Annotated in this window: 52 protein-coding genes and 1 tRNA gene (2 of these 53 cut by a window edge); 35 read left to right on the forward strand and 18 right to left on the reverse strand. The window is 64.1% G+C overall.

Features of this window, described 5'->3' with window-relative positions; all coding sequences use genetic code 11:
- From D6B98_RS14315 to D6B98_RS14345, 7 genes are all read left to right on the forward strand, one after another.
- Positions 1 to 957: the 3' portion of an ABC transporter ATP-binding protein gene (locus tag D6B98_RS14315; protein WP_126257637.1), read on the forward strand. The gene continues 27 nt to the left of window position 1, outside the view; 957 of the gene's 984 nt are visible here — the last part of the coding sequence; the start codon falls outside the window, past its left edge; the stop codon is at positions 955 to 957.
- The gene (locus D6B98_RS14320) at positions 954 to 1940 is read left to right on the forward strand and encodes an ABC transporter ATP-binding protein (protein ID WP_126257638.1); all 987 of its coding nucleotides are present in this window, start codon (positions 954 to 956) and stop codon (positions 1938 to 1940) included. The genes D6B98_RS14315 and D6B98_RS14320 overlap by 4 nt, the downstream gene beginning before the upstream one ends.
- Positions 1940 to 2869: an ABC transporter permease gene (locus D6B98_RS14325; RefSeq protein ID WP_164718597.1), complete on the forward strand. Its 930-nt coding sequence runs from the start codon at positions 1940 to 1942 to the stop codon at positions 2867 to 2869. Before D6B98_RS14320 ends, D6B98_RS14325 begins: the two co-directional genes overlap by 1 nt.
- The gene (locus tag D6B98_RS14330; protein ID WP_126257640.1) at positions 2866 to 3723 is read left to right on the forward strand and encodes an ABC transporter permease; all 858 of its coding nucleotides are present in this window, start codon (positions 2866 to 2868) and stop codon (positions 3721 to 3723) included. Before D6B98_RS14325 ends, D6B98_RS14330 begins: the two co-directional genes overlap by 4 nt.
- 282 nt (positions 3724 to 4005) lie before the next feature.
- On the forward strand, positions 4006 to 5856 hold the full coding sequence (gene ilvD, locus D6B98_RS14335) for a dihydroxy-acid dehydratase (protein WP_126257641.1): 1851 nt from the start codon (positions 4006 to 4008) through the stop codon (positions 5854 to 5856).
- 409 nt (positions 5857 to 6265) lie between these two features.
- Positions 6266 to 6583, forward strand: coding sequence for a hypothetical protein (locus D6B98_RS14340; RefSeq protein ID WP_126257642.1), 318 nt, complete (start codon positions 6266 to 6268; stop codon positions 6581 to 6583).
- Positions 6584 to 6829: 246 nt separating this feature from the next.
- Complete coding sequence (locus D6B98_RS14345; protein ID WP_126257810.1) at positions 6830 to 7153, forward strand: hypothetical protein; 324 nt, start codon at positions 6830 to 6832, stop codon at positions 7151 to 7153.
- 138 nt (positions 7154 to 7291) lie between these two features.
- On the opposite strand, the gene D6B98_RS14350 is transcribed toward D6B98_RS14345, so the two are convergent.
- A complete protein-coding gene (locus D6B98_RS14350) occupies positions 7292 to 7534 on the reverse strand; it encodes a hypothetical protein (RefSeq protein WP_126257643.1) in 243 nt (80 codons plus the stop codon).
- 14 nt (positions 7535 to 7548) lie between these two features.
- Between D6B98_RS14350 and D6B98_RS14355 the strand changes: the two genes are divergently transcribed.
- Together D6B98_RS14355 and D6B98_RS14360 are read left to right on the forward strand one after the other, a co-directional pair.
- Positions 7549 to 8046, forward strand: coding sequence for a DinB family protein (locus tag D6B98_RS14355; RefSeq protein WP_126257644.1), 498 nt, complete (start codon positions 7549 to 7551; stop codon positions 8044 to 8046).
- Positions 8047 to 8465: 419 nt separating this feature from the next.
- Positions 8466 to 8555: transfer RNA gene (locus D6B98_RS14360), tRNA-Ser, on the forward strand.
- Positions 8556 to 8786: 231 nt separating this feature from the next.
- Here the strand turns inward: D6B98_RS14360 and D6B98_RS14365 are convergent.
- Together D6B98_RS14365 and D6B98_RS14375 are read right to left on the reverse strand one after the other, a co-directional pair.
- Positions 8787 to 9179 carry a hypothetical protein gene (locus D6B98_RS14365; RefSeq protein WP_126257645.1) on the reverse strand — a complete coding sequence of 131 codons (393 nt, stop codon included), beginning with the start codon at positions 9177 to 9179 and terminating at the stop codon, positions 8787 to 8789.
- A gap of 1148 nt (positions 9180 to 10327) precedes the next feature.
- Positions 10328 to 10936 carry a sll1863 family stress response protein gene (locus tag D6B98_RS14375; protein WP_126257646.1) on the reverse strand — a complete coding sequence of 203 codons (609 nt, stop codon included), beginning with the start codon at positions 10934 to 10936 and terminating at the stop codon, positions 10328 to 10330.
- Between the two features lie 40 nt (positions 10937 to 10976).
- On the opposite strand from D6B98_RS14375, the gene D6B98_RS14380 reads away from it, so the two are divergent.
- From D6B98_RS14380 to D6B98_RS14410, 6 genes are all read left to right on the forward strand, one after another.
- Complete coding sequence (locus D6B98_RS14380) at positions 10977 to 13304, forward strand: VTT domain-containing protein (protein WP_245481369.1); 2328 nt, start codon at positions 10977 to 10979, stop codon at positions 13302 to 13304.
- Positions 13304 to 14014: an endonuclease/exonuclease/phosphatase family protein gene (locus tag D6B98_RS14385; RefSeq protein ID WP_126257647.1), complete on the forward strand. Its 711-nt coding sequence runs from the start codon at positions 13304 to 13306 to the stop codon at positions 14012 to 14014. The genes D6B98_RS14380 and D6B98_RS14385 overlap by 1 nt, the downstream gene beginning before the upstream one ends.
- Before the next feature lie 90 nt (positions 14015 to 14104).
- On the forward strand, positions 14105 to 14296 hold the full coding sequence (locus D6B98_RS14390; RefSeq protein ID WP_126257812.1) for a hypothetical protein: 192 nt from the start codon (positions 14105 to 14107) through the stop codon (positions 14294 to 14296).
- A gap of 219 nt (positions 14297 to 14515) precedes the next feature.
- On the forward strand, positions 14516 to 14836 hold the full coding sequence (locus D6B98_RS14395; RefSeq protein WP_164718598.1) for a DUF1476 domain-containing protein: 321 nt from the start codon (positions 14516 to 14518) through the stop codon (positions 14834 to 14836).
- 211 nt (positions 14837 to 15047) lie between these two features.
- On the forward strand, positions 15048 to 15299 hold the full coding sequence (locus tag D6B98_RS14400) for a hypothetical protein (RefSeq protein WP_245481371.1): 252 nt from the start codon (positions 15048 to 15050) through the stop codon (positions 15297 to 15299).
- 674 nt (positions 15300 to 15973) lie between these two features.
- A complete protein-coding gene (locus tag D6B98_RS14410) occupies positions 15974 to 16891 on the forward strand; it encodes a septal ring lytic transglycosylase RlpA family protein (protein ID WP_126257650.1) in 918 nt (305 codons plus the stop codon).
- Here D6B98_RS14410 and D6B98_RS14415 read toward each other — a convergent pair.
- Positions 16888 to 17841 carry an alpha/beta fold hydrolase gene (locus D6B98_RS14415; RefSeq protein ID WP_126257651.1) on the reverse strand — a complete coding sequence of 318 codons (954 nt, stop codon included), beginning with the start codon at positions 17839 to 17841 and terminating at the stop codon, positions 16888 to 16890. The genes D6B98_RS14410 and D6B98_RS14415 overlap by 4 nt on opposite strands.
- A gap of 152 nt (positions 17842 to 17993) precedes the next feature.
- On the opposite strand from D6B98_RS14415, the gene D6B98_RS14420 reads away from it, so the two are divergent.
- The 9 genes from D6B98_RS14420 to D6B98_RS14460 all read left to right on the forward strand — a co-directional run bounded on the left by D6B98_RS14420 (position 17994) and on the right by D6B98_RS14460 (position 27761).
- On the forward strand, positions 17994 to 19256 hold the full coding sequence (locus tag D6B98_RS14420; RefSeq protein WP_164718599.1) for a D-alanyl-D-alanine carboxypeptidase family protein: 1263 nt from the start codon (positions 17994 to 17996) through the stop codon (positions 19254 to 19256).
- A 2-nt stretch (positions 19257 to 19258) separates the two neighbouring features.
- Complete coding sequence (gene tmk, locus D6B98_RS14425; RefSeq protein WP_126257653.1) at positions 19259 to 19945, forward strand: dTMP kinase; 687 nt, start codon at positions 19259 to 19261, stop codon at positions 19943 to 19945.
- On the forward strand, positions 19942 to 20988 hold the full coding sequence (locus tag D6B98_RS14430; protein ID WP_126257654.1) for a DNA polymerase III subunit delta': 1047 nt from the start codon (positions 19942 to 19944) through the stop codon (positions 20986 to 20988). Before tmk ends, D6B98_RS14430 begins: the two co-directional genes overlap by 4 nt.
- A gap of 48 nt (positions 20989 to 21036) precedes the next feature.
- Positions 21037 to 23067 (forward strand): methionine--tRNA ligase, encoded by a 2031-nt coding sequence (gene metG, locus D6B98_RS14435; protein WP_126257655.1) that lies wholly within the window; start codon positions 21037 to 21039, stop codon positions 23065 to 23067.
- Positions 23068 to 23079: 12 nt separating this feature from the next.
- Positions 23080 to 23856, forward strand: a complete 777-nt coding sequence (locus D6B98_RS14440) for a TatD family hydrolase (protein ID WP_126257656.1) — start codon at positions 23080 to 23082, stop codon at positions 23854 to 23856.
- A gap of 13 nt (positions 23857 to 23869) precedes the next feature.
- The gene (locus D6B98_RS14445; protein WP_126257657.1) at positions 23870 to 24667 is read left to right on the forward strand and encodes an MBL fold metallo-hydrolase; all 798 of its coding nucleotides are present in this window, start codon (positions 23870 to 23872) and stop codon (positions 24665 to 24667) included.
- Between the two features lie 179 nt (positions 24668 to 24846).
- On the forward strand, positions 24847 to 25428 hold the full coding sequence (locus tag D6B98_RS14450) for a TRAP transporter small permease (RefSeq protein WP_126257658.1): 582 nt from the start codon (positions 24847 to 24849) through the stop codon (positions 25426 to 25428).
- A gap of 2 nt (positions 25429 to 25430) precedes the next feature.
- Complete coding sequence (locus D6B98_RS14455) at positions 25431 to 26744, forward strand: TRAP transporter large permease (RefSeq protein WP_126257659.1); 1314 nt, start codon at positions 25431 to 25433, stop codon at positions 26742 to 26744.
- A 39-nt stretch (positions 26745 to 26783) separates the two neighbouring features.
- The gene (locus tag D6B98_RS14460) at positions 26784 to 27761 is read left to right on the forward strand and encodes a TRAP transporter substrate-binding protein (protein WP_126257813.1); all 978 of its coding nucleotides are present in this window, start codon (positions 26784 to 26786) and stop codon (positions 27759 to 27761) included.
- A 264-nt stretch (positions 27762 to 28025) separates the two neighbouring features.
- On the opposite strand, the gene D6B98_RS14465 is transcribed toward D6B98_RS14460, so the two are convergent.
- Positions 28026 to 28661: a DinB family protein gene (locus D6B98_RS14465; RefSeq protein WP_126257660.1), complete on the reverse strand. Its 636-nt coding sequence runs from the start codon at positions 28659 to 28661 to the stop codon at positions 28026 to 28028.
- 65 nt (positions 28662 to 28726) lie between these two features.
- Between D6B98_RS14465 and D6B98_RS14470 the strand changes: the two genes are divergently transcribed.
- Together D6B98_RS14470 and D6B98_RS39845 are read left to right on the forward strand one after the other, a co-directional pair.
- Positions 28727 to 29365: a TetR/AcrR family transcriptional regulator gene (locus tag D6B98_RS14470; RefSeq protein ID WP_245481372.1), complete on the forward strand. Its 639-nt coding sequence runs from the start codon at positions 28727 to 28729 to the stop codon at positions 29363 to 29365.
- Between the two features lie 154 nt (positions 29366 to 29519).
- Positions 29520 to 29696, forward strand: coding sequence for a hypothetical protein (locus D6B98_RS39845; protein WP_164718600.1), 177 nt, complete (start codon positions 29520 to 29522; stop codon positions 29694 to 29696).
- Positions 29697 to 29856: 160 nt separating this feature from the next.
- On the opposite strand, the gene D6B98_RS14475 is transcribed toward D6B98_RS39845, so the two are convergent.
- A complete protein-coding gene (locus D6B98_RS14475) occupies positions 29857 to 30762 on the reverse strand; it encodes a helix-turn-helix domain-containing protein (RefSeq protein ID WP_126257661.1) in 906 nt (301 codons plus the stop codon).
- Positions 30763 to 30935: 173 nt separating this feature from the next.
- Here D6B98_RS14475 and D6B98_RS14480 point away from each other — a divergent pair, with 173 nt between their 5' ends.
- Positions 30936 to 31454, forward strand: a complete 519-nt coding sequence (locus D6B98_RS14480) for a hypothetical protein (protein WP_126257662.1) — start codon at positions 30936 to 30938, stop codon at positions 31452 to 31454.
- A 121-nt stretch (positions 31455 to 31575) separates the two neighbouring features.
- Here the strand turns inward: D6B98_RS14480 and D6B98_RS14485 are convergent, their stop codons facing one another.
- The 5 genes from D6B98_RS14485 to D6B98_RS14505 form a co-directional block, all read right to left on the reverse strand.
- Positions 31576 to 33057 carry an NCS1 family nucleobase:cation symporter-1 gene (locus tag D6B98_RS14485; RefSeq protein WP_126257663.1) on the reverse strand — a complete coding sequence of 494 codons (1482 nt, stop codon included), beginning with the start codon at positions 33055 to 33057 and terminating at the stop codon, positions 31576 to 31578.
- A 332-nt stretch (positions 33058 to 33389) separates the two neighbouring features.
- Entirely contained in the window at positions 33390 to 34124 is a 735-nt protein-coding gene (locus D6B98_RS14490; RefSeq protein ID WP_126257664.1) for a TetR/AcrR family transcriptional regulator, read from the reverse strand.
- Between the two features lie 158 nt (positions 34125 to 34282).
- Complete coding sequence (locus tag D6B98_RS14495; protein WP_164718601.1) at positions 34283 to 35932, reverse strand: acyl-CoA synthetase; 1650 nt, start codon at positions 35930 to 35932, stop codon at positions 34283 to 34285.
- A 26-nt stretch (positions 35933 to 35958) separates the two neighbouring features.
- Entirely contained in the window at positions 35959 to 37848 is a 1890-nt protein-coding gene (locus D6B98_RS14500; protein ID WP_126257666.1) for a TRAP transporter large permease, read from the reverse strand.
- Positions 37849 to 37863: 15 nt separating this feature from the next.
- Positions 37864 to 38883: a TRAP transporter substrate-binding protein gene (locus tag D6B98_RS14505; RefSeq protein ID WP_126257667.1), complete on the reverse strand. Its 1020-nt coding sequence runs from the start codon at positions 38881 to 38883 to the stop codon at positions 37864 to 37866.
- A 480-nt stretch (positions 38884 to 39363) separates the two neighbouring features.
- On the opposite strand from D6B98_RS14505, the gene D6B98_RS14510 reads away from it, so the two are divergent.
- Positions 39364 to 40560, forward strand: coding sequence for a M24 family metallopeptidase (locus tag D6B98_RS14510; protein ID WP_126257668.1), 1197 nt, complete (start codon positions 39364 to 39366; stop codon positions 40558 to 40560).
- Positions 40561 to 40598: 38 nt separating this feature from the next.
- On the opposite strand, the gene D6B98_RS14515 is transcribed toward D6B98_RS14510, so the two are convergent.
- Complete coding sequence (locus D6B98_RS14515) at positions 40599 to 41465, reverse strand: ferritin-like domain-containing protein (RefSeq protein WP_126257669.1); 867 nt, start codon at positions 41463 to 41465, stop codon at positions 40599 to 40601.
- Between the two features lie 256 nt (positions 41466 to 41721).
- Between D6B98_RS14515 and D6B98_RS14520 the strand changes: the two genes are divergently transcribed.
- From D6B98_RS14520 to D6B98_RS14550, 7 genes are read left to right on the forward strand one after another with little or no spacing between them, the layout of a single operon-like run.
- The gene (locus D6B98_RS14520) at positions 41722 to 43944 is read left to right on the forward strand and encodes a NosR/NirI family protein (protein WP_245481388.1); all 2223 of its coding nucleotides are present in this window, start codon (positions 41722 to 41724) and stop codon (positions 43942 to 43944) included.
- 22 nt (positions 43945 to 43966) lie between these two features.
- Entirely contained in the window at positions 43967 to 45913 is a 1947-nt protein-coding gene (nosZ, locus tag D6B98_RS14525; RefSeq protein ID WP_126257671.1) for a TAT-dependent nitrous-oxide reductase, read from the forward strand.
- Positions 45914 to 45955: 42 nt separating this feature from the next.
- On the forward strand, positions 45956 to 47293 hold the full coding sequence (locus tag D6B98_RS14530) for a nitrous oxide reductase family maturation protein NosD (RefSeq protein ID WP_126257815.1): 1338 nt from the start codon (positions 45956 to 45958) through the stop codon (positions 47291 to 47293).
- Positions 47290 to 48210 carry an ABC transporter ATP-binding protein gene (locus D6B98_RS14535; RefSeq protein WP_126257672.1) on the forward strand — a complete coding sequence of 307 codons (921 nt, stop codon included), beginning with the start codon at positions 47290 to 47292 and terminating at the stop codon, positions 48208 to 48210. Before D6B98_RS14530 ends, D6B98_RS14535 begins: the two co-directional genes overlap by 4 nt.
- A complete protein-coding gene (locus tag D6B98_RS14540; RefSeq protein WP_126257673.1) occupies positions 48207 to 49034 on the forward strand; it encodes an ABC transporter permease subunit in 828 nt (275 codons plus the stop codon). The genes D6B98_RS14535 and D6B98_RS14540 overlap by 4 nt, the downstream gene beginning before the upstream one ends.
- Positions 49031 to 49603, forward strand: coding sequence for a nitrous oxide reductase accessory protein NosL (locus D6B98_RS14545; RefSeq protein WP_126257674.1), 573 nt, complete (start codon positions 49031 to 49033; stop codon positions 49601 to 49603). The genes D6B98_RS14540 and D6B98_RS14545 overlap by 4 nt, the downstream gene beginning before the upstream one ends.
- Positions 49600 to 50595, forward strand: coding sequence for an FAD:protein FMN transferase (locus D6B98_RS14550; RefSeq protein WP_126257675.1), 996 nt, complete (start codon positions 49600 to 49602; stop codon positions 50593 to 50595). Before D6B98_RS14545 ends, D6B98_RS14550 begins: the two co-directional genes overlap by 4 nt.
- Positions 50596 to 50659: 64 nt before the next feature.
- Here the strand turns inward: D6B98_RS14550 and D6B98_RS14555 are convergent, their stop codons facing one another.
- The 6 genes from D6B98_RS14555 to D6B98_RS14580 form a co-directional block, all read right to left on the reverse strand.
- Positions 50660 to 51487, reverse strand: a complete 828-nt coding sequence (locus D6B98_RS14555; RefSeq protein ID WP_126257676.1) for a hypothetical protein — start codon at positions 51485 to 51487, stop codon at positions 50660 to 50662.
- A gap of 87 nt (positions 51488 to 51574) precedes the next feature.
- Positions 51575 to 52864 (reverse strand): siderophore utilization protein FsrB, encoded by a 1290-nt coding sequence (gene fsrB, locus D6B98_RS14560; RefSeq protein ID WP_126257677.1) that lies wholly within the window; start codon positions 52862 to 52864, stop codon positions 51575 to 51577.
- 219 nt (positions 52865 to 53083) lie between these two features.
- A complete protein-coding gene (locus D6B98_RS41700; RefSeq protein WP_349644814.1) occupies positions 53084 to 53263 on the reverse strand; it encodes a helix-turn-helix domain-containing protein in 180 nt (59 codons plus the stop codon).
- Between the two features lie 139 nt (positions 53264 to 53402).
- Positions 53403 to 55397 (reverse strand): TonB-dependent siderophore receptor, encoded by a 1995-nt coding sequence (locus tag D6B98_RS14570; protein ID WP_164718630.1) that lies wholly within the window; start codon positions 55395 to 55397, stop codon positions 53403 to 53405.
- A 547-nt stretch (positions 55398 to 55944) separates the two neighbouring features.
- Positions 55945 to 56610: a methionine ABC transporter permease gene (locus tag D6B98_RS14575; RefSeq protein ID WP_126257679.1), complete on the reverse strand. Its 666-nt coding sequence runs from the start codon at positions 56608 to 56610 to the stop codon at positions 55945 to 55947.
- Positions 56600 to 57152, reverse strand: partial view of a methionine ABC transporter ATP-binding protein gene (locus D6B98_RS14580; protein WP_205680484.1) — the 3' end only. The gene runs 596 nt beyond the window's last position; only the last 553 of its 1149 coding nucleotides appear in the window; its start codon lies beyond the right edge, outside the window; its stop codon occupies positions 56600 to 56602. The genes D6B98_RS14575 and D6B98_RS14580 overlap by 11 nt, the downstream gene beginning before the upstream one ends.

Genomic DNA, 57152 nt, shown 5'->3' on the forward strand with positions numbered 1-57152 from the left:
CTCAGCGTCGCCTTCAGCGGCGTGCCGGTCCTGCGCGGCGTCGATCTCACCCTGCACAAGGGCGAAGCCCTCGGTCTCGTCGGCGAGTCCGGCTCCGGCAAGTCCGTGACCTGGCTCGCCGCACTCGGCCTCCTGCCGCGGCATGCGCAGGTCTCCGGCAAGGTGACCCTCGAGGGGCGCGAGATCCTCGGCGCGCCGGCCACCGAGCTCGACCGCGTCAGGGGCGGGCGTATCGCCATGATCTTCCAGGATCCGGCGAGCTCGCTCAACCCGGTGCTGACGATCCGCAGGCAGCTCTGCGAAGCGCTGGCGCTGCATCGGAATCTCCAAGGTAATGCCTTGAAGGCGGAAGCGCGGCTGCTGCTCGATCTCGTCGGCATTCCCGACGCAGGCCGGCGGCTGGACGCCTATCCGCACGAATTTTCCGGCGGCCAGGTCCAGCGCATCATGATCGCGATGGCGCTCGCGGGAAATCCGGACCTCCTGATCGCGGACGAGCCGACCACGGCGCTCGATGCCACCATCCAGGCGCAGATCCTGGAGCTGCTCTCGACGGTTCGCCGCGAGCTCGGGATGGCGCTGGTCCTGATTAGCCACGATCTCGGCGTCGTCGCCGAGAACTGCGACCGCGTCGCGGTGATGTATGCCGGCCGCATCGTCGAGGAAGCTCCCAGCAACCAGCTCTTCGCCGATCCCGCGCACCCCTATGCGCAGGGCCTGATCGGTGCACTGCCGCCGCTCGACGGGCCCCGCCGGCGCCTCACCGCCATTCCCGGAACGGTGCCCGATCCCGCAAAAATGCCTGGTGGATGCGCCTTCGCGCCGCGTTGCGCGCTGGCGTATGAGCCGTGCGGGCTCGCCGCGCCGAGCCTGGCGCCGATCGCGGATGACCGCCGCGTTGCCTGCATTCGCGCCGAGGCCTCCCGCCGCGCGCTGCTTGGGATCGCCGCCGAATGAGCCCGCGGCTCGTCGAGGTGTCCGCGATCTCGCGCAGCTATGCGATGCGCTCGGGCATGTTCGGCCGAGCTACGGCCGTGCACGCCGTCGACGGCGTGTCGCTCGCGATTGCCAAGGGGCAGACGTTGGGTCTCGTCGGTGAGTCCGGCTCGGGCAAATCGACAACGGGGCGTATCGTGCTCGGTCTCGAGCCGCCCGATCGCGGCGAGGTGCGGTTCGACGGCAAGCCGATTGCGATGCCCGCAACGGCCGCATGGCGCGCGCAGCGGGCGCGCATGCAGATGATCTTCCAGGACCCGCTCGGCGCGCTGGACCGGCGCTTGCCGGTCGCAACTCAAATCCGCGAGCCGCTCGACATTCACGGCATCGGCACGCCCGCGGATCGCGAGGAGCGCGTCCGCGAATTGCTGCGCGCGGTCGAGCTGACGCCGGCGCATGGCGCGCGCTATCCGGGTGCGCTCTCCGGCGGCCAGCGCCAGCGCATCGTGCTGGCGCGGGCGCTCGCCACCAAGCCCGATTTCCTGGTCTGCGACGAGCCGGTCAGCGCGCTCGACGTCTCAATCCAGGCCCAGGTGGTGAACCTGCTCTGCGATCTCCAGGCGGAGCTGTCGCTGACGCTGTTGTTCATCAGCCACGATCTGCGCGTCGTCCGGCAGATCAGCAACATCGTCGCGGTGATGTATCTCGGCCGCATCGTCGAGATCGGCAGTGCCGACGATCTGTTCGCGCGGCCGGAGCATCCTTACACGCAGGCACTGGTCTCGGCGTCGCCGGCACCTGGCCGCCGCAGTGCGGGCCGCATCGTGCTGGCGGGCGATCCGCCGAACCCGGCGGCGCGCCCGCAAGGCTGCGCCTTCCATCCGCGCTGTCCGCGCGCGATTGCGCGCTGTGCAAGCGAGGTGCCGGCGTTGTCCGCTGTCGGCGACGACCGTCAGGTGGCCTGCCACCTCGTCACGGGCGTGCAAACGCGGGATGCGGCGTGATGGGACGCTATTTCGCCGTCCGCATCGGCCGCGCCGCGCTCACGATCGTCCTCGTCGTCACCTTCGCCTTCATCGTGTTGCGGCTGTCGGGCGATCCCGCGCTGATGATCCTGGGACCAGAGGCGCCGCCCGAAGTGCTCGCGGCGTTCCGCAAGGCATGGGGCCTCGATGATCCCATCTGGGCGCAATATTTCGACTATTTCGGCGCCATCGCCAAGGGCGAGCTCGGCCGCTCCATGCGCGACGGACGGCCCGCGATCGAGCTGGTGCTGGAGCGCATCCCGGCGACGCTGGCGCTGACCCTGCCGGCCTTCTTCTTCAAGGTCGCGATCGGCGTTCCCGCCGGCATCTACGCCGCGCTGCACCGGGGCTCCGCCATCGATCGCGCCGTGATGACCACGGCGGTCGCGGGCTTCACCGTGCCGAGCTTCGTACTCGCGCTGATCCTGGTCCTGGTCTTCGCGGTGCAGCTCGGCTGGCTGCCGTCGGGCGGGCAGGACAGCTGGCGCCATGCCATTTTGCCGATCACGACGCTGAGCTTAGGGGGCGCTGCCGTGCTGGCACGCTTCACCCGCAGCGCGATGCTGGAGGTGCTGGGCCAGCCCTATATCCGCACCGCCTCGGCCAAAGGCCTGCCGTGGCGCAAGGTGGTGACGTCACATGCGCTGCCGAATGCGGCGATCCCGACCGTGACCATTCTCGGCTTCATGGTCGGCACGCTGATCGCGGGCGCGGTGGTGGTTGAGAGCGTGTTTGCCTGGCCGGGAGTAGGGCGCCTGCTCGTCGTCGCCGTCGCCAACCGCGACCTTGCCGTCGTGCAATGCATCCTGCTGTTGGTCGCCATGACCATGGTCACGTCAAACCTGATCGTCGACTTCCTCTATGGCTTCCTCGATCCGCGCCTGCGCGCCAAGGGAGCGCATGCATGACCGACGCCGCGCTGAAGGACACGGCCAGACGCCGCATCAGCCTGCCGGCAATCCCGGTCTCGGTCGCCCTCGCGGTGACCTGGATCGTCGCGATGCTCGTGATCGCCGCCTTCGCCGAGAAGATCGCGCCCTATGGCTTCACCCAGCTCGACCTGCGCAACCGGCTGGCGGCGCCCGGCCATGCCGCGCACTGGCTCGGCACCGACGAGCTCGGCCGGGACGTGCTGTCGCGGCTTCTCGTCTCGATCCGCATCTCGCTGCTAATCGCCTTCGGCGCGACCGCGATTTCGGCGATCGTCGGCACCATGCTCGGCTTCCTCGCCGCGCATTTCCGCGGCGCCGTCGAGCAGCTCGTGCTGATGCTGACCGACTTCCAGGCCAGCATGCCGTTCCTGATCATGGCCCTCGCCGTGCTCGCCTTCTTCGGCAATTCGTTGCCGCTCCTGATCGGCTTGATGGGCCTGTTCGGCTGGGAGCGCTACGCCCGCATCGCGCGCGGCCTTGCCATCTCCGCCAACGCGCAAGGCTATGCCGCCGCGGTCCGCCAGCTAGGGGCGACGCCGCCGCGGATCTACTTCAGGCACATCCTGCCCAACATCGCCTCGACCTTGATCGTCTCGACCACGCTGGTCTTCCCCGAGGTGATCCTGATGGAATCGGGTCTGTCCTTCCTCGGCCTCGGCGTGCAGCCGCCGATGACCAGCCTCGGCAACATGGTCGGCTACGGCCGGGAATATCTGACCCGGGCGCCCTGGATCATGCTGACCCCGGCCACCACGATCGTGATCACCACGCTGGCCGTCTCCGTGATCGGCGACTGGCTGCGCGACCGGCTCGATCCGACGCTGCAATAGGGGCTCCGACGCCCCCGCCGTCATTCCGGGGCGCGCCGCAAGGCGCGAACCCGGAATCCATTGTCCCGCGGGTGCTGCCGCCCGATGGATTCCGGGTTCGATGCTGCGCATCGCCCCGGAACGACGGGACGTAACGACGAAAACCCCGCGCCGGGAGCAGGGGAGCCCTGTCATGCCCAAGTTCCCGTTGCGCCCCGCCACCCCGTGCGCTATCCGGCCACAAAGGCCTGAGGCGGCACCAGATTTTCCCGCCCTTAGCCCAACCCGAGGACGGAAACCGCCATGCCAGCCTATCGCTCCCGTACCACCACCCACGGCCGCAACATGGCGGGCGCCCGCGGCCTCTGGCGCGCGACTGGCATGAAGGACGGCGATTTCGGCAAGCCGATCATCGCGGTGGTCAATTCCTTCACCCAGTTCGTGCCTGGCCATGTCCATCTCAAGGACCTCGGCCAGCTCGTCGCCCGCGAGATCGAGCAGGCCGGCGGCGTGGCGAAAGAGTTCAACACCATCGCGGTCGACGACGGCATCGCCATGGGCCATGACGGCATGCTCTACAGCCTGCCGTCGCGCGAGCTGATCGCCGACAGCGTCGAGTACATGGCCAACGCGCACTGCGCCGACGGCCTCGTCTGCATCTCCAATTGCGACAAGATCACGCCCGGCATGCTGATGGCGGCGCTCAGGCTCAACATCCCAGCCGTGTTCGTCTCGGGCGGCCCGATGGAGGCCGGCAAGGTCAAGCTGGCCGGCAAGACCAAGGCCGTCGACCTCATCGACGCCATGGTCGCCGCGGCCGACTCCAAGGTCAGCGACGACGACGTCAAGGTGATCGAGCGCTCGGCGTGCCCGACCTGCGGCTCCTGCTCGGGCATGTTCACCGCCAATTCGATGAACTGCCTCACCGAGGCACTGGGCCTCGCGCTGCCCGGCAACGGCTCGGTGGTCGCAACCCATGCCGACCGCAAGCGCCTGTTCGTCGAGGCCGGCCACACCATCGTCGATCTGGTTCGCCGCTATTACGAGCAGGACGACGCTTCGGTGCTTCCGCGCAACATCGCCAACTTCAAGGCGTTCGAGAACGCCATGACGCTCGACATCGCGATGGGCGGCTCGACCAACACCGTGCTGCATCTGCTCGCCGCCGCCCATGAAGGGCAGGTTGCCTTCACCATGAAGGATATCGACCGGCTCTCGCGCCGCGTGCCGGTGCTGTGCAAGGTCGCGCCCTCGGTCGCCGACGTGCATGTCGAGGACGTCCATCGCGCCGGCGGCATCATGGGCATTCTGGGCGAGCTCGATCGCGCCGGCCTGATCGACACCTCGGTCTCGACCGTGCACGCGCCGACCATGAACGAGGCGCTGGAGCGCTGGGACATCAAGCGCACCAAGAGCGAAGCGGTGCGCACCTTCTTCCGCGCCTCGCCCGGCGGCATTCCGACCCAGGTCGCCTTCAGCCAGGAGCGCCGCTACGACGAGCTCGACGCCGACCGCGAGAAGGGCGTGGTGCGCGATCTCGACCACGCCTTCAGCAAGGACGGCGGCCTCGCCGTGCTCTACGGCAATCTCGCGCAGGACGGCTGCATCGTGAAGACCGCCGGCGTCGACGCCTCGATCCTCAAATTCTCCGGCCCGGCGCGCGTGTTCGAAAGCCAGGACGCGGCGGTGGACGGCATTCTGGGCGGCAAGGTCGTCGCCGGCGAGGTCGTGGTCATCATCTACGAAGGCCCGCGCGGCGGTCCCGGCATGCAGGAGATGCTGTATCCGACCAGCTATCTGAAATCGATGGGCCTCGGCAAAGCCTGCGCGCTCGTCACCGACGGCCGCTTCTCCGGCGGCTCCTCGGGGCTGTCGATCGGCCATCTGTCGCCGGAAGCGGCAGAGGGCGGCAATATCGGCCTGGTCCGCACCGGCGACATCATCGCCATCGACATCCCGAACCGCAGCATCACGCTGGAGGTCTCCGATGAGGAGCTCGCCAATCGCCGCGCCGCCGAGGAGGCGAAGGGCGATGCCGCCTGGCAGGCAGTGGGTCGCAAGCGTAACGTCTCGACTGCGCTTCAGGCCTACGCCGCACTCACCACCAGCGCCGCGCGCGGCGCCGTGCGCGAGGTCAAGCGGCGCCTGAGGTAGGCGCCTGATCGGCGGCGCCGCAAGGCTGGATCGCAAGGCTGGATCGATTGCTCCGGAGCGGATGGCGACTCCACGCCAGCGCAGATGATGCGCTGTTGCAGGACAGTGGGGCCGGAGGTCTGCAAAGAAACGGCCCCCGCCGTCCGGGGTGTGGGCTATTGGGGGGTGGAGGCGAGAGCCGTTTGCGAAGTGGGCACCCGACAAGCGGGCTCGCCCGCCAGGCATCATCAACCTAATGCATTTGTCCACATCCCGCTATTTAAATTTCATTAATTTTTATTTTATTTACGATTTAATCGTGCCATCCTCTGGATAATGGCCGAAATCCATTTTTCCGAATTCGGCCCGAGGCCGTGGCACATTCGAAATCCGTCCGCAACGGTCCGGATTGTCAGTAGCGGAGTTAGCCATGAGTCATGCTCCATCACTCGTGCCGCAAGTCACGACCGACCGCGACGTCTATCTCGTGCTCGATGACTTCGGCCGGCGGCTGGGCCGCGCCTGGTGTGAGACGGCCGAGGAGGACGCCAATCGCGCGACCCTGCTCAGACATCTCGCCGAAGGCCAATATCTCCATCCGGTCCGTATCGTGGCCTTCAATACCGCGGAGGGATGGTCGCGAGATGCCACCGCAGATGTCGCCGACGAGCTTCGTCGCCGCTTTGTCGAACTCGAGGAGACCGATCCCTCGCTGCTGGAGTTCTTGGAAAGAGCTGCGAGGCATTGAGCTCGGCCATCGGAGGCGAATGAACGGGAGACGCCACGTCGCGCGTTGATGGGCGTGGTCAACGAGTTCTTACCGGTCGGCCGTGATCGGCCGTTCGCATTAAGGATGCCCTGATAAACTTCAGCGGCCCTGGATTTTGCGGCGTATAATGCGCCACCTTCGCAAATCCATTTCGGGCAACTGGGGCACCACATGATGTCGCGTACTCTTGCTGTTGTTTTCTCGACCGCCGTCGCCGCGATATCGATGACGGGCGCAGCCTCCGCCGGCTGCTACAATTGCTACACGCCGCCGCCGTGCCAGACCTGCTATCAGCAGCAATACGTGCCGCCCCAGTACCGCGCCGTCGACGAGACCGTGATGGTGTCGCCCGGCGCCGTCGTCGCACATCGCACACCCGCGCAATACCGCACCGTGATGGTGCCGCAGACAGTGATGGTCGCGCCGCCCAGCGTCCAGTACCAGCAGATCCCGCCGCAATACGCCACGCGCCAGCGCGTCGAGATGGTCTCGCCCGGCTACTCCTATTACGCCCCGGTGCAGATGAACTGCGCATCCTGCGGGTACTGAGCCGGACACAGCTGCGAACGGTTTCGAACGGCGCTCCTTACGGGGCGCCGTTTGCTTTTTGCCAAATGCGGGAGGCCGGTCGCCGTCAAGCCTCTGGATGAGGCTGAGCAGCGGCGCTCATTGCAACTGCGTTGATGCCTACGCGCGACGCCAGCCGCTATCTCCCACGGGGCCACCCAGCCGCGCATCGCGATCGTTCCACAGTTCGCGCGCCAATTGCATAACGCTTGAAATCCGCCCGTAAATGGTTGACGATCTCAAGGTCAGCCCGCCCATCGTGGCAACCTGATCAGCAGGCGTGCGCCGCAAGCACGGTATCAGCCAGCGCCAGCCGCCCCACTTCTGGGGCAGCATCCCGAAATCAGCCAACATCGAAACCATTGGAGTCTGAGAATATGATCTCAGCCGAATACTGCCGACTGATGGCCCGCTACAACACTTGGCAGAACGCCTCTTTGGTAACTGCAGCCGATGGGCTTACCAATGAGGATCGTTGGAAGGACCGAGGTGCGTTCTTCCAATCGATCGCAGCTACATTGAACCATCTTTATTGGGCTGATGCCCTGATACTGGAGCGACTAAAGGGGAACAAGCGTCCAGAGGAAACCATCAAGCACTCCCTCACAAATCCCTCGGATTGGGATTCCTTCAAGGCGCTCCGTATGCAACGGAACGAGGAAATCGAAGAGTGGTCAACGCTATTGCTCGACGCGGACCTGAACGGGACGCTTGTTTGGTATCCTGGCGACGGTTCAACTCGTGTCGAGAAGCCAAAGACGCTCTGTGTTATTCAACTGTTCAATCACCAGACCCACCATCGAGGTCAGGTCCACGCGATGTTGACGGCAGCGGGTGCAGAACCAGAGCCGACTGACCTTCATATGCTAGCATAGCCTGCGGTTGAGCTTTGATGAGGGTGAGAATGCGCCCCGTGACGCTCTCCAGCCTGATGGTTGAGCAGCTACAGGCTCACCGCGCACGGCAGGCTGAGGAGCTACTTGAGCTCGGCGTCAAGCTAAGCCGGGATAGCTTCGTGTTCGCGCAGGCCGACGGCAGCCCGATCAAACCGGGCAGAGAGCGGCTTACGTCCGAAGATCGCGAGCGAGCGGCTAGGGCATAGTACGATTGCAACTGCGCTCGACCTCTATAGTCACGAGATGCCGAATATGTAGGCTGATGCGATCGAGGCGTTGGACAATGACCTGCGAGCGGCTATAAGCGAGCGCTCAAAATGAAGTGTTAGCAAACCGGTTAGCAAACGCGATTTCTTGGCTTCGAGGCTTTCCAGATTTTGCAATAACTTCAAAAGCTTGGAAGGGTGGCCGAGTGGTTTAAGGCACCGGTCTTGAAAACCGGCGTGCCCGCAAGGGTACCGTGGGTTCGAATCCCACCCCTTCCGCCAGCACAGCGCTCCCCCTTTCTTTGGGACCACCCCGGAACTTCACAGCGAAATCAGCTGGTTGGACGGAAGGGCTCGACGCCAGCTGCACGGCTTGTCACAGATACGGGGTGGCTGCCGAGGGGCGAACTAGGGTTCAGCTACTGCTCTTTGGTGGATTGCTCCGAAGATGCTGCATCGCCTGGTCGAGCATTGGAGAAATCATTCCCGTAACGTCCACCATGCGTCCACCGATCACTTCCGGTTTGGCCGGTCGCGTCGAATGCTCTGAAATTCCTCCGGCCCTTTGACGAGGCGCCGCTTACGGCTGACTTGGGCCTCTGGGCTGGCTGCCGTATCGGCGATCTCGCTGATCGCATCGGCTGCTAGTTCGCGAGCGCGTTGCTTGGCATCTCGGCGCCCCTTCATGTCTTCGCTTTTGCCCTGACTTTCGATCTTGATCCTAAGGCCAATCGCAACGAGCCGGCGAATAGCATGCGCTCGGGTGAGGGTCTTGTCGCGTGATGATGCGATCCATGCATCTATCGCCGCAAGCTCGGAAGGATGCCAGCGCTCGCCAACCTGGATCCCCTTACCAGTCGGCGGCGGGCCTCGTTTTTTCTTTGGTACCACACGTGTCTTAGCCATAAACCATGGTACCATAGAAACAAGCCGAGGGGGAGCTGCTTCCCCAATGGTTTTAAGAACGTTCACACGCAACCACATTTTGCTGGCGGGTCACATTTTCCGACTTTCCAAATCTCCGTTTATGATCCGGGGGATCGATTCGGCAGCATCTCGGTTAGACGAGGATGTGCATCCAGGCGACGACGCGGGCGGTATTGGTCGGCCTTGCTGGCCTACTTGTCTCTGCTTGCGCGAGCTCCGATCACGCCAACTCCAGCGCGACGGTTCGATCCGGCGCACGATGGGCACGAGACCTTAGTGAACCGCCCCCAAGCCGACCATCCGCCGATGCAGCGGCAATCCCTGCGACCAAAGCGGATCTTAATGCTGCTCGCGAGAGGGCGCGGCGATAGGGCTCGGGAGGGCACACTTGAGCCCGCCGGTTCACGCGGGCGAGCCGCACCAACGAAAAAATGCCCCAGCCGCTGTCTGGACGGCTGGGAGGTACCAAAGGAGGGTCTCACCTGTTCTTCGTCAGATGTGAGAGGCTAACCGTCGCGACGGGGTCCCGTTCGTAGACGAGTGCCTGGGCCGCGCCAAACGTTGTCGCAACTGTGATTTTGGCGTGTAGCCACCTAGGGTAGTATGACAGCGGTTCTCACCTATGATTTTTTTTGGCAACGGAGCCCGAAATGATTACCGCCGCAGCCTGCCAAGAAACAGCAGAGCGCTACAAAGTACTTTCCAGAGGTCCAGGTATTTCAGCCTCGCGGGCCTCCCTTTTGAAGAACATCGCAAAGAGCTTCGCCGGCTTGGCCACCCAGTTGGACAGACTAGCAGCACTCACGAGAGACGAAGGTCGTCGGTAAACGGTCCGCCTCAGTGGGCGGCGTCTTTCGCGCCTATGATCGCAAGCTTTGGATTGCCACGCTCGAAGTCGGGTCGCGCGTCGGCGCCGCGACATCCGCAGCCCCGGCAGACGAAGCATGGCTCCAGATCGGACAGCCTCATGTGGTCCGGCCACCCATCCGCATCAAGAGCGACGTTATGCGCGCAATGGCAACAGACCAGCCGTAGCGAGCGCGTGAGCCAAGCCTGGCTCGCAGCTAGGCTGGGCCCCGCGTGATCCTCTGTCCGCCTCGCTTTTGCTGGCGCGTTTGCGAACCGGCTCAGCTCTTCGGACCGGCGCCCTTCAGCGCGTTCCAGGCAGCCTGGTTCGCCTGATCGAACGCCTTGCGGGATTCGGCGAGGGCGGCGCTCAGGACCGACCAGGATTCGCTGCCGGCTTGCTTCAGCTTCTGCAGACGCGCTTCAGCTTCGGATGCATCCGATTTCATCTGCTTGAGCGCGGCATCGACGTCGACGGTGCGGGCTGTTGCGACTTTGCCGGCGGCTTCGCGGAATTTGTCCGCGGCTTCGCGCCAGGCCTTGGCCTGTGCCGCCGCAACGTCCTTGAACGTAGCCTGCTGCTGCTCGAACTGTTTGCCTGCACCCTCGAAGTAGGTCTTCATCTGGGCTTCGAATCCGGCCCATTGCTTTTCCAGGTCGGCCTTGGCGTCCGTCCAGGCGGCTTCACCTGCTTCCGCCTGGCTCTTGAGCATCGCCTGAAATTCGTCACGGCGCTTCGTCAGGTCGGACAGCAGTTGATCCGTCTTCACCTTGGATTCTGCCTTGGCCTGGCCGGCTTTGACCTCGAACGAGGCCAATGCGGCATCCATCTCGTCGATCCGCTCCTTGGCCCAATTGAGATAATAGTGCACGCTGCTCTGCTGTGACATGGCCGTCTCCATCTGCTTGCCGACGCCAGGTTCCCAGAGCTTGATCCAGCCCGTATTGACCTGTCTCAATCATGTTGCGGTCTCACGACATTGCGATTGCGGAGCCGCGCCGTGCAAAGCCGCGCCCCGTGCCGGAGGGGAGCCAGCAGCGCGGCGGTCTGATCGAAGGTCTTATCTCCGGCCATCGCACACAGAACCGTATCCCTGTAGCGTGGAACCCCTTGAGCGTTCAGCGCGTTTAGACGCGAACGTGATTTGCGAGGTCCACCTGCTTCAGAGTTCATCGACCCTGGTTCCCGGCGACACCGTCTGGCGACGGTGCAAGGCGCGGCGCGTGGCGGTCCTGAACGATGCGGCCGCTTATTTCGCGGCCCTGCGCGAGGCGCTGCTCGAGGCTCAAGACCTCGTCTACATCGTCGGGTGGGATATCCATAGCGAGACCAGGCTGGTCGGAGCTTCCGGACGGGCGGATGACGGTCTGCCCGAACAGCTCGGCCCATTCCTGCGCGCACTCGTGCAGCGCCGGCCGGGCCTGCGGATCAACATTCTGGTCTGGGACTTCGTCTCGTTCTACGCCTCGGAAAGGGAATGGAATTCCGCGGCCAAATTCACCGCCGACACCGACGGCCGCGTCCAGTTCGAGCTGGATTCGACGCTTCCGTTCGGTTCGGCCCAGCACCAGAAGATCGTCTGCATCGACGGTGCGCTGGCGTTCGTCGGCGGGCTCGATCTGACGATCAGGCGCTGGGACACGAGCGAGCATTGCGCCGATCAGCCGTTGCGCTGCGATCCCCAGGGCAAGCCATACAAGCCGTTTCACGATGTCCAATGCCTGGTCGACGGGGATGCTGCCGCCTCGCTGTTCGAGCTGGCGGAGGAGCGCTGGCGTGCGGCAGGCCAACAGACGCATGATTGCCGCGCGCCGAAGAGCATGCGCTGGCCGTCGCATGTGTCGGTCGAGGCCGAGCAGATGCCGGTGGGCATCGCCAGGACCGACGTCGTTTGCCCGGTGGGTTCGACCATCAGGGAGGTCGAACGCTCGCTGATTGCGGCGATCCGGTCCGCGACGAGCTTCGTCTACATCGAGAACCAGTTCACCAGCGCCATCAAGATCGCGCGTGAGCTGGTGGAGCAGATGAAGCGCGTGCCGTCGCTGCGGGTTCTGGTCGTCGCTCCGAAACTGCATTCCTCGTGGCTGGAATCCCAGGCCATGCAAAACGGCCGCGGCGCCTTCATCGATTGCTTCAGCGAGGCGGGTGTGGCCGATCGAATCCGCTTCGTCTACCCGGTCTCACGCGACGGGGAGGGGGAGGCCGCCGTGATGGTGCACAGCAAGCTCATGATCGTCGACGATCGGATCTTGCGAATCGGATCGGCCAATTTGAACAATCGGTCGATGGGCGCCGATAGCGAATGTGACCTGATCTTTGAAGCCGAATCCGATGAGCACCGGGAGTTCATCGCTTCGGTTCGCCGACGCCTGATCGGCCACTTTTGCGGCCTCGACGAACGCAGCGTCAGGCAAGACGACGATCGCCTTTTTGCTCTCCTGGACGAGATGTCGAGAGCTGATCGGACGAAGGCGCTGCGGGACGTGGAGTTCTCGGTCCTGACCAGCACTCTGGCCACGATGGTTCAGCCGGTGGCGGACCCTGAGCGGCCTCTTCACCTCGAGCGGGCGGCATCGCGCATGTGGACTACCAAGACCATCATCGGGATCGTATCGATCGCCTTGGCGCTTTTTGGCTTGGCAATGGCCTGGTCGTACACGTCCTTGAGCGGTTTCGCCGACACCGGGCGCGTCTCGAATTTGCTGTCTGCCTATTCGCAGTCCGGCTGGGGGCCGCCATTCGCGATCGCGGCTTTTGTCGTCGGCGGGCTAGTCGTGTTTCCGGTGCTCGTGCTCATTGCAGCAACGGCGGCCGCGCTCGGGCCTTGGGTGGGTTTCGTCACGGCGAGCGCCGGTGTCCTGCTCAGTGCTTTCATCCTTTTCGTGATCGGACGGGCACTCGGACGACAGCGGCTCCAGCAATTGCTCGGACGGCGGGCGGCGCGGATCCAGGACCGCGTCGTCGGCAAGGGCATCCTGGCTGTCGTCGTGATCCGGATGATTCCCATCGCACCGTTCTCGATCGTGAATGTCGTGGCCGGCGCGAGCACGCTGCCTCTGCGTGACTTCATGATCGGAACCGCGCTGGGCATGACGCCAGGCAACCTTGCGATGGCGGTTCTGGGAGCTCAGATCGCGGATGTAGCCCGCAATGCGTCCTGGAGCAGCATGTTGCTGCTCGTGCTGGCGTTCCTGGGTTGGCTCGGCATCTGCGCCGGCGCGCAATTCCTGGCCACCTGGCTGGCCGGGAGGCGCTGATGCGCTTCATGACCTGGAACGTGCATGGCACGTTCAACCTCAATCCGAAATTCGATCTGGATGGTGTCTGCTCCATCCTTCGCAAATGGTCTCCTGATGTCGTCGCGCTTCAGGAGGTGGATTCGCGGTCGAGGTCGGACGATCCGTTCGCGAAACTGGCGAGTGTCGTCGGAGATCACGGCGTTCACGCCAAGTCGATCGTCACCGAGGATGGCGAGTACGGTCAGATGCTCCTGAGCCGCTTTCCGTTCTCCGCTGTCCCGGAGATCGTCGACGTGTCGTATCGGGAGCGCGAGCCGCGCAGAGCCATTGCGACCAGCCTGCTGACGCCGGCCGGGGACGTGCGCGTGGTCGCCACGCATCTGGGCTTAAGCATCCACGAGCGCTATGCGCAGGCTCAGGCCCTGGTGAACCTGGTCAAGCCAGCGAGGACCGTCGTCCTCGGCGATTTCAACGACTGGTTCTGGGTCAAGTCGGTGCGGCGGGTGCTCGCGCAGGTCTGCCCGAACCGTACGCGACTGCGAACTTTCCCGTCGCGTCTCCCCCTGATGCGGCTTGACCGGATCTATGCGACCTCCGACAGCCCGATCCGGAAAGTGTGGACCGACGAGGCGGCGCGAGCCATCTCGGACCATCTGCCCGTCATCGCCGAGATCGAGCTCAAGGGCCTTCCCGAGCCTATAGAAAAGCTTTGTCCTTCAACGGTATAGCTACTGTGCATGGGGTTGTTTTCCGAGATTTTGTCTGAAGGCGGGAACGGGGGGCGAGGAACTCTTTCCTCACAGCCGCGTTATGTCGCCATGACTGAAGACGTTTCCTTCCGACGCAAACCCCTGACCCCCGAGCAGCGCCAGGCGCGCGATGCGGCACGCCGGATCGAGGCCGAAAAGGCTATGCGCGACCATGAAGCGGCGCAGAAGGCGTTTTACGCCAACAAGGAGCGGCTTAGAGCCGAGCGCCTCGCGCGCGAGGCCGCCGCGGCCAAGGGCTGAGCGAACGCGCTCATCCAGCCAGACCGTTGAATTGATCCCAGACGCGCCCATCGGCCTTTCCCGCCGGTGGGCGCTTTCGCGTTGTGCCGTGCGACGGGTGGCTTGACGGCCTTCGCCGTCCGGGAGGAAGCTTCAGGTGAATCTGAACGACATGAACCGCGGAGACGTTCGCCACCAGCCAGTCCGATTCCCATCAGCGAAAGTGCAATGGAGCTGACCATGACCACGTTCGACAAGCGCGAGCAGGGCTTCGAGGCCAAATTCGTCCACGACGAAGAACTCATGTTCAGGGCCACGGCCCGGTCCAACAAGCTGCTCGGTCTCTGGGCCGCAGGCCGGCTCGGCCTGAACGGCGATGCCGCTGACAATTACGCAACGACGCTGGTGACGGACTATTTGCAGAACCAGACGATGAACGAAGTGGTGGACAAGGTATCGGCCGATCTTGCCGCCAGGGGCGTCGCGCGTGAGCAGGTCGCGCAGAAGCTCCAGGAGTGCCTGCATCAGGCGCTCGCGCAGCTCGAAGCAGACAAGCAATAGACGGCGATCCGCTGCCTCTCACGCGGCGTGCGTGCGCCGGCGCAACAATGCCGCGTTCCTCCAACCCGACAAGACGCCGGTGGAAGCGCTGCGCGACTGGCGCCTTCCGCGTGCCATTTCGTGCTACCGTTGCCGGGGGCCGTCGCATGGCGACGCGGATCGGGAAGGCGGGCGAGTGACGCGAAGCGGCTTCGGCAGATGGACCGGTCGGATGGCGCTCGCTGGCGCGATCGTGGTTGGCGGCTCCGCGGAGGTCTTCGCGACACCGCTGACGCCGTTTCGCTACGAGGCGCAGGCGCAGCGTCATTGTCCGCAAGACAAGGTGGTCTGGCTCGACTTCAGGAAGGGCGTCTACTACCGCAAGGGTCAGAAGCGGTACGGCGAGGGCTTCGACGGCAGCTTCGTCTGCCAGAGCGAGGCCCGCGGCGGCCTCTATCGCCGCTCCCTGCTGGGCCTGCGCTGAGTGCGCGGGAAGGAGAGGGTGGCGCTCAGGCGAAGGCCAGGGCCACGAGGCTCGAGCAGAGCAAGACCAAGCCGCCGGCGGTCAACGCCAGGAAGCCGTCAGATACCAGGTCATGATTGCGCATGGGACACCTGCCACTCTCGTTTTCGATGCTCGGTCGGATCGACTAAAATTATCCGAACGCGCCGCCTTGAAAGAGGTGATGCTTGCCGTCCCGCGCGAGTGCCGTCAGGCCCTCGTGCGGTAGCCTTCAAACGCATGGGCCAGGAAGATCCCCGCGCTTACCAGACCCATCAGTGCCGAAACCGTCTCGATCATCGTTAAATTCCAAATCCCGCCCTTGCATCCGAGAGAACGCGGGCGGCCTTGCACAGTCAAAAGAATTCCAGTGAGCGGCGCGACAATGGGGGTGGAGTGAGGATTTGGCGCAACAGAGTGTCCAGCCGTGGCACAGCGCGGGCGGGCTCGTTCCGTAGAACAACGGAAAAATGCGAACGTCCCGTTTACCATCCCGGCGGGATCGTCGTGGGCTCCCCATTTCCGCCGTGTTCGGGTTGCGTTATCGTTACCGCTTCCGAGACGGTGGTGGGCCGCTTCGGATCAGATGACCGGACAGCGCTCCCCGTAGCCAAAGCGGGTTGGGTACGCCTCCGGCAAAGTGGTATTTGGGGCGAATGGGGATCCGACGGTCAGATTCGGTTTTGCGGGCCGCGCGTGGTGTTGCGGCGGTCGCAGCCTGCGTTGCGCTGGCCAATTGCGCCTCCTCCAACAAATTCGCCAGCCGCGTCGATCCGAAATACGGCGTGTCGTCGAGCCCCCGGGTCGTGGCCTTCGGGGACCCCGTACCGAAGGGCGGCGGCACCTACCGCGTCGGCAAGCCCTATGTCGTGGCCGGCCGGACCTACGTGCCGGAGGAGGACGTCAACTATCGCGCCGAGGGCATGGCGTCCTGGTACGGCGACGATTTCCACGGCCGCCTGACCGCCAATGGCGAAGTGTTCGACATGACCTCGCTGACCGCGGCGCATCCGACCCTGCCGATGCCGTCCTACGCCCGGGTGACCAACGTCTCGAACGGCAAGTCGCTGATCGTCCGCGTCAATGACCGCGGACCCTATCACGGCAACCGTCTCATCGACGTCTCGAACAAGGCCGCCGAACTCCTTGAATTCAAAGGAAATGGTGTTGCCAAGGTCCGCGTCGAATATGTCGGCCGGGCGCCGCTCGAAGGCTCCGACGACCGCCAGCTTCTGGCGACCCTGCGCACCGGCGTTCCGGCGCCGTCGCCCTCGATGGTCCGGGTCGCCTCGGCCAAGCCTTTCGTGCCGGAATTGCCGGGGGCGAGCCGCGGTGCCATTCGCGGCGACGTGCCGATGCCGGAGGGGCGGCCCTATAATCTCGGCAGCACCTCGGCCGACATGGCCTCGCTCAATGCGACCTCGGAGATGTCGGCCTCGAGCCGCAGCCGGGGCCGGGCGCTCCAGAACACTCGCGCCGTGTCCTATGACGGGGACGGCCGCTTCGCGACGGAGACCGCGTCCGACGGTGCCGCCGAGGCGCGCAACATCCTGAGCGGCCGCGGGCTCTACTAGCCCGCGCTCTCCTTCAAGAACGTCACCAGCGCCGCATTCACCTCGTCGGGCCGTTCCTGCTGCACCCAATGGCCGGCGCCCTCGATGATCAGCTTTTGCTTCAGATTCGGCAGCACGCGGTCGAGCTCGTTGACGCGCTTGGCGCCGATCAGGCCGGTGATGACGGCGTCCTTGGAGCCGGCGATGAACAGCGAAGGCTGACGGATCTGCGCGTCCTGCCAGGGCGCGGTCAGCTCCCAATTGCGATCGATGTTGCGGTACCAGTTCAGCCCGCCGCGAAAGCCGGACTTGCGGAAGCTCTCGGTGAAATAGGCCAGATCCGCCTCGCTGAGCCAGCCCGGCAGCGGTTCCTCGGCGCTCGCGTGGCTGAGAAAGCCCTTGCCCTCCTGCACGAACATCGCGGCGGTTGGGTCGGCCAGGCCACGTCCCCCAAGCACGATGCGCATGGTGCGGGCGACGTCGCGCTCCAGCTCGGCCTCGGCGACACCCGGCGCCTGGAAATACTGCCAGTAGAAATTGGTGACGCCGCCCTGGCGGAGCAGGTCGAGCGGCTTGCCGCGGCCGCGGAACGGCGGCGGCACGCTCAGGCCCGCGACCGCCATGAAAATGTCGGGCCGGAACAGCGCCGCATGCCAGGCGACCGGCGCGCCCCAATCGTGGCCGACCACCATCGCCCTCGTCTCGCCGAGCGCCTGCACCAGGCCGACCACGTCGCCGACAGTGTCGAAGATCGAGTAGGCCGCAACCTCGGGCGGCGCCGCGCTCTGGCCGTAGCCGCGCATGTCGGGGGCCACGACGTGAAACCCGGCGGCGGCGAGCGCGGGGATCTGGTGGCGCCAGGAATAGGACAGCTCCGGCCAGCCATGGCATAGCACCACCAGCGGACCTTGGCCGGCTTCGCGGATGAAGAGATCGATGCCGTTGGCCTTGATCATGCGGGTGGAGGACATCGCTTTTCCGCCTTGTTTCAGGGATTTGGTCGGGAAAGGTGAGGTGCCACGATAGGGGTAGGGCGAGAATCGTGCAATCTCTGGGCAGGCGTCCAACGTCGCGTTGTTCGCGCCGATTCCAGCTGTTAGAACGCTGCTCTCAGGGCTTGGCCATGGCATGTCGTCTTCTTTCGCTACGTCGCCCCCGGTTCACCGCCGGAGCGCTGGCGCGTGGCCTGATGGCGACGATCCTGGCGGCAAGCGTCGGCTGGAGCGGGGCGCTTCTGGCCGCCAACCAGAGCGTCCAGGGCGTCAAGAAGGCCGACGATGCGGGCTTCGACGGCGATGCTCCGACCGCGATCCTGATCGAAGCCACGAGCGGCAGCGTGCTGTTCGAGAAGAATGCCGACGAGCTGCGCGCGCCCTCCAGCATGATGAAGCTGATGACGGCGGAAGTCGTCTTCAATGCCGTCAAGAAGGGCGACATCAAGCTGACCGACGAGTACCGGATCAGCGAGAACGCCTGGCGGCGGGGCGGTGCGCCCTCGGGCGGCTCGACCATGTTTGCCGCCATCAACAGCAAGGTCTCGGTCGACGATCTCCTGCACGGCGCGATCATCCAGAGCGGCAACGACGCCTGTATCGCGCTCGCCGAGGCGATGGCCGGCAACGAAAAGATCTTCGCTGCCGACTTCATGACCAAGCGCGCCCGCGAGCTCGGCATGACCAGGTCGACCTTCGGCAATTCCAGCGGGCTGCCCGATCCCGCCAACAAGATGACGGTGCGTGAGCTCGGCATGCTCGCCCGGCACATCATCCTGGACTTCCCCGAATTCTACAAACTGTTCGGCGAGAAGGAATTCACCTGGAACAAGATCCGCCAGCCCAACCGCAATCCGCTGCTCAATTCGATGGAAGGCGCCGACGGTCTTAAGACGGGCTACACGAAGGAAGGCGGCTACGGCATGGTCGGCTCGGCCGTTCAGAACGGCACGCGGCTGATCGTCGTCGTCAACGGACTGGACGACCCCGACGATCGCGCCACCGAAGCCAAGAAGATGCTGGAATGGGGTTTTCGCAATTTCGAGACCCGCACGCTGATCGCGGCCGACCAGCCCGTCGGCTACGCCAAGGTGTTCGGCGGCGAGAGCCGATCGGTCAAGCTCGTCGCCAAGACTCCGGTGAAGGTGATGGTGCACAAGAACGGCAGCGACAAGCTGATCGCGCGCGTCGTCTATAGCGGCCCGGTGCGGGCGCCGGTCGAAGCCGGCCAGAAGGTCGGCGTGGTCAGGGTCTGGCGCAGCGGCAACATCGCGGTGGAGACGCCGGTCTATGCGGGCGAAGCGATCGGCACCGGCTCGACCGTGCGGCGCGCGATCGACGGCGCCAGCGAGCTCGTGATCGGCATGTTCCGCGCAGGCGCCGAGAAGCTCTGATCATGAGTGAGAGCGCGGGACAGCGACCGTCCGGACGCGGACGCTTCATCACCTTTGAAGGCGGCGAGGGCACCGGCAAGTCGACCCAGATCAAGAAGCTCGCCGACCGCCTCAAGGCGGCCAAGCTCCGCATCCGCGTCACGCGTGAGCCGGGCGGCTCGCCGGGCGCCGAGATCATGCGTCACCTGGTGCTGTCGGGGATGGGCAGGCTGCTCGGCCCGGAGGCGGAGACGCTGCTATTTGCCGCCGCGCGCGATGATCATGTCCGCACCGTGATCCTGCCTGCGCTGAACCAGGGGGTCTGGGTGCTGTGCGACCGCTTCGCCGATTCGACGCGGGCCTATCAGGGCAGCCTCGGCCGCGTTCCCGAGGGCCTGATCAATGCGATGCAGCGGGTCACGATCGGCGATCTCAAGCCGGATCTCACCATCATCCTCGACCTGCCGGTCGAGATCGGCCTGCAGCGCGCCGCCGCGCGCCGCGGCAACGGCACGCCCGATAGGTTCGAAAGCGAGCAGCTCAGCTTTCACCAGGGCCTGCGCGAAGCCTATCGCAAGATCGCTGCGGATGATCCGGCGCGCTGCGTGCTGATCGACGCCAATTCCGACCCTGACACGGTCGCGGCCCGGGTCTGGGCTGCGTTGCGCGATCGTCTCCTTCCCACACCGGCTTCGGTGATTTCAGCATGAGCCCGCGCCAGTCCGAGCGCGAAAGCGCCATTCCGCCTCCGCGCGAGACCAGCCGCCTGTTCGGTCATCGCGAGGCCGAGACGGCGCTGCTGACTGCCTATCGCAGCGGGCGGATTCCGCATGCCTGGCTGATCGGCGGGCCGCAAGGGATCGGCAAGGCGACGCTGGCCTATCGCATGGCGCGCTTCGTGCTCGCCCATGGCCAGCCGCTGGCGCCCGCCGTGCAGCACGCCCAAGACCTTGCGGTCGATCCGGATGACGCCGTGGCGCGGCAGGTGGCGGCCGGCTCGCATGGCAGCCTGCTGTCGCTGGAGCGGACCGCCAACGATCGCGGCGTGATGCGCACCGTGATCACCGTGGACGAGACCCGCGAGACGATCGGCTTCTTCGGCTCGACGGCGGCGGCCGAAGGCTGGCGGGTCTGCATCGTCGACACCGTCGACGAGCTCAATCCAAACGCAGCCAACGCGCTTCTGAAGATTCTCGAAGAGCCGCCGCAGCAATCGCTGTTCCTTCTGGTGAGCCACGCGCCGGCGCGCGTGCTCGCCACGATCCAGTCGCGCTGCCGCAAGCTGCGACTGCGGCCGCTCGCAACGGACGATGTGATCGAGGCTGCGGCTGCGGCCGCCGAGCTCGCTCCGAGTGATCCTGCGCTGCGCGAGGCGGCGGAGGCCTCCGAGGGCAGCGTTGCACGGGCCCTGACTCTGCTCGGCGGCGATGCGCTGAAGCTCCAGCAGCGCACGGCCGCGCTGCTGGCGCGCCTGCCGCAGGTCGACCCGCGCGAATTGCACACGCTCGGCGATTCGCTCGGCACCAGCGACCGCGTCGCGCTCGCCGCCTTCATCGACGGCATCGATCGCTGGATCGCCGAACGCCTGCATGCGGACGAGGCCAATGCCAACCAGAACCTGCCGCGCCTTGCGCGCTTAAGCGAGGTATGGGAAAAGATCGTCCGCGCCGCGCGCGACACCGAAACCTACAATCTGGAGCGCAAGCCCTTGGTTTTCTCGGTGTTCGGCTGGCTGGCGGACGCAACGCGCTAGGCGCAGGTTCGTTTCCAAATTTTCGAGAAGCCGGTAAAGGAATTCGTGGTGGCAACGCGAGCTAAGAAGACCGTCAAGCGCAAGAGCGGCAAGAAGGCTGCGAAGAAGGCCGTCAAGACTGCCGCGAAGAAAGCGACAAAGGCCCGCGCGCGCAAGGCTTCCAAGAACGTCAAGAAGGCCGCGAAGTCGAAGAAGGCTGCCGCCAAGAAGGGCGTGAAGAAGAACGCAGCGAAGACGTCGAAGAAGGCTGGCAAGAAGGCTGCGAAGAAGCAGGTCGCCGCCAAGAAGGCGGTGAAGAAGGCGACGAAGACGGCAGCCACGACGCCAGCCAAGAAACCAACCAAGGCTCCGGCGAAGAAGGTATCCGAGAAGCCCAGGGTAATTCCGCCTGCGGCGATCGCGGCGCCAGCTCCCGTCGTGGCGCCGCCGAAAGCTGCCAAGCCGAAGGCGCCGCGCGCGCCGAAGCCCGCCGCAACTCCGCAACCCGCAGCGCCCGCAGCTGCACCAAAGGCTGCCGCGCCCGTTGCCGCTCCCGCGCGCGATAACGTCTTCTACATCACGACCGCCATCGCCTATCCCAATGGCAGCCCCCATATCGGTCACGCCTATGAGGCGATCGCGACCGACGTGCTGGCGCGTTTTGCGCGGCTCGACGGCAAGGACGTGTTCTTCCTGACCGGGACTGACGAGCACGGCCAGAAGATGGTCCAGACGGCGGCCGGCGAGAACATGTCCGTCTCCGCGCTCGCCGCCCGAAATGCCGGCCGCTTCAAGGAGATGGACGAGCGCCTGAACGTATCGTTCGACCGCTTCATCCGCACCACCGAGGAGCAGCATCATCGCTCCAGCCAGGAGATCTGGCGGCGCATGGAGGCGAACGGCGACATCTATGCCGACACCTATGCCGGCTGGTACTCGGTGCGCGACGAGGCCTATTACGCCGAGGACGAGACGCGCCTGAACGACGACGGCGTGCGGCTCGGACCGCAGGGCTCGCCGGTCGAATGGGTCGAGGAGAAGAGCTACTTCTTCCGCCTGTCGGCGTACCAGGACAAGCTGCTCAAGCTGTATGCGGATCATCCCGATTTCATCGGGCCGGATTCCCGCAAGAACGAGGTGGTCAGCTTCGTCAAGGGCGGCCTGCGCGACCTCTCGATCTCACGCACGACGTTCGACTGGGGCGTGAAGGTGCCCGGCGACGAAGAGCACGTGATGTATGTCTGGGTCGACGCGCTGACCAACTACATCACCGGCGTCGGCTTCCCCGACGAGAGCGACAAGAACTGGCGCTACTGGCCGGCCGACGTGCACATCATCGGCAAGGACATCATCCGTTTCCACGCGGTGTACTGGCCGGCGTTTCTGTTGTCGGCCGGAATCCCGCTGCCGAAGCGGGTCTATGCCCACGGCTTCCTGTTCAACAGGGGCGAGAAGATGTCGAAGTCGGTCGGCAACGTCGTCGATCCCTTCAACCTCGCCGACCAGTACGGCGTCGACCAGATGCGCTATTTCTTCCTGCGCGAGGTGCCGTTCGGACAGGACGGCAACTACAATCACGAGGCCATCGTCGCGCGCATCAACGCCGACCTTGCCAACGATCTCGGCAATTTGGCGCAGCGCTCGCTGTCGATGATCGCCAAGCAGCTAGGCGGCGTGCTGCCCGAGCCCGCCGAGTTCAGCGACAACGACAAGGCGATCCTGGCGATGGCCGACGGCATGGTGGCCGCGTCCCGCGAAGCCATGGCGACGCAGCAGATCCACCAATGGCTCAACGCCGTCTGGGCCGTGGTCGCGGAGGCCAACCGCTATTTCGCCGGCGAGGCGCCGTGGGCGCTCGCCAAGACCGATCCGGCCCGGCAGAAGACGGTGCTCTATGTCACCGCCGAGGTCGTGCGCCAGATCGCGATCCTGGCTCAGCCGGCGATGCCGGCCGCTTCCAGCAAGCTGCTCGACAGCCTCGGTATCCCCGAGGGAGAGCGCAGCTTCGCCATGCTCGGCGGTGCCAAGCGGATCGCGCCGGGCTCGACGCTGCCGGCTCCGATGCCGGCGTTTCCGCGCTACATCGAGCCGGCGGCCTAGAGGCATTCGCCGATGCTGGTCGACAGCCACTGCCATCTGGATTTTCCCGACTTTGCGGAAGATCTCGACGGGATCGTGTCGCGGGCACGGGCGGCCGGGGTCGGGCGCATGGTCACGATTTCGACCCGGGTTCGGAAGCTGCATCAGCTTCTCGCTATCGCCGAACGCTACGACGACGTCTATTGCTCGGTCGGCACCCATCCGCACCACGCGGATGAGGAGGACGGCATCGCGCCGGACGAGCTGGTTGCGTTGACGGAGCATCCCAAAGTCGTCGCGCTCGGCGAGGCCGGGCTCGACTATTTCTACGACAACGGCTCGCCGGAGGCCCAGGCGAGGGGCTTTCGCGCCCACATCGCCGCGGCCCGCGCCACCGGCCTGCCGCTGGTGATCCACACCCGCGAAGCCGACGAGGACTGCGCCCGCATCCTGGAAGACGAGGCGGCCAACGGATCGTTTCGCGCCGTGCTGCATTGCTACACGGGCGGGCGCGAGCTGGCATTGAAGGCGGTATCGCTCGGGCTCTATATCGGTTTCACGGGCATCCTGACTTTCAAAAAGTCGGAAGCCCTACGCGCGCTCGCGGCCGAACTGCCGTCCGATCGTATCCTGGTCGAAACCGACTCGCCCTATCTTGCGCCAGGCAAGTTCCGCGGCAAACGCAACGAACCGGCCTATGTGGTGGAGGTCGCAAGAGTGCTGGCCGAGACGCGCGGGGTGTCGATCGACGAGATCGCGCGCCAGACCAGCGAAAACTTCTTCCGCTTGTTCTCGAAGGTGAAGGCTTGAGACTGGAAGCCGCATGACGCTGACATTGACGATCCTGGGCTGCGGCTCCTCCGCCGGCGTGCCGCGCCCGGCGCTCGGCTGGGGCGCCTGCGATCCCGACAATCCCAAGAACCGCCGCCGCCGCTGCTCGCTGCTGGTCGAACGGATATCCGAGCACGGCACCACGCGCATCCTGATCGACACTTCGCCGGACCTGCGCGAGCAATTGCTCTCGACCAATGTCGATCACATCGACGCGGTGTTCCTGACGCATGAGCACGCCGACCAGACCCACGGCATGGACGATCTGCGATCGGTCGTGATGCACATGCGCCGCCGCATCCCGACCTATTTCAACCAGTCGACCGCCAAGGACATCCTGTCGCGCTTCTCCTATTGCTTCATCTCGCCGGAGGGCAGCGACTATCCGCCGATCCTGACGCGGCATTCGATCGAGGCCGGCGAGAGCCAGACCATCCTGGGGAAGGGGGGCGCCGTGACGATGACGGCCTTTCTGGTCCAGCATGGCAACATTCCCGCGCTCGGCTATCGCATCGGGGATGCCGCCTACACACCCGACCTCAACGACATCCCGCGCGAGAGCTGGGATGCACTGAAGAATCTGGACCTCTGGATCGTCGACGGCCTGCGCTACACCAACCATGTCAGCCATTTCAGCATCAACGACGCGCTGTCCTGGATCGAGCGGTTCAAGCCAAAGCGCGCCGTCATCACCAACATGACCGCCGACGTCGATTACGAGGTCATCCGGCAATCGCTGCCCGCGGGCGTCGTGCCCGCCTTCGACGGGCTGCGGCTGGAGACGCATTGAACCTGCGGTAGAAATTCCGCCGCCGGCAGGCATAGTCCTTGCTTGCGTCGGCTCCATCATGTTGATCTAACGTCTGAAAGACAGGGCATTGGCCAAGGGCGATATTGAGGCAGGATCGGCGATGCGCGAGATGCGATCGCCGGGCCCGCCGAAACGCCTCCGTGTGAGGATGGGATTGCGTGGCAGGGGACGACGTAACGGCTGGAGGACTGGTGCGGCGCGCGCTGGATCTTCTTTATCTCGGGGCAGGCTACGCCGCCGGCGTCTTCCTGGTTGCGATCTTTGCCATCATGATGGTCATGTCGGTCGGGCGCCAGTTCGCGATCAACATTCCCGCCGGCGATGATTTCGCGTCGTGGTGCATGGCCGCGATGGCTTTCCTCGGCCTTGCGCATACCTTCAAGCGCGGAGAGATGATCCGCGTCGGCCTGCTGCTGGAACGGTTGCACGGGCGGACCAAGCAGGTCGCTGAGATCGTGGCGCTCGGTATCGCCACCGCCTTCATTCTCTATTTCACCCGCTTTGCCGTGCAGATGACCTACGATTCCTGGCGCTTCAACGATGTGGCGCAGGGCGTCGTCGCGCTTCCGCTCTGGATTCCCCAGCTCGGCTTCGCCGGCGGGCTTGCGATCCTATCGATCGCGCTCATCGACGAAATGGTCAATGTCGTCGGCGGCGGCCGCCCAAGCTACGAGAAGGGCTCGCCGGACGAGACGCCGGACGAATTCATCGAGCGCATCTCGCAGGGCGGCGGAGGTTGACCATGGCCAATCTCGGCATGATCGAGCTGTCGTTCGTTCTGCTCGGCGTCATGATCCTGCTGCTGGGAAGCGGCGTGTGGATCGCGGTCTCGCTTGGACTTGTCGGCTTCGTAGCGATGGCGTTGACCACGAGCCTGCCGCTCGGCGCGGTGCTTGCGACCACCACCTGGAGCGCCAGCTCGTCGTGGACCCTGGCCGCGCTGCCGCTGTTCATCTGGATGGGGGAGATTCTCTTCCGCACCAAATTGTCGGAAGAGATGTTCCGGGGGCTGTCGCCCTGGGTTCAGTGGCTGCCGGGACGCCTGACCCATGTCAACGTGATCGGCTGCGGCATCTTTGCGGCGGTGTCGGGCTCTTCGGCGGCGACCTGCGCGACGATCGGAAAAATCGCGCTGCCTGAGCTGGACAAGCGCGGCTACGACAAGAACCTCAGTCTCGGATCGCTCGCAGGCGCGGGCACGCTCGGCCTCCTGATTCCGCCCTCGATCCCGATGGTGGTCTACGCGGTCACGGCGAACGTCTCCGTGCTTCAGGTGTTCCTCGGCGGATTCCTGCCGGGCGTGCTCGTGATGGTGCTCTATTCGGGCTACATCATCATCTGGTCGCTGCTCAATCCCAAGAAGGTCCCGCCGCGCGATCCGCCGATGCCATTCCGGCAGAAGCTTCAAGAATCGGCGAAGCTCGCACCCTGCCTGCTCCTGATCCTGGCCGTGTTTCTTTCACTCGTGCTGGGCTTCGCGACCGCCACGGAATGCGCCGCATGGGGCGTCACGGGCGCGCTGCTGCTGGCGTGGTGGAGCGGTACGCTCACGCGCAAGAATTTCCTCGAGAGCATCATGAGCGCGACGCGCCTGACCTGCATGATCATGCTGATCCTGGCAGGTGCCGCCTACACCACCGCTGCGATGGCCTATACCGGCATTCCGGCGGCGCTCGCCACCTGGGTGCAGGGGCAACAGCTCACACCGGGGATGCTCGCGCTTTATCTCAGCATCATGTACATCATCCTGGGATGCCTGATCGACGGCATCTCGATGATCGTCCTGACCGCGGTCATCGTGCTGCCCATGGTCAAGCAGGCCGGCCTGGACCTGGTCTGGTTCGGCGTCTATCTCATCATTCACGTGGAAATGGCGCAGATCACGCCGCCGGTTGGATTCAATCTCTTCGTGCTACAGAACATGAGCGGCCGTGATACGTTCACCGTTGCGCGGGCAGCGTTTCCGTTTTTCGTCCTATTGCTCGCTTCCGTGTTCATCATCACGGAGTATCCGCAGATCGTGATGTTCTTGCCCAAGCTCGCCTTCCCAGACTGAGCGTGCGAAGTGTTCAAATTGACTGTGAGGAGAAGCTCGATAATGTCCCGTATAATCCGCGCATCCTTGATCGTCGGCGCCGTGCTCGCCGCGACACCCGCTATGGCTCAGACCAAATGGAATCTGCCGGCGGCCTATCCCGCCGACAATCCCCATTCCGAGAATCTCGTCGCGTTCGCCAAGGACGTCGAGGCCGCCACCTCCGGCAAGCTTCAGATCACGGTTCATCCGGGCGCCTCGCTGTTCAAGGCACCCGACATCAAGCGCGCGGTAGTGACCGGTCAGGCGCAGATGGGCGAAGTGCTGCTCTCGATCCACGAGAACGAGGATCCGATGTTCGGCATCGACGTCGTGCCGTTCCTCGCGACCAGCTTCCCGGACGCGATGAAGCTGTATCAAGCCTCCAAGCCTGCGATCGTCAAGAAGCTCGATGCGCAGGGCCTCAAGCTGCTGTTTGTCGTGCCGTGGGCGCCGCAAGGCGTCTATGTCAACAAGCCGCTCGCGACGATCGAGGACATGAAGGGCCTGAAATGGCGCGCCTATAACGTCGGGACCGCGCGCATCGGCGAGCTGGTCGGTGCGCAGTCTGTCACGATCCAGGCTGCCGAACTGCCACAGGCGCTGGCGACCGGCGTGGTCAATTCCTTCATGTCGTCGGGCGGCACCGGCTACGACTCGAAGGCCTGGGAGTCGCTCAAATATTTCTACGACGTTCAAGCCTGGATTCCCAAGGACTACACCTTCGTCAACAAGGCCGCGTTCGACGCGCTCGACAAGCCGACCCAGGAGGCCATCCTCAAGGCGGCGGCAACGGCGGAAACCCGCGGCTGGAAGGCCTGGCAGGACAAGAGCACCTGGTACCTCGACCAGCTCAAGGCAAAAGGCATGAATGTCGAGCCGCCGAGCCCGGCGTTGAAGGCCGGCTTCCAGAAGATCGGCGAGCAGCTCACGGCCGACTGGCTCAAGAAGGCCGGCGCCGACGGTCAGGCGATCGTCGACGCCTACAAGAAGATGTGAGGATGAGGCCTTCCGCCCGCCGCCTTCCGGTGTGCGGGCGGAAGATACAGCATGCGCCGCGCCAAATGCCGTCCAGAGGCTTGACGACAGCCACGAACGAAACAACAACGACGATAGCCAGCACGGTCCCGTATCCGGGGAGCGACATCATCTCGGAATCAGGGGCGCTATCATCTCGGAAACGAGGGGCGGCTTCCTCGAAATCGGCACAACACGCCGGAGGCCGGGGCGCTTACGCTCAGCCCACCCGCATCAATCTCATGGTCACCTAGACGGCCGTAGAAGGTGCCGATCGGAATTTCCGACCTCTTTGTCACTCTCTATCGGGTCACGAAAAGGTTTGAGGAAATGAAGTCCACAAACACGCTCAGCCCGGATGGCTGGCATGGGCTGCTTGTCGCCCTGTTGCCTGCGCGATGGCTCACTCTGATGGAGGAACACGGCGAATGTATCCCACGGTGGCGTTATGGAGAAGATGGAGAGTATGCGGCCAACCTCGCCGCGATGATATCCTCCATGGAGTGCGACGTGAGTCAGCATCTCTTCTCTCGTCATGTATCCCTTGTCGCCGTCGGTGAAGGTGAACGGGACAGATTCGGAAAGCTTCGCGGCGGAGACCTTCTGAACGTAGTCCAGGTACCATTGATCCGATGCTGCGACAGCGGCGCGCAACTCGCTCAACGTCGGTGTCTCGACCGTGTTATCCGACTCGTAATGATGATTCGTGCCACTGAGATGAGCGGCAAATATCTGGGCCACCACATAGTAGTGATTGATCAGCCGTATTGCGGTGTGTCTTTCGTCCTTTTGCGACTCCCCGGCGAGCATCTCTAGCTTGCCGAATAGATCGTTGTTGGCCCATGCATGATAGCGATACACGGTACGAAGCGCCGTGCTCATAGTCCGTATCCCTTTCCCAATCCATGGAATGTGAGTAATTTGCTTGTATTCTGCGCGGAGGGATAATGTCTACTCGCATTGCAAAATCGCAGCCCGTGATGCGGAAAGAGCCGCGTCAGGCCCGGTCCCGAGCGACCGTTGAGGCGATGATCGAAGCTGGTGCTCGTATTCTGGGCGACGAAGGATGGGCCGGTTTTACAACCAACAAGGTCGCAGAAGCAGCCGGGGTAAGCATCGGCTCGCTTTATCAGTATTTTCCCGACAAGCTGTCGCTAATCGAGGGCATTCGTCGTCGCCACCTTGATGACTGCCTTGCCGTGATGCGGAGATCTCAGAAGGAGGGGCGGCCGGTGATGCAGTTCGTGGAGGCTCTTGTTGGCGACATGATTGCAGCGCACAGCATCCACCCGGGACTTCATGAAGTACTGCTCGACGAAGCCCCGAGCTTTGACGGCCTTAGGGATCCACACAGTTCATTCGAGGCAGAATATCTCGCCTGCTACCAGGCGGCTGTCGCTACATATCGGGCGCAAGAGACAAATGCGAACGATTATACGGTTTCGCTAATCATCTCGGACGCCATCGACGGAGTGATCCATAACGCGGCGCGCCGCGGCATGCTCGAAGACCCGGACGTCAAAAACGAACTTGTCCGGATGATTGGCTTGTACCTTTCCGCCGGAGGCGAGGGGCCTACTGAGTAGATCGATCAGTCGAAGTCTCAAGGTCGGCAACGGGTTCTTCCCAGCCATTCCCGGCTACAAGATGGTCAGAGCTTTCTACGGGAAATCCCGGATGATGTCGTGCCAGAGCTTCGCGCCTATGAAGCAACGGAGATCTGACGCTTGGTAACCACCGATGTCGCTCTATGCCAAGCGGATGGAGCGCGGCCGTTTTTTGGCGGATGCCGCAACACACGTGGCGACCGCAGGCGGCCGGCTGATCGCTGTCATTTTAATCGACGGCACGACCGGCAGTCCGGACAGGTGTGACCGCATCCGCAAAACGTGTGAAACACTCGTGAGACCGAGCTGAGGCTCGCCGAACACTCTACCCCTCAACGGGCGTAGCCCGCGCCGCTTGCCCAACGATGCCAGTGAAGAAGACGACCGCGTTGCTCGATCGCCTGACACACCATAAGAGATCGCGTGCGCTCAATAAAGGTATATGCTGAGTTGATGAGTATGGACCCTAGCTAGTCCTTCCGGATCAATCGCCAGCGACCCGGTGTGGTGCCAACAGCCGCCGAGAATACTCTGGTGAAGTGACTTTGATCGGAGAAGCCGCATTTGATCGCAATTTCCGTCAGCGACGATGTTGAGTTTATCAGCAGAGCCTTGCTTTGCTCGATACGTTGACTCATCAGCCACCGATGGGGCGGCGTACCCGTGCTTACTCTGAAAGCGCGAGCGAAGTGGGCGGCTGACACGCCACATTCGCTGGCGATCCGTGCCAATGCAATTTCCCCATTGAGATTCTGACGCATCAATGCCTTTGCCGTCCGAAGCTGCCATGGCGCCAACCCACTGCGGTAAGAGCGATTGCGAGGTTGGCTGACTGCGTATTTCCTGAGGAAATGAATGTTTAGCGCCATCGCGACGTGGCCCACGAACAGCTCATTGGCCTCATGTGGTCTTTCGAGCATCGGCAGAAGGCAACCGCCCAAATGAGCCAGGATGGGATCGAGGGAGTTCGTACCCCCGACGACGTCATATTCAACGCGACCAACACCAAGTTCGTTTGCCAGCTCGCTTAGGGCGTTGTGCGGCAGGTACAGATAGAGAAAATCGAACGGCTCATAGAAGTGAACGATCGTTTCACATCGCAGATCGTAGATGCTCGTCTCGTCCTTCAAGGCGCCCTTTGGCACGTGACGACCGTCCAGCCACGTCTCGGCTCTCTGATTCCGCAGCCGAAGGCAAAGCGCGAAGGCCTCGTCCGGAGGTGACGGCAACGTTGGATCTCCGACCGGTCCGGAATACGCCATTCGCACTGCGGCGAACGTTCCTTTCTGTAGCGACTTGACGACGCCGGAGCTCGCCTCCTGGATCATTGGAAATAGCCTCGCAAGCCGATCGCCGAAAAGGCCGTCACCGGCCATGATTTGCTCCCCATGATCGGCCGAAAGCGATCGGCCCGGTCTGCGTTCGGTTTTGATGCCCCGCGTGATTTCCTTGCAGGCTCGTTTTGATCAATCGTGGCTGAGAATGTTCAAGCGCCACCGCTCGGGTGACCCTAGATTTTGGCAATACTTCAACTTTCACGGAGCATTTGATGTATTTCACGACGATCAAACCGCAGGTCATGTCGGAGTCGGCGCAGGCCAATCTTGCTTTACTGGAAGATCTCGTCCGCGCCGCCCGCTCTCGCTTCGCTGCGCTTGTGGAAAAACTCACCGAATTGCGAGCGGCCCCCTCGCCCAGGGCGTCGAGCGAGCAGCGTTCCCATGAAGACGGCCCGGGAAGCTCTGCACGCGGTCTTGCTGGCGCGATCGAGGATCTGATCGCGATCGCCGCCGTGATGGATCGCATGGCTGGCGAGCTCTTGCTGGAATCGAAGCAATTGTGGGCGTCCGTCGGATTTGTCTCCGGTAACGTCCACAAGATCACCTTTGGCCGGTGGCGATTGCTCGGCAGCCGGAAGCGGAATGATTTGTTCGCCGTCGCGGTCGACGAGAGGCTCAGGCGGATGCCGCGCCTGGTGATCTCGCTGCTGGAGGTTGCCACCATTCTGGAGGAAGCGATCGTAGACCTACACTCAGGCAAGAGTGGAGAGGGGGCTGGTAACCGGTAGCGACATCTCCAACGATCACTGTGACGTCGCATCGAGCTTGCATGCGCATTCGACCGAACGCGCATGCCCAGAATGTTGCGGGCGTGCTGCCAATATGGCGGTCGACCCGCAACTCCGGATGTCATTCGCCGGCTCCGACAATGACGGAGACTGGCCTTTTCTCCTTTGAGAGGGCCCAGTAGATCAATCCGCCGACGCTGGCGCCGATGAGCCATCCCCAGTCACCGACATTGAAGATAAGTCCATAGGCGCCGAGCAGGGACAATCCGATGGATAGCGTGCCCGATAGTCCCAGAGCGATCAGCGCTCTGTGATTCCAGCCCCCTTCGTAGTTGAACGCGCCGGTTGATGACATCGTGTAGAGGTCCTCGACCGTCACGATCTGCTTTTTGACGAGATAGTAGTCGGCGATCATGATGCCGAACATCGGTCCGAGCGTCGAGCCGAAGATGCTGACGAACAGCGTGATGGCCGAGGGGCTCGCGACGAATAGCCAGGGGCAGACCAGCACCGACAGGATCGACGTGATAAGGCCGCCCATCCTGAAATCTATACGCTCGGGATTTAGGTTTGAGATGTCGTAGGCCGGCGAGACGAAGTTGGCGACGATGTTGATGCCCATGGTTGCCACGATGAACGTGATCGAGCCGACGATGACGATAATCGGGCTGCCGATCTTCTCGACGATCAGGACGGGATCCATGATCGCCTCCCCGAACACCTTCAGCGTGCCGGCCGTCACGATCACCGTGATAATCGAAAACACCAGGAAATTGACGGGTAGGCCGAGCAGATTCCCCATCCTCATGGCGTCCTCGTCCTTGGCGAACCGGGCGAAGTCGCCGAAGTTGAGCAGGAGCGCCGAGAAGTAGGCGACGATCAGCATCGCGGCATTGGCCATCACTCCGATCGTTGCCGCGTTGGAAGCCGGCGGCGAGCTGAGCTGAAGCGACAGGCTCGAAAAGCCGGTCTGCCACAGCATCCAAATCGCGAGGGCGAACATAACGACGTAAACCACCGGCCCGCAGAAGTCGATAAAGCGGCGGATGCGCTCCATGCCACTCAGGAAGATGACGAGCTGGAACAGCCACATGAAGAGAAAGCTGAACCAGGCGAGCGTGGACAGGCCAATTATGCTGTTGTGTGTCAGATCGGCGGCGGAGGGCACCAAGGTGACGATCAGGACCTGAACCGCCTTAGAGGCGAAGTAGGTCTGGACACCGTACCAGACGATGCCGACCACGCCGCGCACCGTGGCGGCAAGATTGGCTCCCATCACCCCGAACGACACGCGCGCCATGACCGGGAAGGGGATGCCGTAGCGCTGGGATGGGCGACCGATGAGGTTCATCAGGAAATAGACTGCCGTGATGCCCACCGTCATCGAGATGAGAACTTGCCATCCGGTCAAGCCGAGAAAAAACAGGCTTGCTGCGAATGTGTAGCCGCCGACTGAGTGGACGTCCGACATCCACATCGCAAACAGGCTAAATATACCCCAGGTCCGTCCCTCCGGTGCTGTCGGCGCAAGGTCATGGTTATAGAGCTTCGGATGGGCACCGGTGATGATCAGCGTGGGAACGTCGCCGCTCTTGGATGACATGTCCTCTACCTCGAATGTTGTTGGCGCGCAGGAACAACGCGTGCGTTGGAAACCGCGGCCCCGCCGTTGATGTCCCGCACCACGCGGGACGATCGGATCGAAGCAAGCGACATGCCATCGTTATAACGATCGATAAAATAATTTTACGATCGATAAAATTCTTTTACAAACACGAATTTGCGATTTGACGAGTGATGATCTTACTGGTGAGACTTTTGTGCCACAACCAAGGGCTGAACAAGGAATAAGCTGATCGCCCGTGCCAGATATGAAGCAGGCCCGGGACCAGATGAAGCCGTTTCGCGCCCAAAAATGGGCGTCCAAACAAGAAGTTAGGTGCCGCGCTTGATGTTCGACCGCTTTGCGGGGGGCGCCCGGTCCGCCGACCTGTCGTAACCCTGAAGGCCGAGTCCGCTGAGGACGAGCTGGACGATTGTCGCCTTCGCCGCGTCGTAGTCAGCTTCCTCGAGCTGTCTCTTGCGCTTCATGATGATCATCTGGCTCGAAAAATCAGCATAGGCCTGGGTCATCGCCCAGATGCAGAAGAAAAGATCAACGGCGCTGATCGGGCGGATGGCCCCAGTCGCGGCCCAATGGTCCAGCGTCTTGACTTTGTCGAGCAGCAACGGGGTCGAGACCTTCTCGATAAAGCTGCCGATGAATTGCGCGCCGCTGATGATCTCGTTGGCATAGATGCGCGACAAATGAGGGTGGTCTCGCGAGAAATCGATCTTTCTGTGAATGTAGCGAACTAGGATGGTCTCGACGTCGGAAGTCATGTCGAGACTGTCGATGTCTCGTGCCCACATGTTCATTGCGCGTTCGAGCACCGCGCGATACAGATCTTCCTTATCTTCGAAATAGTAGTAGATGTGCGGCTTTGCGATCGAGGCCTTCTTGGCAATCAGTGCCGTCGTGGCTCCCCGGAAGCCAAAATGCCCAAAGACGAATTCCGCCGCGTCGAGGATTTTTCCTTCGATGTCGGGGCCAGGCGCCGCCTTGCGCCCGCCTTTGGGCGCGCGGCGGATGCGAAAAAGCTTGAGCTTGTCGGCGGGCGTCGCAGCCATAGTGTCCCGGTGAGAAGCTTGCCTTCACGCGGGAAGGCTGAGCGGGATGGTCCGCCGGGTTGATATCGGCGATTCCGACCGGAAAGTGCCCTGCTTGACCGGCTTTATCAAGCAATTTGGACGGGTAAAAGCTCTCCAATGCGTAGGGAGCAATCAGCTCAGGCCGAGATCGCCTTCGCCGATCCGACCTCGTTGCGGAGTAGGAATTTCTGGATTTTGCCGGTCGAGGTCTTCGGGATCGGTCCGAACACGACGGCCTTGGGCGTCTTGAAGCCGCTCATGTGCGAGCGGCAGAAGGCGATGATGTCGGCTTCGCTGGCGCTGGCGCCGTCCTTCAGCTCGACGAAGGCGCAGGGCACTTCGCCCCATTTCGGATCGGGCTTTGCGACCACGGCGGCGAACAGCACGGCCGGGTGCTTGTAGAGAATGTCCTCGACCTCGACGGAGGAGATGTTCTCGCCGCCGGAGATGATGATGTCCTTGGACCGATCCTTGATGATGACGTAGCCGTGCTCGTCGAGCACACCGAGATCGCCGGTGTGAAACCAGCCGCCCTCGAACGCTTCCCTGGTCGCCTTCTCGTTCTTGAGATAGCCCTTCATCACGATGTTGCCGCGGAACATGACCTCGCCGATGGTCTCGCCGTCGCGCGGCACTTGCCTCATGGTCTGCGGATTGATGACGGTGACGCTTTCCTCGAGCGGGTAGGGCACGCCCTGCCGGCGCTTCATGCGCGCGCGCTCGGCCGCGGGGAGCTCGTCCCAGCCGGGCTGCTCGGCGCAGACGGAGGCGGGGCCGTAGACTTCGGTCAGGCCGTAGACATGCGTGAGCTTGATGCCGATGCTTTCGGCGCCTTCCAGCACGGCGACCGGCGGCGCGGCGCCGGCGATCAGCCCGACGACGCGGCGGGCCGCGCTGCCTTTGGGCGCATCGGGTGCGTTGATCAGCGTGTTGTAGACGATCGGCGCGCCGCACATGTGGGTGACGCCGTGCTGCTTGATCAGCTCGAAAATCTTCGTTGGCTCGACCTTGCGCAGGCAAACATTGATGCCGGCGGCGGCCGCGATGGTCCACGGGAAGCACCAGCCGTTGCAATGGAACATCGGCAGCGTCCAGAGATAGACCGGATGCTGGCCGAGACCACCGGCGAGGATGTTGCTGACGGCGTTCAGATAGGCGCCGCGATGATGGGTGACGACGCCCTTGGGATTGCCCGTCGTGCCCGAGGTGTAGCTCAGCGCGATCGCGTCCCATTCGTCGTTTGGCGTGATCGCCGCGAAGTTCGGATCGCCTTCGGCGACGGCCGCTTCATATTCGATCTCGCCGATGCGGCTGCCGCCCTTGAACGATGCGTCGTCGACGTCGACCACGAGCGGCTTGGGGCCCGTCATCTGCGCCAGCGCGTCGGTGATGACACGCGAGAACTCGGGGTCGACCAGGATGATCTTCGCGCCGCCATGGTCGAGCTGAAACGCGATCGACGGCGCATCGAGACGGATGTTCAGCGCGTTGAGCACGGCGCCGGTCATGGGCACGGCGAAATGCGCCTCGTTCATCGCCGGGATGTTCGGCAGCATCGCAGCGACGGTGTCGCCGACGCCGATGCCCTTGCGCGCGAGCCAGGACGCAAAGCGCCGGCAGCGCTCATAGGTCTCAGCCCAGGTGAAGCTGCGGCCCTCATAGACCGTGCTGACATGATCGGGATAGACGGCGGCGCTGCGCGCGAGGAAGCTCAGCGGGCTCAGCGGCACGTAATTGGCGGGCGTCTTGTCGAGGCCGATATCGTACTGGTTCTGCCGCTCGCTCATCGACACCCTCCTTAAACCGCCGCGCCTCAAAGGAATCCGATCGAGATCCAGGGGAAGATCGCGACGATGATCAATCCCGCCAGCAGCGCCGCCAGATAGCCCCAGATCGGCCGGATACCCTCGGCCGGGTCGACGCGTCCGATGGCGCAGGCGGCATAATAGCCGACGCCGAAGGGCGGCGCGAATAGTCCGATGCCCATGGCGAGGATGATCACCATGGCGTAGTGCACCTCGTGCACGCCGACAGCCCGGGCGATCGGAAACAGCAGCGGTCCGAACAGCACGATCGCCGGAATGCCTTCCAGCACGCTGCCGAGGATGGTGAAGGCCAGGATCGAGACGGCGATGAAGGTCGCAGCTCCCCCGGGCAACCCGGTCATGGCCGCCGCCAGGGAGCGCGAGAAGCCTGACTGGGTCAGGCCCCAGGCCATGCCCGTGGCGGTGCCGATGATCAGCAGGATCGCACCTGACAGCGACGCCGTCTCGATCAGCATCGGAAACAGCCGTCGCCAGTCGAACCGGCGGTAGACGAGCAGCCCGACGAGGGCGCCATAGACAATGCCGATGGTGGAGACTTCGGTGGCCGTGGCGATGCCCTCGACCACGGCATAGCGGATCACGAAGGGCAGTGCGAGCGCGGGCAGGGCGACGACGAAGGTTCTGCCGATCTCGCCACCCGTGGCGCGGCGGACGTGGCTCATGTCCTCGTGGCGGTAGCGCCACCACACCAGCATGCAGAGCGTGATGGCGAGCACGACGCCGGGCAGGAGGCCGCCGGTGAAGAGGGCGGCGATCGACACGCCGGTGACCGAGCCGATCGTGATCAGCACGAGGCTCGGCGGAATGGTCTCGGTCTGGGCGCCGGTCGCCGCCAGCAGCGCGACGAGATCGCCGGGCTTGGCGCCGCGCTCTTTCATCTCGGGAAACAGCACGGGCGCAACGGCGGCCATGTCGGCGGCCTTGGCGCCTGATATGCCCGAGACCAGGTACATGGCGCCGACCAGCACATAGTGCAGGCCGCCCCTGATATGGCCGAGCAGGCTCGCCAGGAACGCCACCATGGCCCGCGCCATGCCGGTCATCTCGATCAGCAGCCCCAGGAAGACGAACAGCGGCACCGAGAGCAGGATGAGGTGGCTCATGCCCTCGTCCATCCGCCCGACCAGCACCATGACCGGCGTGCGCGTGGCGAGCGCGAGATAGCCAAAGATCGCCAGGCCAAAGCCGAACGCAATGGGAACACCGGCAAAGACGCAAAAGCCGGCAACTCCGACGAAGAAGATGACGAGGTTGAGATTGCCGAGCTGTCGCAGGAGCGGCTCCGCCAGCCAGAACAGGCCGATTATGGCGGCAACGGTGGCGACGGCCGCCGCGACCATCCGCCAATCGGCCGCGCGCAGCAGCCGCAGCATGGCAAAGGCCGCCATCAAGCCAATGCCGGCCGGCAGCGCGGCGGCGCGCCACATATTGGAGATCTGGAGCGCCGGCGTCGTGATGTAGCTTTCCTCATAGGCGTAGTCGCAGGCCGGCCAGACGATCAGGAGCAGGAACGCCAAGGCCGCTGAGGTCGCGACCAGATCCAGATAGGCCCGCATGGCCGGCCGCGCGCTGGCGACGACCGCGGTCATGCGCATGTGCTCGGAGCGGCGGAACGCAACCGCCGCACCCAGCATGGCGAGCCACAGGAACAGGATCGAGGCGAGCTCGTCCGACCAGATCAGCGGCCGGTGCAGGCCGTAGCGCGCGACCACGCCGGCAAACAGGATCACGATCTCGGCGACGACCAGGATCGCGGCCGGGATTTCGACGACGAGACCGAGCAGGCGCTCGAGCGAAGCCAGCAACGATGGTCGGCGAGGGGGCTGAAACGCCGCCTCGCCCGCCACTGCGGTCATCTCGACCTCGACACGAGCCATGATGGCCCCAACGCGTTACGACAGCTTGCCGACGGCCTTTTCCAGGAGATCCCAGGCCTGATCGCCATACTTGCCCTTCCACTCGGCATAGAAGCCGGCGGACCGCAGCTTGTCGCGGAAAGGCGCCACCGCCGGCTGATTGAAGGTCAGGCCCTTGGTCGCGAGTTCCTGCTGCAGGTTGGCATTGAGCTTGGCGGTATCGGCGCGCTCGTTGACCGCGGCGGCGTTGATGTTCTTGGCGACGATCGTGCGCACGTCCTGCGGCAGCTTTTCCCAGGCTCTGCGGTTGGCCAGGAACCAGAAGCCGTCCCACATGTGGTTGGTCAGCGAGCAGTACTTCTGCACCTCGTAGAGCTTGGCGGTCGAGATGATCGCCAGCGGGTTCTCCTGGCCTTCGACGATCTTGGTCTGCAGCGCCGAATAGACCTCGCTGAAATTGATCGAGGCGGGCGCAGCGTCGAACGCCTTGAACATCGAGGTCCACAGCGGCGACACCGGCACGCGGATCTTGAAGCCCTTGAGGTCGTCAGGACCGGTGATCGGCTTGGTCGACGACGTGGTCTGGCGGAAGCCGTTGTCCCAGATCTTGTCCATGACCTCGAGGCCGGCCTTCTTGATCTCGCCGCGGACGAAGCCGCCGAGGTCGCCGTCCATGGCCTTCCAGACCGTATCGTAGTCCGGGAACGCGAAGCCGATGCCGTTGATGGACGCGGCCGGCACCAGGGTCGACAGAATCAGGCCCGACAGCGTGAAGAACTCGACGCCGCCGGAGCGGATCTGGCTCAGCATGTCGGTATCCGAGCCGAGCTGGTTGTTCGGGAAGATCTGGAGGTCGAACTTGCCGTTGGTCTCGCTCTTGATCGCCGCGGCCATCTCCTTGGCGCGGACGTTCAGCGGATGGGTGTCGGGCAGGTTATTGGCGTATTTGTAGGTGAACTCGGCGCTCTGGGCGCGGGCCACATGGGGCGCACTGAGGCCGCCGAGGACCGCGGTCGCGGCGGAGGCCTTGAGAAGCGTGCGTCGGGAAAAACTCATGAGTCTGCTTCCTCGGAAGGTTTGTTGTTGTTCTGAGACGCAAACCTATACGGACGGAAGGCCAGAAGGTCATCTGCGATCTCGCGAGGTCCTGCTTATTGCAGCCGGCCAAGGTCACGGCAATATCGGCTTCGCAGAGATCGAGCCGATTCAAAATCTGAAAAACAACCCCATGCACAGTAGCCGCCGAAGACCGGGACCAGGCTTCGAGACCCGGACCGAAAGCCGGCGGCAGTGAAGGCGTAATGGCAGGAATAGCGTCTAAATAACTGATCTGATTGTAGATAAATATATTCCATAATATACCTTATGCGAATTACGGATTGGGCGTGAGGTGGATCGGCCGGCCGGCTGCTTGAGCCATTAGGAACCCTCCTTCCAGCCCACATCTGGAGCCAACCGACCATCTGGCGGTTAACTCGGAGGTCGCGGACAGGAGTCCAAGAAAGATCAGATCAGCGGCGACCCGGAGGGTCCGTCATGCAGGAAACTGTTGCTCGTGCCGGCTCGCGCGCCATTCCGTTCGACACCGCCAAGCTCGACCGTCTCATGGAGGCGGCTGGCCTCGACGTTATGATCGCGACTTCCAAGCACAACGTGCAATACTTGCTGGGAGCCGAACGGGCGATCTTCTTCGACTACATGGATGCCTTGGGCGTCAGCCGCTATCTGCCGGTGCTGGTCTATGCCAAGGGCGCTCCGGAGAAGTCGATCTATGTCGGGCACCGGCTGGAAACCCACCAGCGCGCCGTCGCGCCGCTCTGGGTGCCGCTGGTCCGGACCGAATCGAATGGCTCAATGGACGCCGTCCAGCGCGCCGCAGAGCTGATCCGTCAGGCGGGCGTGCCCTCGAAGCGGGTCGGGGTCGAGATGCCGTTCATGCCGATGGATGCAGGAAAGGTGCTGGCCGACGCCCTGCCCGGCGCCGCGCTCAAGGACGCGGTGTTGGTGCTGGAGCGGCTGCGAGCAGTCAAATCGGCGGAGGAATTGGCGAAGTTGAAGACGGCGTCCGAGCTCGTCGTTGCATCCATGTTGGCAGTGATCCGTGGTCACGGTCGGGGTACGACCAAACAGCAATTGTCGGATGCGTTGCGCCTTGCGGAAGCCAACCGCGGCCTGACCTTCGAGTATTGCCTGCTTGCCTGCGGCAGCAGCCATAATCGGGCCCCGTCATCGCAGCGCTGGGAGCATGGCGAGGTGTTGTCGCTGGATTCCGGTGGCAATTATCGCGGCTATATCGGCGACGTCGCGCGCATGGCGGTTCTGGGCGAGCCGGATGCCGAGTTGAAGGACTATCTGGCCGAGATCGAGGCGGTCCAGCAAGCCGCCTTTGCTGCGGTCAGGCCGGGCGCGATGGGCGGCGACATCTATGTTGCGGCGGAGCGCCAGCTTGCGCAGATCACCCAACGCGGCTGCACGGATTTCCTCGCCCACGGCATGGGCCTCGTCAGCCACGAGGCCCCTCGCCTGACCGCAACGGGTCCGGTTCCCTATGACGACAGCGACGCCCGCCGCCCTCTCGAAGCGGGCATGGTGATCTCAATCGAGACCACGATGAAGCATCCAAAGCGCGGCTTCATCAAGCTCGAGGATACGGTTGCCGTGACGGATAGCGGCTACCAGATTTTCGGCGAAGGTGGACGCGGGTGGAATTTGGGCCAGAACGCCGCCGCCTAAACGGCGCAGCCAAACCCGCCGTGAACGGCGGGCTGCCTCTAATCCATCGCAAGGGATCGCAGCCAGGCCAGTCTCGAGATCGCGCGCTCGGCAAGCTGCTGCAGGCTTTCGAGATGGGCCGCGTCGTTCGACCGCTCGGCGCCATCGAGGTAGCCGTCGACGAGCGCTTCGGCGATCTCCAATGGGCCTTCGCGTTCCATCGACGCCGGAAAGCTCCCGACCCCCGCGGCGGCGTCGGCCATCTCGAGCGTCTGTTGGCGAAGGTCCCGGATCCGGACCGCCGCCGGCCCGCTCAGGCGTTGTTCCATATCGCCGAGTTGCGCAACCAGGCGACGTTCGAGCCGCGGCGCGTCGATTTGAGGCAACGCCGTCTCGGGATTGCTCCGTTCGTGCTCCCGATGATAAGCGCGCCGCCGCTCCTTCCGCAGCGTGGCGACATGGCCGAGTTCCTCCTTGGCCATCGCCTCGGACGCCTTCTTGACCTCGGGGTCATGCGAGTAGGCCGCCAGATAGGACCAGAAGGCGAAGGCGCGCTCCTCGTTGCGCACTGCGATGGCGAGCGCGCGGTACGGCGTCATCAACCGTGACGTCTTCACCTCGGCGGCAGCGTCCGGGGCGAGCGCTTCCGGCGCCTCCCAGCGCACCATAGCGGGATCCGGGCGTTTGCCGCGGCGCGATTGCGACCACTGCGTCACACTGTCCACGTGCTCGCGCTCGGCGGCGGCGAGATGTGTGAACACCTCTGCCAGATCATCCTTGCCCTGCACGCGCATCTCTTTGGCAAGAGAATCGTACTTGTCGGCGGCCTCCTGCTCCATTGCATGCGCTAGCGCAAAGAGCTCGTCGAGAGACTCCAATACACCGGAGGGCTCAGCGCTGAGCAATGAAGTGCGCAAAAGCGGCATGGCGAGGGTTCCCGCTGCAAACGGATGATTGGTTCCGGATGGACAAAAATACAAATATCTTGGTTCGGCTTGACAGAGGTCGACGTGCGCGATGAGTGTGGCACGTCAGCGGCGACAAATCATCGAAGAAGAATCACAAGGCATGCGCGATCCGGGTGGTCGCGCAGATGGCATTTGAATCGACATGTCGAAGCGACCGGGTAACGAGATCGCCTTCGCGAATCTTGCAGCGTTAGCGCTCGCCGGCTTGCTGCTGATGTGTCTGACTTATATTTCGCCTGCCTGCGCCGCCGGTGATTTGCCGACATATCTGCAGAAGCTTGCGCCTGCGGACTTCTTCCCGGGAGCTGATCGCTTCGGCCCCCCGCAAGGCGATCCGCCGATCGCGCCGGTGTACCGCGGCGACCAGCTGCAGGGGTTTGTCTTCCTCAACTCCGATTTCGCGAACTCTGTCGGTTATTCCGGCAAGCCGATTCACCTGCTGGCCGGGATCGACCCGACGGGTGTCATCACCGGCATCAAGCTGGTCGATCACAAGGAGCCGATCGTGCTGATCGGCATTCCGGAAGCGCGCATCGTCGCGGCCGTGAATGGCCTGATCGGCAAGGACATGAAGCCTGTCGCAAGTGGGGCCGAGAGGCCGCCGCAGGTCGATATCGTGAGCGGTGCAACCGTCACCGTGCTGGTGATGGGCGACAGTGTCGTCCGCGCGGCGACCAAGCTCATCCGGAGCGGTCGCGTCGGCGGCGGCGACGGCGCTGCGGCTGCGACAGCCCTGCCCCCCGTCATCAAGACGCTCGATCTCGAACAAAGTGAAGTCCGCGACTGGGAGAGCCTCGTCGGCGATGGATCGATACGCCGGCTTCATCTCAGCATCGGCGACATCAACGATGCCTTTGCAAAGTCCGGCAGCGCGGCGGCGATCCAATACCCCGAGCCGGGTGAGGCCAGCGACACCTTCATCGACCTCTATGTCGCGCTCGTGAGTGCGCCCACGATCGGCCGCAGCCTGCTCGGCGAAGACGGCTATCGACGGTTGAAGGACGGCCTGAAGCCCGGGCAGCAGGCGATCATCGTCGCCGGTAACGGTCCCTACTCTTTCAAGGGTTCGGCCTATGTCCGCGGCGGCATCTTCGACCGCATCGAGATCCTGCAGGAAGGCAACAGCACCCGGTTCCGCGACCGCAACCATACACGCCTCGGTGCACTGGACGCGGCCGGCGCGCCCGAGTTCAGGGAAATCGGCCTGTTCGTCACCCCTCCCGAGTTCACCCTCGATCCGACGCAGCCGTGGCAGGTTCAGCTGCTGGTGCAGCGGAGCCTCGGCGGCCGCGACAAGGCATTCCTGACTTTCGACCTCGGCTACGCCCTGCCCGACAGCTACATACGCCGCGAGCAGCGCGCGGTGACGGTGCCGGAGAGTGCGGAGCCTCCGGCCTCGCAAGCAGGTGCTGCGACCGCACCGGCCACGGAGGCAGACGAGCCGCTCTGGATGCGGATCTGGCGGTCGAGCACGGTTTCGATCGGCTTCACCGCATTCATGCTGGCCGCCCTCACCGGCATCTTCTTCTTCCAGAACCTGCTGGTGGCCCGCCCGGTGTTGTACACATGGGTGCGACGAGGCTATCTCGCCGTCGTTCTGGTCTGGCTTGGCTGGTACGCCAACGCGCAGCTCTCCGTCGTCAACGTCGTCACCTTCATGAATGCGCTGGTGACGGGCTTCCGCTGGGAATTCTTCCTCGCCGCTCCCCTGATCTTCATTCTGTGGGCCGCCACCGCCGGCGGGCTTCTGTTCTGGGGCCGCGGCCCGTTCTGCGGCTGGCTGTGTCCCTTCGGCGCGCTCCAGGAGCTCACCAACACGGCCGCGAAATGGCTGAAGGTGCCGCAGATCACCGTGCCGTGGGGACTGCACGAGCGGCTGTGGCCGATCAAATACATCATCTTCCTCGGGCTGTTTGGGCTGTCGCTCTACTCCGTCGAGATGGCCGAGCGATTTGCCGAGGTCGAACCGTTCAAGACGGCGATCATCCTGAAGTTTTCGCGGAGCTGGCCGTTCGTCGCCTACGCCGTCGCCCTGCTCGTCATCGGCCTCTTCATCGAGCGCTTCTTCTGTCGCTACCTCTGTCCACTCGGCGCGGCGCTTGCCATTCCCGGCCGCATGAGGACGTTCGAATGGCTGCGGCGCTGGGAAGAATGCGGATCTCCCTGCCAACGCTGCGCCAAGGAATGCCCGGTGCAGTCGATCCATCCCGAGGGGCACATCAACGTCAATGAGTGCATCTACTGCATGCACTGCCAGGAACTCTATTACGACGACCACCGCTGCCCGCACATGATCCAGGTGCGGCTGAAGCGCGAGAAGTTCGCGGCCATGTCCTCGCCCTCGATGCGCTCGAGCGGCAAGGGTCCCGCGACCGTCATCACCGCCGGCGGCAAACCTGTCGGCGCGTCGGCAGTCATCTCTCCACCACCCAACTAAACCGAAAGCCGAGGAGGCTATCATGAGCGAGAACGAACAGGCAAAGGGCGTCAGCCGACGAACAGTGCTGGGAACGACGGCGGCCGCAGCAGGCGTGGGCCTTGCCGGCGGAGTCGCGATGAAGGACGGCGGCTTCGTCTCGTCCGCGGACGCGCAGACCAAGAATGCTGCGCCGAAAGCGCCCGCGGCCCGGCCAGCCGTGCAGAAGACCGAGGTCGCGCCGGGAGAGCTCGACGAATATTACGTGTTCTTCTCCAGCGGCCAGTCCGGCGAGATGCGCATCATCGGCCTTCCCTCGATGCGCGAATTGATGCGCGTCCCGGTGTTCAACCGTTGCAGCGCCACCGGCTGGGGCCAGACCAACGAGAGCCTCAAGGTCCTGACCGAGGGGATGCAGCCCGCCACCCGCGAGTTCCTCAAGAACCGCGGTGGCACGTACCTGAACGGCGATCTCCACCACCCGCACGTTTCGTTCACGGACGGCACCTATGACGGTCGCTATGCCTTCATGAACGACAAGGCCAACAGCCGCGTCGCGCGGGTGCGGCTCGACATCATGAAATGCGACAAGATCATCGAGCTGCCGAACCAGCACACCGTCCACGGCCTGCGCCTGCAGAAATATCCGCGCACGGGCTATGTCTTCGCCAACGGCGAGGACGGCGTACCGCTGCCCAACGACGGCAAGATCCTCGACGATCCCAAGCAATATCGCTCCATTTTCACGGCGATCGACGGCGACACGATGAAGGTGGCCTGGCAGGTGATCGTCAGCGGCAACCTCGACAACGTCGATGCCGACTACCAGGGCAAGTATTGCTTCGCGACCTGCTACAACGGTGAGGAAGGCGTCACCCTCGCGGAAATGACCGCCAGCGAACAGGACTGGGTGGTCATCTTCAACATCAAGCGGATCGAGGAAGCCCTGAAGAAGGGCGACTTCAAGGAAATGAACGGCGTGCCCGTCATCGACGGCCGCAAAGGCTCGGCCTACACCCGCTACATTCCGGTCTCGAACAATCCGCACGGCATGAACACGGCTCCCGACGGCATCCACATCGTGGCGGCCGGAAAGCTCTCGCCGACCGTGACCGTGATGGACGTGCGCAAATTCGACGATCTGTTCGACGACAAGATCAAGCCCCGCGACGTCGTCGTCGCCGAGCCCGAACTTGGCCTCGGCCCGTTGCACACCGCCTATGACGGCAAGGGCAACGCCTACACCACGCTGTTCCTCGACAGCCAGGTCTGCAAGTGGAGCATCGACCTCGCCAAGCGGGCCTTCAAGGGTGAGAAGGTCAATCCCATCCTCCAGAAGCTCGACGTGCACTATCAGCCCGGTCACAACCATACCTCGATGGGGCAGACCAAGGAGGCCGATGGAAAGTGGCTCATCTCGCTGAACAAGTTCTCGAAGGATCGCTTCCTGAACGTCGGGCCGCTCAAGCCGGAGAACGATCAGCTGATCGATATCTCAGGCGATCAGATGAAGCTGGTGCATGACGGCCCGAGCTTCGCCGAGCCGCATGACGCCACCATCGTCCACCGCTCCAAGATCAACCCGATCTCGATCTATGACCGCGCGGATCCGATATTTGCCGATGCGGTCAAGCAGGCCAAGGCCGACGGCATCAACCTCGAGGCGGATTCGAAGCTCATTCGCGACGGCAACAAGGTGCGCGTCTACATGACGTCCACCGCCCCCGCCTTCGGCCTCGAGCAGTTCCAGGTCAAGCAGGGCGAGGAGGTCACCGTCTTCATCACCAATATCGACGCGGTCGAAGACCTCACGCACGGCTTCTGTATCGTCAACTACGGCATCAACATGGAGATCGGGCCGATGGCCACCTCGTCGATAACCTTCACCGCCGACAAGCCAGGCGTCTATTGGTACTATTGCTCCTGGTTCTGCCACGCCATGCACATGGAGATGAAGGGCCGGATGTTCGTCGAGCCCAAATCGGTTTGAAGTCGATCTGATCGGAGCGACCTCGTGGGTCCATTGTTGCGCATGTTTCCGGCGGCGCTGGTCGCCGCCGGATTGTCCGGCTTCGCCAGTGCGGAGACGTTGACGGCTGCGCCCGGCCAGTCGCTGCAAGCAGTGCTGGATGGCGCGCGCGCCGGCGACGTCATCGAGCTTGCGCCTGGCGAATACCACGGTTCGATCCGGATCGAGCGTCCCCTGCAGCTGGTCGGGAGTCGCGAGGCGGTGCTCGACGGCGACGGCTCGGGCAACGTCATCACGGTCAGCGCCCCCGATGTCACCGTCCGCGGTCTGACCATCCGGGCGTCCGGGCGCGACCTGCAGACGATGAATTCCGGGATATTTCTGCAGAAGACGGCCGAACGCGCGACCATCGAGGACAATCGGCTGGTGGGCAACCTGTTCGGCGTCTATGTGCATGGCGCCCAGGGCTCGCGCGTCGCCGGCAACGAGATCGATGGACTGCGTGGCGGGCGGCTCAGCGAGGCCGGGAACGGCGTCTCGCTGTGGAATGCGCCCGACGTCACCATCGCAAACAACAAGTTCCGCTACGGCCGCGACGGCATCTTCACCATTTCAAGCCGAAAGGACCGCTTCGTCGGAAACCGCTTCGAGCAGGTCCGCTTCGCGATCCATTACATGTACACCAACGACAGCGAAGTGAGCGGCAACGTTTCGATCGGCAACCATGTCGGTTACGCCATCATGTATTCGAACCGGCTGGTGATCCGCGGCAACATCTCCGATCACGACCGCGATCACGGGCTTCTGTTCAACTATGCAAACTATGCGGAAATCGACGGCAATCGGGTGATTGGTGGCCCGTTGGACACGATGGTGGACAGGGCGGACGACGGTCCCAACGACGAGCGAGGCATGCTTCCGCAGCCGAAACGGGAGAGCACTCTGAAGAGCGGCCCGGAGAAATGCGTGTTCATCTACAACACCAATCACAACAAATTCCGCAACAACTGGTTCGAGCGTTGCGCCATCGGCGTGCACTTCACGGCCGGCTCCGAAGGCAACGAAATCACCGGCAATGCCTTCGTCAGCAACGCCAATCAGGTGAAATATGTCGGCACCCGGCACCTCGACTGGTCGACCGGCGGGCGCGGCAATTACTGGAGCGACAATCCGGCATTCGACCTCAACGGGGACGGCATAGCCGACACGGCATATCGGCCGAACGACCTCATCGACCGCGTGCTGTGGACGGCGCCGGCTGCGAAGGTCCTGATCAACAGCCCCGCCGTTCAGGTGATCCGCTGGGCGCAGGCGCAGTTTCCGGCGTTGCTGCCCGGCGGCGTGGTCGACAGCCATCCGCTGGTATCGCCGCCGCAGAGCACGCCGAAGGAGACGCGATGACCGGCACGGTACGCGTCAGCGACGTCACCAAGAGGTATGGCCGGGTCGAGGCCGTGCGCGATGCCTCGTTCTCGCTTGGAGAAGGCGAGCTGGTCGCCTTGATCGGTCACAACGGCGCCGGCAAGACCACGCTGTTGAAGCTCATGCTGGGGTTGATCCGGCCAACCAGCGGCGCCATCGCGGTGCTCGGAGACAATCCGGCCGCTGGCGAATTCGCCGGCCGGCGCCAGCTCGGCTATCTGCCCGAAAACGTCTCCTTCGACCCTGCCCTCACCGGCCGCGAGACGCAGGCCTTCTACGCCCGGCTGAAGCGGGAGCCCGTGGCCAAGGCGCTCGGTCTGCTCGACACCGTCGGGCTCGGCGCCGCCAGCCGCCGCCGGGTGAGCACCTACTCGAAGGGCATGCGCCAACGGCTGGGCCTCGCGCAGGCGCTGCTTGGGGCGCCGCGCGTGCTGCTGCTGGACGAGCCGACCACCGGCCTTGATCCGGAGTTGCGGCAGACGTTCTATGACATCATCGCACGGCTCGCCGCCGGCGGCACAACGGTGCTGCTGTCGTCGCATGCGCTCACCGAGCTCGAGGAGCGCGCCGGCCGGGTCATCATCATGAACCGCGGCATCAAGGTCGCGGACGGATCGATCGACGAGCTGCGTCGTCTCGCCCGGCTGCCCACCAGGATCCGTCTCAAGGTCGCAGGCCTGGCCCCGAGCGAGATCCCGGGCTGGGCGCCGCAGGATGCGACCTGCCGCCGCTTGAACGGCCACATCGTCGAGATCGACGCCGCGCCGGAGCGGAAGATCGAGCTGCTGCACCGCGCCACGGCCGCCGGCAATGCCGTGGAGGATGTCGACGTGGTCCCGCCGACCCTCGACGAGCTCTACGCTCACTTTCTTCGGCAATCGGAGCGGGCGCCATGAACGTCCTGATCATCGCCGCCAAGGAAATCCACCAGGCCATCCGCAATCGCTGGGTGCTTGCCGCAACGCTCCTGCTCGCCGGGCTTGCGCTGTCGCTGACTTTTCTCGGCAGCGCGCCAACCGGGAACGTGGGCGTCCGCACGCTGGACGTGGTCGTCGTCAGCCTGTCGAGCCTGACGATCTTTCTCGTTCCGCTGATCGCGCTTCTGATCTCCCACGATGCCATCGTCGGCGAGATGGAACGGGGGACGATGCTGTTGCTGCTGAGCTACCCGGTGGCGCGATGGCAGGTGCTGCTCGGCAAGTTCCTGGGCCACCTCGCCGTGCTCGCCTTTGCGACCTGCCTCGGCTACGGCGCGGCGGTCGGCGCGCTGGCGGCGACCGGCAGCCAGATCGATCGCGATAGTTTCCTGGCCTTCGCGGCCATGGTGGGCTCCTCGGTGCTGCTCGGCGCAGCTTTCGTCGCCATCGGATATCTGGTCAGCGCGCTCGTGCGCGATCGCGGAACGGCGGCCGGCATCTGCATCGGATTGTGGTTGCTGCTGGTGCTGATCTACGACATGGCGCTGCTGGGCGTGCTTGCGCTCGATCAGGGACGCAGCATCTCGGCGGCCGCGCTCAACGCCATGCTGCTGGCGAACCCGACCGACGCCTACCGGCTGATCAACCTCACCGGCTTCGCCAATGTCAGCACCTTCGCCGGCATGGCCGGTCTTGCCCAAACCACGTCCCTGACGATACCGGTCCTGCTGACCGCCCTGCTCGGCTGGACGCTGCTGCCGCTGGGGCTGGCCGCGCTCGCCTTCTCGCGGAGGGAGCTATGAAGCGCCGAACGTTGCTTCTCGCCCTGCTCGTGCCGCTGGCGCTCGCCGGCTGCAACGACAAGCAGGTGGCGAAGGTCCCGCCGCCGCATCGGATGACGGCGGAAGACATCGGCCATTACTGCGGCATGAACGTGCTCGAGCATCCGGGCCCGAAGGGCCACATCTTCGCCGCGAGCCTGATCGCGCCCGTGTGGTTCTCGTCGGTGCGCGACACCATCGCCTTCACCATGTTGCCGGACGAGCCGAAGGACATTTTGGCGATCTACGTGTCCGACATGGGCAAGGCGTCGGGCTGGGACAAGCCCGGCGCCGACAATTGGATCGAGGCGCGCAAGGCGCTGTTCGTGATCGAGAGCCGGGTCAGGAGCGGCATGGGCGGCGACGAGGCCGTTCCGTTTTCGGACCGGGCGGCGGCGGAGAAGTTCGCCGGTGAAAACGGCGGCAGGATCGTCGGCTTCGACGAGGTGCCGCGGGACTACGTCCTGGCGTCGGCGAATGCCACCGGCGCCGCCGCGGCCGACGAAGCGGCCGAGGGCTCGCCAGGCGAACGACCGAGGAGGACGCCATGACGCGCACCCTGACGCGCCGACGCTTCATCCGGATCAGCGCGGCGACGGCGGGCTTCGGCGCGCTGGCCGCGGGGCATCCCGTTCGTGCAGAGGCCGCGCCGGTGACCTGGCGCGGCACGATGCTGGGCGCGGTCGCGACGATGGAGATCCACGACGAAGATCGCAGCCGGGCGGAGCGACTGATCGTGCTGGCCTGCGCCGAGGCGCGGCGGCTCGAACGGCTGTTCAGCCTTTACCTCGCGGATTCCGCCCTGGTCGCGCTGAACCGGACCGGTGTCCTGATCGATCCCGCCGCCGAGATGGTCGATCTGCTGTCGGCCGCGCAGCGCTATGCCACGCTGACGGGCGGCCTGTTCGACGTCACGGTGCAACCACTGTGGGAACTCTATGCCGGCCATTTCGCGCGAGACGACGCCGATCCCGCTGGTCCTCCGCCGGCCGCGATCGCGGCCGCGCTGGCGCGGGTCGGCAGCCATCGGCTGTCGGTCAGCCGCGACCGGATCGTGATGCCCAGGGGCATGGCCGTGACCCTGAACGGGATCGCGCAAGGCTACGTCACGGACAAGGTGGTGGACCTACTCCGGACGCACGGCGTCTCTCACAGCCTGGTCGACATGGGTGAAGCCCGGGCGATCGGCTCACGTCCGGACGGACGCCCCTGGGAGGTCGGCATCGCCGATCCGGACGTTGTCGGCCAGACGAAAACCGTGCTGCCGATCGTCGATCGCGCCGTCTCCACCTCGGGCGGCTACGGCTGCCAGTTCGATGTCGGCGCGCGCTTCAACCATTTGTTCGATCCCAAATCGGGTGGCTGTGCGCGCCGCTATCGCAGCGTGACGACGGTTTCCCGCAGCGCGACCGCCGCGGATGCATTTTCGACGGCGTTCAGCCTGATGCCGGAAAACGAGATTCAATCGTTGCTGCCGCGCGCCGATATCGACCGCGTGCACCTGATCGATGACGCCGGCAAGGCGGTCGAGTTGTCGGCGTAAGGTGCGGTTGTTGTTTGCGCATGATCATTTCGGAAAACCGCTGCGCACTTTTCCGGATCATGCTTTAGCGCAACGGCAGCAGATCCAGTTGGCTCTGTGCCTTCTTGACCGCCGCCGCGTACCAGTTCTGGCTCGGCGCTTCCTTGGCGAAGCATCTGGTGTAGGCGTCCATCGCCTGGTCTTCCCTGGCCATGTCGCCGCGCGGATCCTTCTTGTTGACGGGCTTCGCCATCATCTGCTTCCACACGCGCTCGCAGGCCGGGATCTCCGCCGTCTTCACGGCGTCCCTTGTGGCGATGAAGTACACCCTGTCGCCTCTTATCGCGACGACGTCGATTTCATCCGGCGGACCCTTCAGGCCGCCATTGCCGCGCAGGCCGAGCACGGCGAACGCAGCACTCGCGGATGCGGGCTTGGCAATCGGCAGCTCGGCATATTTGGCGAATGCCGCGTCCTGGATGGCGTGGTAATAAAAGCGATCCGACCTGAACGCCGCGCCCGTTTCCTGCGGCATGCCGTCGTCGCGGTGCTCGCGCAGCCAATGGGTCAGCAGCGTGGTGGTCGTCACCACGGCCTGCGTTTTGTAGTCTTCGGTCGCGAAGCTGAGCCCGTCGAGATGACCGAAGCCGACGTCGCTCCGGAACAGCGTGTCGACGTTCGACGTGCCGTCCGCGGCAAGTCCCTTGATCGTGACCGGTCCCACCAGGCCGCGCAGCACGCCTGCGAGCTCTTTCAGAGCGGCATCGTGCTGCTTGTAGATCTCGTCGCTCTCCTTGGCCTTCGAGAATTTTGCGATGTAGCGATCGCGCAGGCCGAGATAGTGCTGCTCGGGCGTCGCCGCATCAGCGGGCGTGGCCAGGACGAGCAGGCAGAGCAAGGCAGGCAATCTCATTCAATGTCCGCGGACTTGGGGGCGATCTCCATCTTTGTGCCGCTGCGAGGCGCGAAGGTTCATCCGCAACGACCGCGCCGTTGCACCCTACTCCGCCGGCGTCAGCTGCCGGGTCAAGCGCACCGCCGCGGTCTCGCGGACACGAACCCGGGCGCGGCGCTTGCGCCACCAGATCACGACGCCGGTGACCGAGAGCGCCGCCACCACCAGCCCCATGATCGAGATCAGGACGCGGCCGAACAGGCCGACGATGCGGCCCGAATGCAGCGGGAATTGCGCCTGGACGAAGATGTCGGCGGCGGTGCCGACCCAGGGCAGCCGTTCGCCGATCGGGCGGCCGTCCTCGCTGTCGTAATAAAGCTGCGCCGGGCCGACCCCGCCGGCGCCGTGATCGTCGCCGGGGTGGAAGAAGGCGGCGGCATAGACGCCGTGGGCCGGGCCGTAATTGATCGAGCCGACCGGGATGGTCCAGCCTCGCGCCTTGCCGTCGGCCGCCGCGCGCGCGGCGATCTCGGCGAAGCTGACCTTGGGCTCGATCGGATCGTCGAGATCGCGATAGGGCCGCTGCTCATAGGGCGTCGGCGTATAGTTCGACACCATCTTCATCAGCGGCGAGAACACCTCGAAATAGAGGTTCAGCGAAAACGCGGTGAAGGCGATGACGAAGAGCACGCCCCAGGTCCAGAGGCTGAAGGCGCGATGGATGTCGAAATTGATCCGGTAGGCGCTTCCCGAGGTCTTGATGGTCCAGGCCGGTGCCCAGCGCGCCCAGAAGCCACGCTCGAGCTGGCGCGCGACGCTAGGCGCCCGCGCCGCCCTGGCGCGCCTGCGCGAGGGCAGCGTCAGGTAGAAGCCGACGAAGCAATCGATGGTCCAGACGATGGCGATCACGCCGAGCACGCGCATGCCCCAGCGATCGCTGCCCCAGAACTCCGGGATGTGCATCGTGTAGTGCAGCTTGTAGAGGAAGGAGACGAAATTCTCCCGCGTCACCGGCCACACCGCGCCCCAATAGCGCCGGCCAAGCTCCGCGCCGGTGTTGGGATCGAGAAAGACCTGATTGTAGTCGAGCGCGTAGCGTTTGCCGGTCGAGGGATCGATCCGCGGCATGACGAAGAACCACAGCGAGTGGCCCTCCTCCGGCGTCATGAAGAGGTAGACGACGCGCGCGCGGGGATCGCGCTGCTCGATCATCTTGGCGAGCTCGATCGAGGGTATCGCCGGGCCCTTGCTGGTGACGTCGAACAAATGGCCGTTCAGGACGTCGTCGATCTCGTGATCCCAGGAGATGATCGCGCCGGTGATGCCGGAGAAGAACAGGAATCCGGCCGTGAGCAGTCCCGCCCACCGATGCAGCCTGCCCAATATCGCTCTCATCGCTCAGATCTCATTCCACCGGGAACCGGGCCCCCAATTCCCGGAACCGTCTTCACTCGAACCACCGGCAGCCGGTCTGCCTGCTGATGGCCCTTGCGTCCATCGCCTAACGTACGGATCGCTTCAGTGCGAGAGCGGCAACATTAGAATCTATCGAGACTGGAAAACGAGCCGTGCGACGAGGCGTTCGGCGCGATCGGCCGCCCGCTTCTGGATCGCTCACGGCCAGTCGGCAGAATTCAGCGTCGACCTCGATCGCCCGGCTCGCGCCCGTGCCGCGACGCGCCGCCGCCATACGCCCGGTGCCTCGCCGGTACGCTTGCGGAAGAAGCGGCTGAAATACGCAGTGTCCGTGAAGCCGAGCGCGAATGCGATCTGCACGGAGCTGCGCTGGATCACCGTGCAGACCGGGCCGCGGCACTATCCGTTCTGATCGCCGGACAGGCCGCCTCTGTGGCAACACGGGCCGCCAGCCCCCTCTGCCCGATGTGTATCACCGGATGATCCGGCTCGTACGCCGGACCATCCGCATCTGACCTCACCAGCGGTAGGTCAGCTTGCCGATGGCTTTCCGTCCTTCGGCGTACATGCAGCCCGACAGGCCGTAGCAGGCGGCGACATAACGCGTATCCGCCAAATTGGTGATGTTCACCGACAGACGCCAATTGTCCCTGGTGTAGGCAAGCAGCGCGTCCAGCACCGTGGCCGATCCCACCTTGAACGTGTTGGCCTCATCACCCCAGGTCGCGCCGACATAGCGGATGCCGCCGCCGAACTGCAAGCCCGCCAGCAGCCCGTTCTGGAGCGTGTAGTCGCTCCACAAGGAAGCGCGGTTGAGCGGCACGGGGATCGGCGCCTTGCCGACATTGACCGGATCCTGCGTGACGACGGCATCGACATAGGCATAGGCGGCACGCAAGTTCCAGCCGTCGGCGAGCGACATCGAACCTTCGAGCTCGACGCCGCGCGATTTCACCTGCCCGATCGGTTCGTAATAGGTGGTTGTAGGCACGTAGACGCTGAGGTTGTCGCGCGTCAGGTCGAAGGCCGCGAAGGTAAACAGCGCGTTCCAGCCGAGCGGCTGGTACTTGACGCCGACCTCGTACTGCACGCCGGTTTCGGGATTGAGCAACTGCCCGGTCGGACCGGTCGCCAGCACCGGCAGGAACGATTCCGAATAGCTGAAATAAGGCGCGATGCCGTTGTCGAAATTGTACATGACGGCGGCGCGACCGGTGAAGGCCGAGGCATCCTTCGTGACCGACGTATCGGCCGGGGCCAGATTGGTGTCGACCTGGGTCGTCACGAAGTCCTGGCGACCTGCGAGCAGGAACGAGAGCCGGCCGAGCTTGATCTGATCCTGCGCGTAGAGGCCAAGCTGCGACTGCTTGACGCCCTTGTTGTCGTACATCCCGCCCATGGTCCAGTCGTAGCTGTAGACCGGATTGAAGACGTTGAGCTCCGGCGACGACGTTGTGACGGCAAAGGCGGTGTCGCGGAACGTGGTGTTGCGATAGTCGAGCCCGACCAGGGTATTATGGCTGAGGATGCCGGTTACAAACTTGCCCTGGAGCTGGTTGTCCACCGCGAAGGAGTTGATGTACGAGTTGCTGTAGCTGCCGAACCGCCCGAGCTGTCCCGCCGCTTCGTCGGTGTATCCGGTGCCGTAGAAGACCTTCTCCTCGTTGTGCTGGTAGGCGTAGCGCAGGTTCTGCCGGAACGTGATGTTGTCGGTGAAATTGTGCGACAGCTGATAGCCGGCGGTCGCGATCTCGGTGTTGAAGGCGTCGAAGCTCGGCACGCCCGCGAAGAACGAGACCGGGATGGTGCGGCCGTTGTTCGGCCAGACCGTGCCCGAGGCCGGCAGGAACTGAAGGCCCCACCCTGCCCGGTCGCGCTGATAGTTGGCGAGCAGTGTTATCGTCGTGTCCTCGTTCGGCTTGAACGTGACCGCGGGCGCGATGAAGACGCGATTGTCCTTGGTGAAGTCGACCTGAGTTTCGCCGTCGCGGACAACGCCGGTCAGGCGCCACAGCACGGTGCCTTCCTTGTTGGCGGGGCCGCCCATGTCGAACTGGCCCTGGTAGCGGTTGAAGCTGCCGCCGGAGATCGAGACCTCGCCGAACTGCTGTGCGGTCGGCAGCTTGGTCACGTAGTTGAGGATGCCGCCGGTGCCGCTGCCGCCATACATCGCCGAGGACGGCCCCTTCAGCACTTCCAGGCGCTCGGCGCCATAGGGATCGAGGCCGTTGAAGTGCACGTAGTTGCTCGAGGGAATCCGCAGGCCGTCGACGTAGAGGCCGGACATGGTCGTGTCGAAGCCGCGAATCTGGAGCGCGCCGAAGCGGGTGTCGGAGCCGCCATTGACGTCGCCGCTGACGCCGGCGGTGTAGCGCAGTGCCTCGCCGATCGAGACCGCACCCTGGTTCCTGACCTGGTCGGTGGTGATCACGGACACCGACTGCGGAGTTTCGATCAGCGGCGTATCCGTCTTGGTGGCGGTGCCGCTCCGCGTGGCAACGAAACCGCGCACCGGGCCGTTGGCGCGCTCGCCCGTAGCACCGATCGATGATGCCGACTGGGTTAGCGCGGCCTGCTGCGCGGGAGACCGGCGATTGGCGCGCGAGGTCCGCGTCGCCGATCTTCGCGACGAAGCGATCGCCGCAGGACGGGCGCGCTGAGCCGGTGCATCGACGGTGACAGCCGGAATCTGCGTCTGGGCCTGTGCGGAACCGAAGGGAATGACGAGGCAGAGCGTGCTGACCACTCCGAGGCAGAGAATCTGGATCCGGCGAGAACGCGTGTTGCCACGCGAAGAAAATTGGAAGTCGGTCACGTCTTTCGAAGCCCCACGCACTGCCGGCTTTGCCGGTATCGTTCTTGATGTTCCGCCCTAGCTCAGGCGGTTTCGGAGTGCGATAGGAACGAGGCTAGAATTTCTCCAGACGTGTGCGCAGCACGTGCGACCAATGCGCTCAAGCGAGCTGTGCAGCTCAAGGCGCATTCTGCGAGACGCGCTCTTTAGAATTGGAATATTTCCAGACTGTCGATCTGCGCTCCGTTCCGCACGGAGCGGTCTCTCAGCGATGCCGCAGCCGGCGATTGACCCGGCGTGCCAGATAGTCGCCGGCGCTCTGAACCAGCTGCACCAGCGCAATCAGCACAACGACGACCGCCAGCATCATCTCCGGCATGAAGCGCTGATAGCCGTAGCGGATGCCGAGATCACCAAGGCCACCGCCGCCGACCGCGCCGACCATGGCGGAATAGCCGAGCAGGCTGACCACCGCGAGCGTCAGCGCCAGCAGAAGTCCCGGCAGCGCCTCCGGGATCAACACCTTGAACACGATCTGAAGCGGCGAGGCGCCGAACGAGGACGCGGTCTCGATCAGGCCGCCGTCGACCTCGCGGATCGCAGCTTCGACCAGGCGCGCGATGAACGGCGCCGACGCGGTCGTCAGCGGCACGATCGCCGCGGTCGATCCGATCGAGGTGCCGGCAACGAGGCGCGTGAACGGGATGATGGCGACGACCATGATGATGAAGGGCGTCGACCGCGTCGCATTGACGACGATGCCGAGCACGCGATTGACGATCGGAGCCGCGAACAGCTCCCCCTTCCGGCTGGTCGCGAGGAAGACGCCGAGCGGCAGGCCGAAGGCGGTGCCGAGCAGCGCCGCGATGCCGACCATGTAAAGGCTCTCGAAGGTCGCCTGGACGATCAGGTTGATGAGCTCAGGCGACATAGCCGAGATGCTCCGCCGGGAATTGATGTTGAGACAGAAAGGCCAGCGTCCGCGTCACCGCGTCCTCGCCGGGAATACCGAGAGGAATGCCGAGAACGAGCGAGCCGACTTGCTGGCCGCCGATCTCGTCGATGCGCGCCGACAGCAACGACACGTCGAGGCCGAGCTCGCGGGCGAGCCGGGCGACCAGGGTGTCGCCGGCCCCTGCTCCGCGCACCTGGAGCCGGATCACAGCCTGCCCGTCGGCAGACGGCGCCGCCACGATCCGGCTCGCCAGCGAGACCGGCAGGCTGTCGCCGATCACCTCGGCCAGGAAGGACTGCGTGATCGGATGCTTCGGGTGCGTGAAGATATCGGCGACATGGCCGCTTTCGACCACATGACCTGCGTCGAGCACGACGACGTCCCTGGCGAGCTGGCGCACCACGGACATTTCGTGGGTGATCAGCACGATGGTCACCCCGAGCTCGCGGTTGATGTTGGCGAGCAGATCGAGGATCGCGCGCGTGGTCTGCGGATCGAGCGCGGAGGTCGCCTCGTCC

The organism is Bradyrhizobium sp. LVM 105 (assembly GCF_003957705.1).
GTDB classification, from domain to species: Bacteria; Pseudomonadota; Alphaproteobacteria; order Rhizobiales; family Xanthobacteraceae; genus Bradyrhizobium; species Bradyrhizobium frederickii.

Bases quoted from the DNA above. Each gene is read 5' to 3' on its own strand.
- D6B98_RS14530 (WP_126257815.1), top strand. From the start codon at position 45,956: ATGTTTCCGGCGGCGCTGGTCGCCGCCGGATTGTCCGGCTTCGCCAGT.
- D6B98_RS14480 (WP_126257662.1), top strand. From the start codon at position 30,936: ATGTATTTCACGACGATCAAACCGCAGGTCATGTCGGAGTCGGCGCAG.
- D6B98_RS14330 (WP_126257640.1), top strand. From the start codon at position 2,866: ATGACCGACGCCGCGCTGAAGGACACGGCCAGACGCCGCATCAGCCTG.
- D6B98_RS14510 (WP_126257668.1), top strand. From the start codon at position 39,364: ATGCAGGAAACTGTTGCTCGTGCCGGCTCGCGCGCCATTCCGTTCGAC.
- D6B98_RS39845 (WP_164718600.1), top strand. From the start codon at position 29,520: ATGTCGCTCTATGCCAAGCGGATGGAGCGCGGCCGTTTTTTGGCGGAT.
- D6B98_RS14465 (WP_126257660.1), bottom strand. From the start codon at position 28,661: ATGAGCACGGCGCTTCGTACCGTGTATCGCTATCATGCATGGGCCAAC.
- D6B98_RS14445 (WP_126257657.1), top strand. From the start codon at position 23,870: ATGACGCTGACATTGACGATCCTGGGCTGCGGCTCCTCCGCCGGCGTG.
- D6B98_RS14575 (WP_126257679.1), bottom strand. From the start codon at position 56,610: ATGTCGCCTGAGCTCATCAACCTGATCGTCCAGGCGACCTTCGAGAGC.
- D6B98_RS14490 (WP_126257664.1), bottom strand. From the start codon at position 34,124: ATGGCTGCGACGCCCGCCGACAAGCTCAAGCTTTTTCGCATCCGCCGC.
- D6B98_RS14540 (WP_126257673.1), top strand. From the start codon at position 48,207: ATGAACGTCCTGATCATCGCCGCCAAGGAAATCCACCAGGCCATCCGC.
- D6B98_RS14400 (WP_245481371.1), top strand. From the start codon at position 15,048: ATGGCGCTCGCTGGCGCGATCGTGGTTGGCGGCTCCGCGGAGGTCTTC.
- D6B98_RS14325 (WP_164718597.1), top strand. From the start codon at position 1,940: ATGGGACGCTATTTCGCCGTCCGCATCGGCCGCGCCGCGCTCACGATC.
- D6B98_RS14390 (WP_126257812.1), top strand. From the start codon at position 14,105: ATGACTGAAGACGTTTCCTTCCGACGCAAACCCCTGACCCCCGAGCAG.
- D6B98_RS14440 (WP_126257656.1), top strand. From the start codon at position 23,080: ATGCTGGTCGACAGCCACTGCCATCTGGATTTTCCCGACTTTGCGGAA.
- D6B98_RS14375 (WP_126257646.1), bottom strand. From the start codon at position 10,936: ATGTCACAGCAGAGCAGCGTGCACTATTATCTCAATTGGGCCAAGGAG.
- D6B98_RS14505 (WP_126257667.1), bottom strand. From the start codon at position 38,883: ATGAGTTTTTCCCGACGCACGCTTCTCAAGGCCTCCGCCGCGACCGCG.
- D6B98_RS14410 (WP_126257650.1), top strand. From the start codon at position 15,974: ATGGGGATCCGACGGTCAGATTCGGTTTTGCGGGCCGCGCGTGGTGTT.
- D6B98_RS14535 (WP_126257672.1), top strand. From the start codon at position 47,290: ATGACCGGCACGGTACGCGTCAGCGACGTCACCAAGAGGTATGGCCGG.
- D6B98_RS14520 (WP_245481388.1), top strand. From the start codon at position 41,722: ATGTGTCTGACTTATATTTCGCCTGCCTGCGCCGCCGGTGATTTGCCG.
- D6B98_RS14485 (WP_126257663.1), bottom strand. From the start codon at position 33,057: ATGTCATCCAAGAGCGGCGACGTTCCCACGCTGATCATCACCGGTGCC.
- D6B98_RS14350 (WP_126257643.1), bottom strand. From the start codon at position 7,534: ATGGTTTCGATGTTGGCTGATTTCGGGATGCTGCCCCAGAAGTGGGGC.
- D6B98_RS14515 (WP_126257669.1), bottom strand. From the start codon at position 41,465: ATGCCGCTTTTGCGCACTTCATTGCTCAGCGCTGAGCCCTCCGGTGTA.
- D6B98_RS14495 (WP_164718601.1), bottom strand. From the start codon at position 35,932: ATGAGCGAGCGGCAGAACCAGTACGATATCGGCCTCGACAAGACGCCC.
- D6B98_RS14420 (WP_164718599.1), top strand. From the start codon at position 17,994: ATGGCATGTCGTCTTCTTTCGCTACGTCGCCCCCGGTTCACCGCCGGA.
- D6B98_RS14345 (WP_126257810.1), top strand. From the start codon at position 6,830: ATGACGGGCGCAGCCTCCGCCGGCTGCTACAATTGCTACACGCCGCCG.
- D6B98_RS14455 (WP_126257659.1), top strand. From the start codon at position 25,431: ATGGCCAATCTCGGCATGATCGAGCTGTCGTTCGTTCTGCTCGGCGTC.
- fsrB (WP_126257677.1), bottom strand. From the start codon at position 52,864: ATGAGAGCGATATTGGGCAGGCTGCATCGGTGGGCGGGACTGCTCACG.
- D6B98_RS14415 (WP_126257651.1), bottom strand. From the start codon at position 17,841: ATGTCCTCCACCCGCATGATCAAGGCCAACGGCATCGATCTCTTCATC.
- D6B98_RS14355 (WP_126257644.1), top strand. From the start codon at position 7,549: ATGATCTCAGCCGAATACTGCCGACTGATGGCCCGCTACAACACTTGG.
- D6B98_RS14320 (WP_126257638.1), top strand. From the start codon at position 954: ATGAGCCCGCGGCTCGTCGAGGTGTCCGCGATCTCGCGCAGCTATGCG.
- D6B98_RS14550 (WP_126257675.1), top strand. From the start codon at position 49,600: ATGACGCGCACCCTGACGCGCCGACGCTTCATCCGGATCAGCGCGGCG.
- D6B98_RS14365 (WP_126257645.1), bottom strand. From the start codon at position 9,179: ATGGCTAAGACACGTGTGGTACCAAAGAAAAAACGAGGCCCGCCGCCG.
- D6B98_RS14470 (WP_245481372.1), top strand. From the start codon at position 28,727: ATGTCTACTCGCATTGCAAAATCGCAGCCCGTGATGCGGAAAGAGCCG.
- D6B98_RS14430 (WP_126257654.1), top strand. From the start codon at position 19,942: ATGAGCCCGCGCCAGTCCGAGCGCGAAAGCGCCATTCCGCCTCCGCGC.
- nosZ (WP_126257671.1), top strand. From the start codon at position 43,967: ATGAGCGAGAACGAACAGGCAAAGGGCGTCAGCCGACGAACAGTGCTG.
- ilvD (WP_126257641.1), top strand. From the start codon at position 4,006: ATGCCAGCCTATCGCTCCCGTACCACCACCCACGGCCGCAACATGGCG.
- D6B98_RS14395 (WP_164718598.1), top strand. From the start codon at position 14,516: ATGACCACGTTCGACAAGCGCGAGCAGGGCTTCGAGGCCAAATTCGTC.
- D6B98_RS14545 (WP_126257674.1), top strand. From the start codon at position 49,031: ATGAAGCGCCGAACGTTGCTTCTCGCCCTGCTCGTGCCGCTGGCGCTC.
- D6B98_RS14555 (WP_126257676.1), bottom strand. From the start codon at position 51,487: ATGAGATTGCCTGCCTTGCTCTGCCTGCTCGTCCTGGCCACGCCCGCT.
- D6B98_RS14340 (WP_126257642.1), top strand. From the start codon at position 6,266: ATGAGTCATGCTCCATCACTCGTGCCGCAAGTCACGACCGACCGCGAC.
- tmk (WP_126257653.1), top strand. From the start codon at position 19,259: ATGAGTGAGAGCGCGGGACAGCGACCGTCCGGACGCGGACGCTTCATC.
- D6B98_RS14475 (WP_126257661.1), bottom strand. From the start codon at position 30,762: ATGGCCGGTGACGGCCTTTTCGGCGATCGGCTTGCGAGGCTATTTCCA.
- D6B98_RS14385 (WP_126257647.1), top strand. From the start codon at position 13,304: ATGCGCTTCATGACCTGGAACGTGCATGGCACGTTCAACCTCAATCCG.
- D6B98_RS14500 (WP_126257666.1), bottom strand. From the start codon at position 37,848: ATGGCTCGTGTCGAGGTCGAGATGACCGCAGTGGCGGGCGAGGCGGCG.